45 protein-coding genes and 1 tRNA gene are annotated in these 57671 nt (G+C 59.6%); 18 read left to right on the top strand and 28 right to left on the bottom strand.

What is annotated here, in order from left to right:
• The first annotated feature begins 484 nt into the window (after window positions 1-484).
• Together H3T88_RS06895 and H3T88_RS06900 are read left to right on the top strand one after the other, a co-directional pair.
• Complete coding sequence (locus H3T88_RS06895) at window positions 485-1240, top strand: SIR2 family NAD-dependent protein deacylase (RefSeq protein WP_198204066.1); 756 nt, start codon at window positions 485-487, stop codon at window positions 1238-1240.
• Window positions 1241-2647: 1407 nt separating this feature from the next.
• Window positions 2648-3244: a recombinase family protein gene (locus tag H3T88_RS06900; RefSeq protein WP_015021179.1), complete on the top strand. Its 597-nt coding sequence runs from the start codon at window positions 2648-2650 to the stop codon at window positions 3242-3244.
• Between the two features lie 121 nt (window positions 3245-3365).
• Here H3T88_RS06900 and H3T88_RS06905 read toward each other — a convergent pair whose 3' ends face one another.
• The 4 genes from H3T88_RS06905 to H3T88_RS06920 all read right to left on the bottom strand — a co-directional run bounded on the left by H3T88_RS06905 (window position 3366) and on the right by H3T88_RS06920 (window position 7919).
• Window positions 3366-4292 carry an ABC transporter ATP-binding protein gene (locus H3T88_RS06905; RefSeq protein ID WP_082097671.1) on the bottom strand — a complete coding sequence of 309 codons (927 nt, stop codon included), beginning with the start codon at window positions 4290-4292 and terminating at the stop codon, window positions 3366-3368.
• A gap of 134 nt (window positions 4293-4426) precedes the next feature.
• Window positions 4427-5056, bottom strand: a complete 630-nt coding sequence (locus H3T88_RS06910) for an ABC transporter transmembrane domain-containing protein (protein ID WP_198204067.1) — start codon at window positions 5054-5056, stop codon at window positions 4427-4429.
• Window positions 5057-5100: 44 nt separating this feature from the next.
• Window positions 5101-7137 (bottom strand): ABC transporter permease, encoded by a 2037-nt coding sequence (locus H3T88_RS06915; RefSeq protein WP_198204068.1) that lies wholly within the window; start codon window positions 7135-7137, stop codon window positions 5101-5103.
• Window positions 7134-7919 (bottom strand): ABC transporter ATP-binding protein, encoded by a 786-nt coding sequence (locus H3T88_RS06920; RefSeq protein WP_232347241.1) that lies wholly within the window; start codon window positions 7917-7919, stop codon window positions 7134-7136. The genes H3T88_RS06915 and H3T88_RS06920 overlap by 4 nt, the downstream gene beginning before the upstream one ends.
• A 402-nt stretch (window positions 7920-8321) precedes the next feature.
• Between H3T88_RS06920 and H3T88_RS06925 the strand changes: the two genes are divergently transcribed.
• The 8 genes from H3T88_RS06925 to H3T88_RS06960 all read left to right on the top strand — a co-directional run bounded on the left by H3T88_RS06925 (window position 8322) and on the right by H3T88_RS06960 (window position 14879).
• Window positions 8322-8981: a hypothetical protein gene (locus H3T88_RS06925; protein ID WP_198204069.1), complete on the top strand. Its 660-nt coding sequence runs from the start codon at window positions 8322-8324 to the stop codon at window positions 8979-8981.
• Window positions 8975-9538 carry a recombinase family protein gene (locus tag H3T88_RS06930; RefSeq protein WP_198204070.1) on the top strand — a complete coding sequence of 188 codons (564 nt, stop codon included), beginning with the start codon at window positions 8975-8977 and terminating at the stop codon, window positions 9536-9538. Before H3T88_RS06925 ends, H3T88_RS06930 begins: the two co-directional genes overlap by 7 nt.
• Window positions 9539-9753: 215 nt before the next feature.
• The gene (locus tag H3T88_RS06935; protein WP_198204071.1) at window positions 9754-10158 is read left to right on the top strand and encodes a hypothetical protein; all 405 of its coding nucleotides are present in this window, start codon (window positions 9754-9756) and stop codon (window positions 10156-10158) included.
• Between the two features lie 659 nt (window positions 10159-10817).
• Window positions 10818-11156 (top strand): hypothetical protein, encoded by a 339-nt coding sequence (locus H3T88_RS06940; RefSeq protein ID WP_198204072.1) that lies wholly within the window; start codon window positions 10818-10820, stop codon window positions 11154-11156.
• Between the two features lie 9 nt (window positions 11157-11165).
• The gene (locus H3T88_RS06945) at window positions 11166-11318 is read left to right on the top strand and encodes a hypothetical protein (RefSeq protein ID WP_198204073.1); all 153 of its coding nucleotides are present in this window, start codon (window positions 11166-11168) and stop codon (window positions 11316-11318) included.
• A gap of 258 nt (window positions 11319-11576) precedes the next feature.
• Complete coding sequence (locus tag H3T88_RS06950) at window positions 11577-13769, top strand: bacteriocin-associated integral membrane family protein (protein WP_198204074.1); 2193 nt, start codon at window positions 11577-11579, stop codon at window positions 13767-13769.
• Between the two features lie 25 nt (window positions 13770-13794).
• Complete coding sequence (locus tag H3T88_RS06955; RefSeq protein ID WP_198204075.1) at window positions 13795-14466, top strand: ATP-binding cassette domain-containing protein; 672 nt, start codon at window positions 13795-13797, stop codon at window positions 14464-14466.
• Window positions 14467-14579: 113 nt separating this feature from the next.
• On the top strand, window positions 14580-14879 hold the full coding sequence (locus tag H3T88_RS06960; RefSeq protein ID WP_198204076.1) for a hypothetical protein: 300 nt from the start codon (window positions 14580-14582) through the stop codon (window positions 14877-14879).
• Between the two features lie 283 nt (window positions 14880-15162).
• On the opposite strand, the gene ilvA is transcribed toward H3T88_RS06960, so the two are convergent.
• The 6 genes from ilvA to H3T88_RS06990 all read right to left on the bottom strand — a co-directional run bounded on the left by ilvA (window position 15163) and on the right by H3T88_RS06990 (window position 24346).
• A complete protein-coding gene (gene ilvA, locus H3T88_RS06965) occupies window positions 15163-16428 on the bottom strand; it encodes a threonine ammonia-lyase (protein WP_198204077.1) in 1266 nt (421 codons plus the stop codon).
• Between the two features lie 235 nt (window positions 16429-16663).
• A complete protein-coding gene (locus H3T88_RS06970; protein ID WP_198204078.1) occupies window positions 16664-19129 on the bottom strand; it encodes a bifunctional alpha,alpha-trehalose-phosphate synthase (UDP-forming)/trehalose-phosphatase in 2466 nt (821 codons plus the stop codon).
• A gap of 161 nt (window positions 19130-19290) precedes the next feature.
• Window positions 19291-21201, bottom strand: coding sequence for a glycoside hydrolase family 13 protein (locus H3T88_RS06975; protein WP_198204079.1), 1911 nt, complete (start codon window positions 21199-21201; stop codon window positions 19291-19293).
• Window positions 21202-21289: 88 nt separating this feature from the next.
• Entirely contained in the window at window positions 21290-22189 is a 900-nt protein-coding gene (locus H3T88_RS06980; RefSeq protein WP_232347242.1) for a carbohydrate ABC transporter permease, read from the bottom strand.
• A 1-nt stretch (window position 22190) separates the two neighbouring features.
• Window positions 22191-23129, bottom strand: coding sequence for a carbohydrate ABC transporter permease (locus tag H3T88_RS06985; RefSeq protein ID WP_198204080.1), 939 nt, complete (start codon window positions 23127-23129; stop codon window positions 22191-22193).
• A gap of 20 nt (window positions 23130-23149) precedes the next feature.
• Window positions 23150-24346 carry an ABC transporter substrate-binding protein gene (locus H3T88_RS06990; protein ID WP_415873732.1) on the bottom strand — a complete coding sequence of 399 codons (1197 nt, stop codon included), beginning with the start codon at window positions 24344-24346 and terminating at the stop codon, window positions 23150-23152.
• Between the two features lie 291 nt (window positions 24347-24637).
• Between H3T88_RS06990 and H3T88_RS08855 the strand changes: the two genes are divergently transcribed.
• Entirely contained in the window at window positions 24638-25918 is a 1281-nt protein-coding gene (locus tag H3T88_RS08855; protein ID WP_198204082.1) for an ROK family transcriptional regulator, read from the top strand.
• Window positions 25919-25939: 21 nt separating this feature from the next.
• Here H3T88_RS08855 and H3T88_RS07000 read toward each other — a convergent pair whose 3' ends face one another.
• Window positions 25940-28192, bottom strand: coding sequence for an alpha-galactosidase (locus H3T88_RS07000; protein WP_415873572.1), 2253 nt, complete (start codon window positions 28190-28192; stop codon window positions 25940-25942).
• Window positions 28193-28341: 149 nt separating this feature from the next.
• Window positions 28342-29316 (bottom strand): ketopantoate reductase family protein, encoded by a 975-nt coding sequence (locus H3T88_RS07005; protein WP_198204083.1) that lies wholly within the window; start codon window positions 29314-29316, stop codon window positions 28342-28344.
• Window positions 29317-29552: 236 nt separating this feature from the next.
• Here H3T88_RS07005 and H3T88_RS07010 point away from each other — a divergent pair, with 236 nt between their 5' ends.
• Window positions 29553-30389 (top strand): sulfite exporter TauE/SafE family protein, encoded by an 837-nt coding sequence (locus H3T88_RS07010; RefSeq protein ID WP_258326545.1) that lies wholly within the window; start codon window positions 29553-29555, stop codon window positions 30387-30389.
• A gap of 10 nt (window positions 30390-30399) precedes the next feature.
• On the opposite strand, the gene H3T88_RS07015 is transcribed toward H3T88_RS07010, so the two are convergent.
• Together H3T88_RS07015 and H3T88_RS07020 are read right to left on the bottom strand one after the other, a co-directional pair.
• On the bottom strand, window positions 30400-30828 hold the full coding sequence (locus tag H3T88_RS07015; RefSeq protein ID WP_015021164.1) for a nucleoside deaminase: 429 nt from the start codon (window positions 30826-30828) through the stop codon (window positions 30400-30402).
• A gap of 59 nt (window positions 30829-30887) precedes the next feature.
• A complete protein-coding gene (locus H3T88_RS07020) occupies window positions 30888-33674 on the bottom strand; it encodes a cation-translocating P-type ATPase (RefSeq protein WP_232347243.1) in 2787 nt (928 codons plus the stop codon).
• Between the two features lie 522 nt (window positions 33675-34196).
• On the opposite strand from H3T88_RS07020, the gene H3T88_RS07025 reads away from it, so the two are divergent.
• Entirely contained in the window at window positions 34197-36425 is a 2229-nt protein-coding gene (locus H3T88_RS07025; protein ID WP_198204085.1) for a cation:proton antiporter domain-containing protein, read from the top strand.
• A 6-nt stretch (window positions 36426-36431) separates the two neighbouring features.
• Here the strand turns inward: H3T88_RS07025 and H3T88_RS07030 are convergent, their stop codons facing one another.
• The 3 genes from H3T88_RS07030 to H3T88_RS07040 all read right to left on the bottom strand — a co-directional run bounded on the left by H3T88_RS07030 (window position 36432) and on the right by H3T88_RS07040 (window position 38462).
• Window positions 36432-37187 (bottom strand): alpha/beta hydrolase, encoded by a 756-nt coding sequence (locus H3T88_RS07030; RefSeq protein WP_033511701.1) that lies wholly within the window; start codon window positions 37185-37187, stop codon window positions 36432-36434.
• 31 nt (window positions 37188-37218) lie between these two features.
• Window positions 37219-38028: a hypothetical protein gene (locus tag H3T88_RS07035; protein ID WP_015021160.1), complete on the bottom strand. Its 810-nt coding sequence runs from the start codon at window positions 38026-38028 to the stop codon at window positions 37219-37221.
• Window positions 38029-38228: 200 nt separating this feature from the next.
• Complete coding sequence (locus H3T88_RS07040) at window positions 38229-38462, bottom strand: DUF2188 domain-containing protein (RefSeq protein ID WP_015021159.1); 234 nt, start codon at window positions 38460-38462, stop codon at window positions 38229-38231.
• Between the two features lie 958 nt (window positions 38463-39420).
• On the opposite strand from H3T88_RS07040, the gene H3T88_RS07045 reads away from it, so the two are divergent.
• Window positions 39421-39684: a DUF308 domain-containing protein gene (locus H3T88_RS07045; RefSeq protein WP_198204086.1), complete on the top strand. Its 264-nt coding sequence runs from the start codon at window positions 39421-39423 to the stop codon at window positions 39682-39684.
• Window positions 39685-39913: 229 nt separating this feature from the next.
• Here the strand turns inward: H3T88_RS07045 and H3T88_RS07050 are convergent.
• A tRNA-Gly gene (locus H3T88_RS07050) sits at window positions 39914-39984 on the bottom strand.
• Window positions 39985-40107: 123 nt separating this feature from the next.
• Window positions 40108-41226 (bottom strand): ROK family protein, encoded by a 1119-nt coding sequence (locus H3T88_RS07055; RefSeq protein WP_198204087.1) that lies wholly within the window; start codon window positions 41224-41226, stop codon window positions 40108-40110.
• 297 nt (window positions 41227-41523) lie between these two features.
• Between H3T88_RS07055 and H3T88_RS07060 the strand changes: the two genes are divergently transcribed.
• From H3T88_RS07060 to nagA, 4 genes are read left to right on the top strand one after another with little or no spacing between them, the layout of a single operon-like run.
• A complete protein-coding gene (locus tag H3T88_RS07060) occupies window positions 41524-42828 on the top strand; it encodes an AGE family epimerase/isomerase (RefSeq protein ID WP_198204088.1) in 1305 nt (434 codons plus the stop codon).
• Between the two features lie 5 nt (window positions 42829-42833).
• A complete protein-coding gene (locus H3T88_RS07065) occupies window positions 42834-43940 on the top strand; it encodes an ROK family protein (protein ID WP_198204089.1) in 1107 nt (368 codons plus the stop codon).
• Window positions 43937-44725 carry a glucosamine-6-phosphate deaminase gene (nagB, locus tag H3T88_RS07070; RefSeq protein ID WP_198204090.1) on the top strand — a complete coding sequence of 263 codons (789 nt, stop codon included), beginning with the start codon at window positions 43937-43939 and terminating at the stop codon, window positions 44723-44725. The genes H3T88_RS07065 and nagB overlap by 4 nt, the downstream gene beginning before the upstream one ends.
• A gap of 14 nt (window positions 44726-44739) precedes the next feature.
• Complete coding sequence (gene nagA, locus H3T88_RS07075; RefSeq protein WP_198204091.1) at window positions 44740-46047, top strand: N-acetylglucosamine-6-phosphate deacetylase; 1308 nt, start codon at window positions 44740-44742, stop codon at window positions 46045-46047.
• A gap of 20 nt (window positions 46048-46067) precedes the next feature.
• On the opposite strand, the gene H3T88_RS07080 is transcribed toward nagA, so the two are convergent.
• The 9 genes from H3T88_RS07080 to H3T88_RS07120 form a co-directional block, all read right to left on the bottom strand.
• The gene (locus tag H3T88_RS07080; RefSeq protein ID WP_198204092.1) at window positions 46068-46910 is read right to left on the bottom strand and encodes an ABC transporter ATP-binding protein; all 843 of its coding nucleotides are present in this window, start codon (window positions 46908-46910) and stop codon (window positions 46068-46070) included.
• 132 nt (window positions 46911-47042) lie between these two features.
• Window positions 47043-48875 carry a hypothetical protein gene (locus H3T88_RS07085; protein WP_198204093.1) on the bottom strand — a complete coding sequence of 611 codons (1833 nt, stop codon included), beginning with the start codon at window positions 48873-48875 and terminating at the stop codon, window positions 47043-47045.
• 249 nt (window positions 48876-49124) lie between these two features.
• Complete coding sequence (locus H3T88_RS07090) at window positions 49125-50300, bottom strand: sensor histidine kinase (RefSeq protein ID WP_198204094.1); 1176 nt, start codon at window positions 50298-50300, stop codon at window positions 49125-49127.
• Complete coding sequence (locus tag H3T88_RS07095) at window positions 50297-50956, bottom strand: response regulator (protein ID WP_198204095.1); 660 nt, start codon at window positions 50954-50956, stop codon at window positions 50297-50299. The genes H3T88_RS07090 and H3T88_RS07095 overlap by 4 nt, the downstream gene beginning before the upstream one ends.
• A 47-nt stretch (window positions 50957-51003) precedes the next feature.
• Window positions 51004-51939 (bottom strand): zinc metalloprotease HtpX, encoded by a 936-nt coding sequence (gene htpX, locus H3T88_RS07100; protein WP_046322188.1) that lies wholly within the window; start codon window positions 51937-51939, stop codon window positions 51004-51006.
• Window positions 51940-52020: 81 nt separating this feature from the next.
• Window positions 52021-52614, bottom strand: a complete 594-nt coding sequence (locus H3T88_RS07105; RefSeq protein ID WP_198204096.1) for a DUF4411 family protein — start codon at window positions 52612-52614, stop codon at window positions 52021-52023.
• Window positions 52611-53792, bottom strand: a complete 1182-nt coding sequence (locus H3T88_RS07110) for an ImmA/IrrE family metallo-endopeptidase (RefSeq protein ID WP_198204097.1) — start codon at window positions 53790-53792, stop codon at window positions 52611-52613. Before H3T88_RS07110 ends, H3T88_RS07105 begins: the two co-directional genes overlap by 4 nt.
• Before the next feature lie 163 nt (window positions 53793-53955).
• Complete coding sequence (locus tag H3T88_RS07115) at window positions 53956-55422, bottom strand: FAD-dependent oxidoreductase (RefSeq protein WP_198204153.1); 1467 nt, start codon at window positions 55420-55422, stop codon at window positions 53956-53958.
• A 118-nt stretch (window positions 55423-55540) separates the two neighbouring features.
• A complete protein-coding gene (locus H3T88_RS07120; protein ID WP_198204098.1) occupies window positions 55541-57508 on the bottom strand; it encodes a heavy metal translocating P-type ATPase in 1968 nt (655 codons plus the stop codon).
• Window positions 57509-57671 lie beyond the last annotated feature (163 nt).

Genomic DNA, 57671 nt, shown 5'->3' on the forward strand with positions numbered 1-57671 from the left:
AAACACGCTCTTGAGTTCTCAAACCACCACCACACCAACAGCTCCAAGCCCTCCGAAGAGTTCTCATCACTGCCGGGCAGCAAGAAGTAAACTTACCACGAGCCGGGCAAAACGCAACCTGGCCCCTCCGAAAAGACCCTCAAAACAAGCTATAACAAGCCCTCAGACGGCGTGTCGTTGCATGTCCCTTTTTAACTTTAGACATCGCGAAGATGGGAACTCAGCGCACTGCCACGGCTTCATGCACACATTTTATTCACAAGGAGACGATCAGGCCCCAGCTCCATTGGCGTGTCGGCTTAGTCCCTTCATAGTCCTTTTGAACTCTGCTCATAGTCGGCTGTATCCAATGCGGAGTTCACCTTCCGTTCTCGACCGCCAGTCATCCACAGCCTACGAATATGAATGTTGATATAGATGTATGTTCGCGCACTATGTTGGTCTGCGAGTCATGGATTCTGTTGACGGATGGTAAGACGGGTGTATGAGCACAACAATTGCAGTACTGACCGGGGCGGGAATCTCGACTTCCGCCGGCATACCGGATTTTCGCGGGCCTGACGGGGTTTGGACCAAGCATCCCGATCAGATGAACGTTTATGACTTGGACCTGTTCATGAGTGACCGGAAGCAGCGGGAGTATTCATGGCGGTGGCAGAGGGAGTCACCAGTCTGGAAGGCCCAGCCCGGAGTAGCGCACAAGGCACTGGCCAGGCTGGAGCAGGCAGGCATGCTGAACCTGCTGGCTACGCAGAACTTCGATGCCCTTCACGAGAAAGCCGGCAACTCCGAGGATGTCATCGTCAACCTTCACGGGACCATCGGCAGTTCCCATTGCATGAAATGCGGTCAGGCATATCGGACGGCCGACATCATGGCCAAGCTCGATCAGGAACCCGATCCACACTGCCACAAGCCCATGCCCTACCAAGGCAACATGCCTTGCAATGGCATCATCAAGACTGATGTGGTCTATTTCGGTCAGGCCCTGCCCGAGGGAGCCATGGAAAAGAGCATGAGGCTAGCCAGCCAGGCTGATCAATTCTGGGTGATCGGCTCCACTTTGGAAGTGTATCCAGCAGCTTCGCTGGTGCCGGTGGCAGCCCAGGCGGGCGTGCCAATCACCATCATGAACATGGGCTCGACCCAATACGATTCCCTGGCAACCCGACTCATCCACGAACCTATCGAAGAGGCACTGCCCAAACTCGTCGACAAAACCATCGCCGGACAAGGATGATTCCCCAATCGCTCCGCGCAATTACTGGAACAGATCTGCGATCTGCAGGTTTCTGATGGGCCCTGCAAGAACCTGCAGGGCCCACTATGGCAATCCTTGAGCCGTCTTCCGTCTCACTACAGACAAACTCCACTTGTACCGGTCCCCTGTCAGCGTCGTTTTGGAACCCCGGCACCCCCTATCACGCGGATACTCTGCATCAGGAAGCGAACCTCTGCCCCAGAAGAAGGACAGCGAATCGATTCCGGAAGCCAAAGTCTTCCCGCCCGAGCAAAGTATGATGCCCTGGACATGCCCTAATCAGCACCGGCAGAGTCGATTCTTTGCTCCAAAACACCCATGGCCACGTCACAATGATCAGTGGGTACCCCGCTGGCTTCCAGCCATACATCCCAGCGGAGCCTTTTCATCCCCGATAGCATACTTTTAGTAGAGCCTAAGCCTGAAACGCCTTGTCCCAACAGAGCTCCGACGCTTCCAATATAGAATCTAAATCTCTGATAGTCACCAAGTAGATTAAACGTGTAATAGCCGAGCTCAAACTCGCCTGAAAGACATGATCACGAGTCCAAATTCATCGGGGAAAGCACCGGCGCCACTCGCCAGCGGAAAAACGACCGTTTTTGGAACAAATGGTGATTCCTGGAGAATTTGATTCTTTTTGTTGAATTGAGTGTTTCAAAACTCGTCTAAAAATCAATGTACAATTTGATGGACGGAAGGACGGGTTTTGAAACACTCATGGAGTCGCGATGCGCTTCGGCAATATGGTCTGAAAAAACTGGTACGCAAATGTGTACAGGTCTGGCTGTCTTTGTATATAGCGCTTGTAGCTGTGTCGATAGTGCCTGGTGTAGTCGGGGGAAAGATTCAGCCGCTGAATGGGATAGCGATGTGGCTGATGTTGGCCGGCTTGCTTGCCGTCCTTTGGATTCTTTTTTATCGACGACCTGAAGAAGATCCTTTAGGGAACAGTCGGGATGTGTTGATGGTTGTTTGTGGCGGACACCTGCTTTATCTGTCCGCGTTAATGGTTTTGATGACACGGGCGGTGGCGTTGTCGGCTGATGTGTCTTGGTTGATAATAGCTATGTCTCTGGTAGAAGATGTGGCTCTTGGATACTATTCCTGGGATTGGTGCAGGGGAGCCCTGAATCTCAGACGGTTCTTGCGAACATGGCCGTATATGCTCCTCGGGGGCATTATGGCATATTGGCTGTGGCGCAATGATTCGAGGATATCCGATTTCCCTCAGAGCAGGAATGTGTTGTGGTGGATCGTATGTGGCGTTTTCTCACTGGTTATTTTTACCTATGGCAAGCAGATATTTGACGAGCGTATCTGTCCCAGGGAGGGACCGTATACGGGTAAGGATTCGGCGTATCCATATGGGGGAGGGGCTTGCGCATGCTGATTGGGTATGCCAGGGTCAGCACCCTGGACCAGAACGAGGACCTGCAGGTCGATGCTTTGAAGGCTGACGGGTGTGATCGATGCTATGTTGATCACGCTTCAGGAGCCAAGGCCAGCCGTCCTGAACTCGACCGTATGTTTGATGTTTTGCGAGAGGGTGACGTGCTGGTGGTGTGGAAACTCGACCGACTGGGGCGCAGCGTCCAGAACCTGGTCGATATCATGAACCGTCTGCAGGATATGGGTGTTGGCTTCAAATCTCTGACCGAGCAGATGGACACAACCACTCCTGGTGGCGTCCTGGTGTTCAACGTGTTCGCCGCCATGGCCCAGTTTGAGCGTGACCTAATCCGTGAGCGAACCACCGCCGGTCTGAAGGCTGCCCGGTCACGGGGAAGGGTTGGTGGGCGGCGTCCCAAGCTGAGCAAGAGCGATAAGTCCATGGTTCGGCAGCTCTACGAGTCCAGGAGCGTTACAGTCCAGGAGATTGCGCAGCGCTTTAATGTCTCCCGAGGAACGATATACAAGACGATTAAATCTGATGGCACTGAACAACTTAACGGATATGATTCATTAAATGATAACGAGTGAAAAGAATATCATCTGTGAGAAGTGAAATATTTGGACGTTGGTGTGCTTCAGGGGGTAATTCTGGTCTATAGAACTGATAAAACCAATTGCAGCAGATGTGTTTAAGGCAGATTGAAACCTTTCACTTGGTGGTGTGCTGTTCCTGTGAAGCAATCAGTTGCTTGTAGTAGTCGCATCTACCCAGCAACTCTTCATGGTTGCCTTCATCCAGGACCCTACCGTTCTTGATAACGACAATCCAATCGGCTTCAAGAATAAGTGAGAGGCGATGGGCTGAATATAGAACTGTTGTGTTTCCGAATCTCTGTCGAATAAGTTTGGCAATAGTCTCCTCAGCCAGACCGTCTAAGTTGGATGTCGGCTCATCCATGAGTAAAAGCTTGGGCATTCTAATCAAGGCACGGGCCAGGGCAATTCTTTGCTTTTGACCGCCCGACAAGGCTAAACCAGACTGGCCCACTTCCCTATCCAGGAGCTGTGCATCTGATACGCCGTCGAGTTCGAGGCCGACACGTTTAAGCACCTGAGATATTTCATCATCTGTTGCCGTGTTGTTCCCAAGTAGTATGTTGTCTCTGATGGTTCCCGTCAGGATACAGGGGTCTTGTTCCACATACGCGATGTCTTTTCTCAACTTCTCCATGTGAAGGCCAGCGAGATCGGAACCATCGACGGTTACTTGCCCATTGGTGGGCTGGAAGAACCGTTCGACTAAGCTCAAGCATGTTGTTTTTCCGCCGCCTGATTCTCCAACCAGTGCCGTTATTTTCCCTGGAGGAGCGGTAAAACTAACATTGGTTAGCGAATTCTCTGTTTGGTCGATATACCTATGGTTGATTTCCTTGAAAGTCACTTTTGGAGCCTTTGTTAGGCTAAGCACCGTTCCTGCTGAATCGTCTTGCTGTTCTTTCACCGTAAAGAATTCATCCACTCGTTGGCTTCCGACTATGGCTTGTTGCATCTGCCCTATAGCAGACACTATTGAATTGATCGCTGTTGAGAAGTAGGAAAAGTACATCAAGAACATGACTAGCGATGTGAATTCCATCTGTCCACACGCAACTTGATATGCTCCGTATAGGATGGCGACTATGTTTCCCAGCTGTGACAAAATCTGGTTGACAGGCGCAAAACTGCTGTATAACCAAACAAGTTTCCTCCCGGAGGCAAAAGCCTGCCCTGTTATGGCATATATCTTGTTTTTTCCGGGTCGATAGAGTTATAGGCTTCAAGTGTTCTCATGGAAGCGGCGGCTTCCTGCACAGTCGAGGTCATGTCCATTGTTGCATTCTGCAGATTGTTCTGCAGTTTTTTTACCGGCTTAGTTGCAATAAGCATAAGTGATATTGAAAAACCTGCAGGAATGAGAACTATCACAAAGAAAATGGGGTCAAGCCACACAAGGCACACCCCTGAACCTACAATCAGGATTATTCCTTGCACCAGTGAGAGGAATTGCGATGGAACCGACTTTATCAAAGCGGCATCATTGGAAACTCTTTGCGAATACCAGGCCGGAGGTTTCTGTTCCCTATCAAGCAAACTCATCCGGAAAAACTTGTCGACCATGCTGTTGCGAATGGAATATAATGATTTCTCCCCTATTGTGCCTAGTATGGCTTGCTGGATTGCTGTCAATACAGCGCCAAGAATGAACAGTATTCCCAATTGCACCGCGATTAATACGGTTGCTTTGTGTTGTTGCACGCCGTCTATGAGGGCTCCGCTGAGCTGTGGTTGCAGCAGGACGACCGCTTGTGCGAGGATTCCCAGCAGAAGGCTTGCCGTGTATGCAAGAATGTGCCCCGGCATGTATTTCCTGACGACGTGGATAAAGTTCATGGTTGGCCTGGCCTCTAGTGTTTTGTGGGTTGGTTCTTGTGGGTGAGGCGTGTGCAGAGGATGGTGGTGGCTATGGCGACGGCCAGGAGCAGGAGGGACATGGGTAGGAAGATGTCTGCGATGATGGGTGTGTGTTGTATGCCGACCCCGTCCCGGACGAAGCTTATCGCCACGGATGCCTCGGTGATGGCCACGGCGACGAGGGAGAGGATGATGCCGGCGGTGACGTCGAGTGTGGTCTCGATGGCCGCTGACCAGGCGAGGGCGCCGCGGGTGACGCCCATCTGGTTGAGGCGCCGGTTCTGCATGCGTCGTTCGCTGATTCCTATGGCTATAGATTGGACGAGGAATATCAGGGCCAGGATGGTGCCGCCGGCTATCATGAGTGGTGTTCCCTGCTGCTCCTTGATGCTGGTCTTGATGTAGTCGTCGATGAAGTCCTGCCTGTTCAAGGCGGTGATCTTGTGGGTGGTGTCCCTTATCTGTTGGGCTATGTCGTCGGCCTGGGTGTGGTCGCGGGCGGTGATGAAGGCGTACAGTCGGCCGTTCTCGCCCTCCCTGGGCAGGCCATCCTCGGTCGTGAGCATGTCCATGTTCACGTGGGGGGTGGTCTTGGGCGGCTCGATGACGGCCACGACCTGGACCTGGTGTCTTTTGTCGTGGCGGTCGATGAGGGTGATCGTGTCGCCCGGCTTGCGCTGGTTGTCGTATGCTCTGCTTATGGCCACCTTGCCGGTGCCCAGGTCGGCCAGGCTGCCCTGGAGCACCTTGGGGGAGGTGTCCTTGTGGCTGGGGTCGGCCAGGTCACGGGCCTGGGCCCAGGTGACCTGGGGGAAGGTGTCCATCTGGATGTTTCCGTGCTTGTCGGTCAGGACCCATTGCTGGGTCTGGTAGATGTCGGCTGTGCCGACCTCCCGTCCGAGCCCCTGCAGCGTGCGCGAGATCCTGCCGGCCTGGGACAGGTCGTCCGAGGAGGCCACCACGTCGGCCTTCATGGGCTCGATGCTGAGCACCACCGAGCTCATGCGGCCCGCCTGCATGATGAGGATGAAGGAGACCAGAATGGTCAGCGCCATCATGGCCGGCAACGCTATGGCCGTGGCGCCTGCCCTGCCCCTGCGGACCCGTTGCCGGGCCAGCAGGCCCGGTCCGGCCGCGGTTTTTTCGGCCAGCAGGCCCAGCAGGGATGCTACCGGGGGGACCAGCAGGGGGGCGGCCACGTACACGGTGATTATCAGTAGGACGATCAAGCCCAGCAGCCGGTCGTAGAACTCCGAGCGGTCGACCGGCATGAAGGCGACCGTGATAGATGCTAGGAACAGGGCCAGGGAGCATACGATCCGCAACCGGCTGGCCTTTTTGTCCTTGACGGCCGGTTGTGTCATCAGCTTCAGGGGGGTCTCGGCCCCGAACCTGCGCGTGGCCAGCCACACGCCCAGCAGGCAGACCGCCATCATCAGGGCGAAGGCCACGGCCGCCACCCACAGGCGGGCCCTGGGGTGGAAGAGCAGGTCGATGTCCGTGGTGCCCATGGCCCTTATGAAGGCCATGCCCACAGGAACGGTCAGCAGGGATCCGGCCAGGCATCCCGCGGCGTCGGCCAGGGCCAGGGGCAGGGAGAACTCTCGCAGGGCCATGGCCACGACCTGTTTGCCCGAGGCGCCGTTGAGCCGCATCAGGCCGTATTCCCGGCGCCTTTCCTGGACCAGGAAGGACACCGATGACAGGACCAGGAACACCGTCACCAGCAGGCAGAACACCAGCGCGATCAGCGACACAGTGTTCAATGCCAGGTCGTAGTAGGCCTTGGTCAGAATGCGGTGGTAGGCGTTCAGGCCCTCCAGGCCGTGCAGGCCGTCGTAGGCCAGGCCCGCCTGACGTGCCTGCAGGGTCGCGCAGGACAGGGTCGTGGCGGCGAACACGGCCAGGCACATGATCCAGTAGGAGGAGCGGTGGGCCCTGACCAGGGAGAAGGACAGGCTGGCCCTTGTTGGCCGCTTGCGCCAGGGTCGGCTCGCCTGCTGGGCCGGGGAGGCCATGCCCGCGCTCACCGGTCGGCCCCGCTCAACGTGGTCTCGGCCAGGTGCATGGCCAGCTGCTCGGCCGTGCAGCCCGACCACACCGAGTGGATGCGGCCGTCGACCAGGAACACGGTGCTGCCAGCACGGGCCGCCACATCCGGGTCGTGGGTCACCATCAGCACCGTGGACCCCCGCGCCGCCACCTGGCCGAAGGCGTCCAGCACCAGCTGGGAGCCGGCGGTGTCCAGGGCGCCCGTCGGCTCGTCGGCAAAGACGACCGAGGGCCTCGAGGCCAAAGCCCTGGCCACCGCCACACGCTGCCGCTGCCCGCCCGACATGTCCGAGGGATAGACGTCGGCGAAACCATCCAGACCCACCGCCTGCAGGGCCCGCACGGCGTCGTCGACCTCGATGCGCGGCCCGCCGAAGAGGAAGGACAGCATCACGTTCTGCAGGCATGTGAACGCTTCGACGAGGTTGTAGTCCTGAAACACGAACCCGATCAGGTCACGCCTGACACGTGTCAGGTCGGCCTCTCCCATCCGGGCCAGGTCATGCTGCCCGATGTGCACCAAGCCCTGGTCGACCGGCAGCAGGCCCGAGGCGCAATTCAGCAGGGTCGACTTGCCCGCGCCCGAGGGCCCCATGATCGCCGTCCACGACCCAGGCGGGCATTGCAGGGACACGTCGGTGATGCCGGCCCCGCCCGAACCGTAATGATAGGAGACACCCTCAAGGGACAGAAACTCACCAGCCATACCCAACCCCAATCCACAGCCCGACGAAACCCCGAGAACCATACGAATCCACAACGCGAAAAGCTACAGCGAACTTTACACTGAGACGCAATACAAGTATTGCTTGCGTGACGGTTAAAAGTCTTCCATAAATTATTGACAAAAGATGCAATAAGTCAAAAGTTATTGTAAAGTACGATTCGTATGCGCTAAGGGCATACCTAATTTAGGGGAAGGAGGGGAACATGAACAACTCATTGCAAAATCTGCAGGAAGCAGAGACTCCGCACATGGAGACTTTCAGTAACTCACAGTTTAGTATTATTTGTGCGTGCCAAAACAGCAACTGGAGCATTATCTGCAGTTGATTGATGATGCAGGGCCTCCATACCATGGTGGGGCCTATAGGAACTAAACCCATTTCATAAGGGTCCATACCGTCTTACGTCGTTGTTGGCCGATGTCGGCCTTCTCTTTATGGCTTTGACTTTCCTCTCAACAATCAAACTTCTTTGGCAAGGATGCAAAGGAGGATTAGCCTTTGTTGCCGGATGGACTCCTGTTGTCTTTTCTTCCTTCGTTTTTTGTTTTGGTGCCTTAGTCATGTATGGAGCCGAATGGGATAAGAGTTATAGCACGGTAACGACGTGCTCCTATCTCCTGCATCTTTTGTATATCTATCTGATACTAAATATTTTTATAGATTATTCTGAGAAGCTGAAGTTGTCGGCGTCATATATATGTCTCGTGCTTCTCTTTCTAGTTGAGGCATTTGCGCTGTTCATTTATGCTTGCGATGTTATAAACAATCGGGAGGGTGATCCGTCCAGCAGGTGGTGGATTCGCACTACACCTTATGCCATCATCGGTGTAATCTTCGTGATTATCCTGTACCTGATGAAAATATGCAATATCGAAGAATCAGACTATTCGCTGATTCTCTCTGTGGCCGCTTCCGTTCTGGCCGTCAACTATCTGGTGCAGATCATCAATGAACGCATCGTTCCCAAGGATGGCCCATACGAGGCGAATCATGAGGCGGGCGCTAACAGACCGATCCCAAAGGTCCCAAGGAAGGTCCAAGTGCAGGAGCCCAATACATCGCCGTCGGCCGGCCGAGGGGAGGGTGCATGCTGATCGGCTATGCGAGGGTGAGCACGCTTGAGCAGAATGAGGATCTGCAGACCGACGCGCTGAGGAAGGCGGGTTGCGGGAGGATCTATGTCGATCATTCCTCCGGTGCCAAGGCCAGCCGTCCCCAGTTGGACCGGATGCTGGAGGCGTTGCGCGAGGGCGACACGGTGGTGGTGTGGAAGCTGGACAGGCTGGGGCGCAGCGTGCAGAACCTGGTTGATCTGATGGACCGGTTCCATAGGCAGGAGGTGGGGTTCCGCAGCCTGACCGAGAACATGGACACCAGCACGCCTGGAGGGGTGCTGGTCTTCAACATCTTCTCCGCTTTGGCGCAGTTCGAGCGGGATCTGATCCGGGAACGCACCATGGCCGGCCTGAAGGCGGCCAGGGCGCGCGGCAGGAAAGGCGGCCGCCCCTACAAGCTCTCCGACAAGGATGTCGCCATGGTGCGCCAGCTGTACGACTCCAGGACCGTGACCGTCAAGGAGATAGCCGCCAAGTTCAACGTCAGCCGAAGCACCATCTACAAGGCGATCGGACGGGCAGGGGAGAAGGAATAGCACCAGGCAAGCCTCTGAAAAACAGTCGCGCCGGTTTAAAGCGTCTGCCCGGCCTCGCTATCATCGGCCCGAGGCATCTCGGCGCCCTGCGCGAGGATTACATCGAGGTGTACGTGGCGCTGGAGCGAAACGGCGACTTCACCGTCTTCCACGCCCTCAGGCCACCCGGTGAGGGCGGAGAGGGACAGGCGTGCAGGAGGGGAAAGGAGCGCAAAATGGCCAAGCAAGTCACATCCGAGAACCAGGAGGACATCGATGCGATGATCCGCGCAGCCGACCGGGGGGAGCTGATCCACCACCCGGAGGCCGCCGTCCGGCGGGACCCCGGCGCCCCGCTGCTGACCGACGAGCAGGCCGCATCGCTCATGGCCCAGAGCCTGGCGAATCTGGAGAAGCTGGAGAAGCGGCGGGCCGAGGCAAGGACCGCTCGACGCACCTGGAAGGTCAGGGTGCCCGAGGACCTGGACGACAAGGCCAGCCGGCTGACCAAGAGGGGGGCATCCCCAAGTCGGCCATCATCCGCAAGGCCGTCGCTCGGGACGTCCAGGCCACAGACAAGCAGCCGACAACCGCCTGATGGCCACCGCACCAGGACGCAAGGGCGCCTTCGGAACCCATGAATCACGGGTCCAGGGGTGCCTTCGTTTATGCGGTCATGCGGTTGGCTGCGCGTAGGCGATCCCGCAAGGCATGTCCAGGACGGCCAGCCGATCCTGGGCCATCCTGGTGGACAGATTCTCCACCTCCATGCACGCAGTACAAGCCTACCGGAGCCGGCAGGAAAGAACAGATCCGGGCGTGCGCACCGGAAGAACCGCCGCAGTCCGAAACGAGCATTCCACCGTTATCCCAGAAAGGGTCCGAAACCAGCCCACCACATCCATAAACACCAACAATCACAGCCCACCAAACATAACCACCCAGCATCAGACCCACCAGCAATCACGAAACCACCATCAGCAACACACCCCAAGTGCACCAACCAGCGCAGACAGCAATCACGTCCAGACAAGCCACAATCAAACCAAATTCAAGAGATGAACCTTGAATGTAATTTGAGGGACTTTGAATGCAGCCAACCCTCTTAGCCCCACGCGCAGTGAAGCTAATGAGAGATCCCCTATATACCTATACTAGAAAACTTGAATTTTTGATTTTGATTTTGACGGTGGATGACTTCGCTTCGCGGTCATTGGGGAGACGCCCATCGAGAAGCTGCGCGAACAGATTAAGAGCGTGGCCGGAGAACTGCAATCGCTGCTGGACGAAACGAGGAGACATGGACAAGAACCCGAACCAGAGCAACGAGGAGGACCTGAGCGCGCAACTGCGCGAGACGAGGCATGTACTCGAGGAGCTCGGGAACTACCAGGGCGCGCAAATACATCTCGCTACTAGCAGCCAGGTGAACCGCAAGGAACAGTTGGAGGCGATAACCTCCACGACGGAACAGGCCAACCAGATGCTGTTGACCAGCTTGCAGCGATTAGAGGACTCAGGCGACAGGCAGAACGAAGCCTCAAGGAAGGTCATCCTCTCTGACTACAAGGCGTTCGAGGAGAGAGTGGAGCAAACGGCCAGCAGGAACGAAACACAGCTCAGGAAGATGTACGACTAGCAGCGGCACGTGAACGAGCAGCTCTTAAGCCTGCAGAGCAAGCAGAACAGCGGGCTCGACTCGCTCGCCCACGACGTCACACGACACCTCGACGAGGCCCTGGCCTCACTCGATAGACAGGCCAGCGAGCAGATCAGACGAATGGGCAACCGGCTCGACTGACATCAAATCCGCAACTGGCTGACCGCCACCATCCCCACCAGTGTCATCACCAGCGACATTCTCTACATGATTCCGCACTACATCCACTAAAACATCCCATGCTCATGGTTTGAGTGTAACCAAGCAAACTGGTCTTGTATGTGTTGTTCGAACTCCGGCAAGGGTATTGTTCCAGGAGTAGCCAGCGTCATCGTACCGGTTCGGATTCCACATCGGTATCAGTGGCATAAGAACGGTCTCTATATGTGAGAGGCCCGGATGAATCAGCTGTATTTATGGGGTAAAATAACCCGTGATGGAAGATTTTTCGCCATCATATTTGCCTTCAAAGGAGAAGACTATGAGGAAGTTTTGGTGAGGTATTTGCAAATTCACTGGATTGAACGGTTGACGATTTGGGCTTCCTTGATTCTCACCATGGTGGTGACATTCGAGATGCTTATCACTATCGACCAGGAACTTCCGGCAGGTACCGGTACCTCTTTCACCGTCGAGAGGGTTGATACCGCGACCAAGGCGGATGCTGTGCGTGCGATTGCCCAAGCTTCAAGAACTTTGGGGATCAATGTCTTCAAGATCCAACCTTCATTTCGTGACTCAATGAAGTCTCGTGTTCTCGTGGCCTTTGTGGGTGACCAAAAGTCTTTTCAACGAAATGGAGGGTACGATTATCCTTCCTTTTCAACACGTGACCAGTCAACGAAAGTAGTTTCTTTTGAGGAGATTACCACCCAGGACTTGCGCGGAAGCTATGCGACCAATGCGGATAGGTCGCATATGGAACAGCTCGCCAAGGCTTTGTCACGTTCCCGGATAGTGGTTGACGAATCACAAAGCCTCTGGTCACGAGGCTTCTGGATAGCTGCGATGATATACGCGTTAGGGAAGGGTGGCCTTTGGGCGGGAGTCGTTATCATCGCCATCACATTGGTGGTTTCCACCGCGTATTCCCTGTCCAGGAACAGGAAGATACATGCGATCAAGGCGATGCACGGTTATACCAGCGGAAGGATACTCGTCGGCGAGCTGGTGTCACTGCTGGCCACACTCGCCGTGGGATTGGTGACAATTACCTTAGTGGGATTACCTTTCCTCTGGTTTATCAATAACTTCCACCAGATTTGGCGGCTCCTTCGAGCGCTGTTTATCGCCGTGGCTGTATTGACGGCCTATCTTGTCTTCCTGGCGTTGGTTTTGGGTGGTGCCAGTGCATTCCGCGATCGAATACCCGCCGTTCTCAACGGAGAGGGCAACGAACTCCGTGATGGCATCATCGCGGGTTTTGCCCAGTTCATGGTGGTGGCTGTTCTCTTTGGCACCATCAGCGGTTCTCTGAATAGAATCAGCGCGGTACAGAGCACCAGCCGGTCCTTGGCACAGTGGTCTCGCATCTCGGATCAATATGTCCTGAGGTTTTCAACCAAAATCAACATCACACAGGAGGATATGCTCCGGGCAGCGCCTCCCCTGATGAAAGTGATCGAGGATCTTGACAGTAGAGGGAAGGCGATGTTGGTCGGGTATAACGGTGACTCTGTTCGTCCCGCTGAGGGGAACAATGATCCTTACGAACCGGACGGATCCGATTCGATGATAGTGAGCCCGAACTATCTTGACAAACAACCCATTGCCGGACTTGATGGGAAACCGGTTAGAGTGTCTGGAAGAGATATCGGGGCTTTCACACTCCTGGTGCCTTCATCATATAAAGGGGACCCCGGAGCCTTGTTGAAGAAATATGCCGAATATTTCAAGACACAGTGCCAACTGGGTGTTACCCGGAAACAGAAACCATATTCCTGCAACCCTCACGGCGTCCTGGTCCGCACACGTTCGGACCAAGATATATCCCTCTTCTCGGGAACGCAGTTCATGCCTGCGGAAGATCAGCAGAAGCTGTCTTTGAAAGATCCAGTGGTAGCCGTCACATCCCCATCGTCAGGGTTGATCAGCCCCATGGTATACCTGTCATACACATCAAGCGATAGTGTATTGTTCTCTGATCCGGAACTCCTGCAAAGCAAGCTGGACCATTATGGAATCTCCGGATACTTCCAGGGTATTGACAACGCCAAAGACTCGGTGGCGTATACGTTGTCATTATCCCGGAACGAGCAACGCGGGGACATCATAGCCATATCGTTCGGTCTGGCCGCTGCCATGATGGCCATCCTTGTGTGCTCGGCCGCGTATTGCGCAAGACGACGCAGGCTCTCCTTCGTCCAATTCATCCATGGATACGGGTTTTTCAGAAGACATGGAGGCTTCCTTATCATGCAGAACACCGGGGTGCTGCTGACCCTCATGGCAGTCGGCATGATCGGCTCGATGAACAAGGCTGCGGATCTGGTGGCTGGAACATTGCTCTTCGCCGGATCCAGCCTCATCATGGCCATTACCGTATCGGCATACGAATCAAGGTTCCGTGCCGACGACATCAAACGCCCGTGAATCCGCGGTGCGCAGGGAGATGCATATGACAAACGCAGGCATGCAGCCGACATTGAAAGTCGAAGGACTTACCAAGAGATTTGCGGAACACACCTTATGGTCGAGACTGTCCTTCGACGCTGGACCTGGTTCCATAATCGCAGTGAGCGGGCCGTCCGGTGCTGGCAAGACGACCCTGCTCAACTGCATCGGCTTGTTGGAGGACTTCGATGAAGGATCGGTCACTTACGACGAAGGGACATTCCGTTCCGGTTATTTGCATAAGAGCAGGAAGGGGCAGCGGGTGTGTCTTCGCGAAAACATAGGATTCCTATTCCAGAACTATGGTCTTGTCGAACAGTGGAACGTATCGCGTAACCTGCAGATCCCCCTCAAAATGAAGAAGCGCGAGCATCGCAAGGAGCGGGACGAACGAATCGACAGTGTACTTGACATCGTCGGAATGAATGGCTCGCAGAAGAAAAAGATTTACACCCTATCGGGCGGGGAACAACAAAGAATCGCCCTCGCAAGGCTCCTGCTCAAACAGCCGAGTGTCATTCTTGCAGACGAGCCGACCTCTGCGCTGGATCAGGACAACGCCGACATCGTCATACGTATACTGTGCGAACTTGCCCAACAAGGTGCCGCCGTCATCATCTCAACACACAATGAAGAAATAAAGCAAATCTGTTCGTCGATTATCGAAATAGGCTGATATACCTACGTCCTCCAACCGCAGACCGTGACGACCCTGGGGAAGGGCATCACCCACATTGGCCGTACGGGAAGAAGGCCAGGTTGCTCATGGTGTGGATAAGCACCCAAGTCGTGCGCCAGAAGAAGCACAACACCAGCCGCGTCATCATGCTTCCCTTCACGCTGCGGCAGCCGATGGAAGACCTGGGCATCCAACGCAAGCCCTGTAAAACCGATTACGAGAACTTCAAACGCCAGATCAGCACCCTGTCCTACTTCGACATCTACGCATGGCTGTCGCAGCGCATATACGCGCTCAACCATTCACACGCCCACCAGACCCGCTCATCGCCTGGAATTCGCTCCAGAACCAAATGGGCTCGAACTACGCCGACACACGAAACTTCGTCACCGGATTCAAACAGTCGCTGAAGCATGTAGACGCTCTCCGGAACGCGGCCCTGGCCGACGCCGGCGCAGAGGGAAGGCTCCACTACAGCATCGAGAAAGGGACTCCGCCTGTGATAAGACGCAAGGCAGCACAAGAATCGCCATAGATTGGCCCTTTAAGAACCAGCTAGTCCCATCAGCTAAGCCCAGCAAAGGTGTCGACCATTCTGACTGTTCTCTCGGCGATGATCATGGTCCATCATTGTCCCCGAACATCGGATGCCAGGCACAGACACCGGCACCGGATCCAATCGGGACCTAGTGCTCAGTAGTTCTGATGGACCTGGAAGCCTCGACTGCGCAAGGTGTCCAGAATCTGGGTGATGTGATCGGGGCCGTTGGTCTCCACAGTCACCTCCAAGAGCACGCCGTTGTCATAGTGGCCGGAGGATTTGAACTGATCGTGGTTGAGCTCGATTACATTGGCACGCAGATCGGCCAGGACCGTGGCCACCTTGACCAGCTGACCAGGAACGTCGGGCAGCTCCACACCGAACTGCATGATGCGTCCGCGGGAAATCATCCCCCGCTGGATGACTGCACCCATGGTGACCGTGTCGATGTTGCCGCCCGAGATGATGGGGACAATCACATGCGGCCCGGGAGCCGACCGGAAGACATCGGACTGCAGATCCAACTGGCCCAAGGCCGCAAGGGAGACGGCACCAGCTGCCTCGACCACCAGTTTGTGCTTCTCCAGCATGAATAGGATCATCTCTGAGATGTCGCTTTCGGTCACCTGGACCAGATCATCCATATAGCGGCTGAGCAGAGCATAGTTCAGATCGCCGGGACGCCTGACGGCAACACCCTCGGCAGCCGTACGCATCTGATCTGCTGCGACCACATGACCAGCTGTCAGAGATTCACGCCAAGCCGGAGATCCGACCGGGGTGGCTCCAATGACTCTGACTTCAGGCTTAAATGTCTTTACGGCGAGCGCCACACCAGCGCCCAGCCCGCCCCCACCCAGGGGAACCACGATGTCGGTGACATCGGGCACGTCCTGAAGAATCTCCATGGCGATGGTCCCCTGACCGCAGACGACCTCGTAGTCGTCAAAGGGCGGGACAAAGGTCATGCCGCGGTCACGTGCCAGCCCCAAGGCGTAATCAGAGCTTTCATCAAAGACCTCGCCCTGCAGGACAACCTCGGCACCATAGGCCCGAGTGGCATCGACCTTGAGCGGCGGCGTGATTCGGGGCATGACGATGATGGCCTTCGCGCCCCGGCTGCGTGCGGCAAAAGCCACCCCCTGGGCATGATTGCCAGCGGAGGCGGTGACGATGCCGCGGTCCAGCTCGTCCTGATTCAGCGAGGCCACCTTGTTGTAAGCTCCGCGAATCTTGAAGGATCCGGTCAACTGCAGATTCTCCGGTTTGAGCAGGACGCGATGGCCTATCCGAGCACCCAAGTCATCGGATTCCTCGATAAGGGTATGGCGGGCCACACCCTCCAGACGTTGGGAGGCTTTGCGCAAATCAGCGGCATGATCGGCCTCAAGACAGGCAGTGATTGTTGAAGTATCCATGCTCCAAGTATGGTCGGCCGGGCCCGACCAATAGGGTCAGCCGTCAACATGGTGGACACCCAAACATGCTGAAAACCAAAACATGTGGGCAATCAGACGTTTGGGCACCCGAAGACCGGACAGGTATGAGGACAGACCCGAGACAACCAGACCGATAGCCAGGCGAAGCTCTAGCCACCCATGAACCTGACGGACTTCACGAGTAGTCACCGGTAGTGGCTGGCAGTCGTCTGTCTTACTTGTCGTCTGTGAGCTGGGCGTGCGCCTCGTCGACCACGGTATGGTCGTCGCGGAAGTCGTGGGAGGCCACAGGCTCATTAGCGTCACGGGCCACACCGGCACCCAGGTCGGCCAGCAACAGAGTGACCGCAGTCGGATCGTTGACCCGCAGCCGGGCCTTGGTCTGGCCGGGCCCGACCTTGATGGTCCATCCCTTATCGGGCATGACGGCGAACATGGTCTCGTCCGTTTCATCGTCGCCCAGGGCCATCATGAAGTCGTAGTCACCGCTGTTGACGAAGGGCAGGATGGCCTGACCCTTGCTGGTGGCCACGGGGGTGACCTCGACGACCTTGGAGTTCTCCATGATCATCAGCCCCAGGCCGACGACCACGGCGCGCAAACGGCGGAGTAGATCCTGACGCTCCTGGTCGGCCACCTGGGCATCGCTCATCCTATAGTGCCAGGCCACCGCATCGGACTTGCTCTCTACGAAGGAGTGAGGGACTCTGGTGGCCGATTCATCCATGATGGGCCGAATCACCTTCTGCCAGGTATCGGAGTCAGGCAGACCCTTCGCCCGCTGCCACTCGTCTGAGCTGCTGCCAGGTAGGTTGCGGTTCCAGGCACCATGCTCGGCAATCAGCCCCACCGGCAGGTCGTCGAACCAATCCTGCATGATCTGGTGGCTCCTGCCCGAGACCAACAGAAAGTCCACATCGGGGTTGCTCCCCACCTGGGTCAGCAGGCGGCGAAGGGCTTGGGTGGGCTTGGCCCGCTCAGGTCGACGAACCAGCGGGGTCAGCGTCCCGTCATAGTCGCACAGGACCAGACGACGATGGGCGCCGTCCCACTGACGAACGATGGCATTGTGGTGATCCATACGCAGCCTCCTGTCTGTCATGCCCGGAGTGGACACCTGCCGCAGGGAGTCGAGGAACGAGGTGCACCAGTTGGCTGCAGTGCGCACCTTGAGTCGGGCCTGCATGCGGATGTTGCGCTGCCTGGACTCCTCGGGGGTGATTTCCAGGGCGTTGTGCAGGGCCTCGCAGACCATGTCGATATCGTAGGGATTGACGATGAAGGCATCGGTCAGCTCGTCGGCAGCCCCGCACATGTCCGACAGGACCAGGGTGCCGTCGCGTCCGTCATGGCAGGCCAGGTACTCCTTGGCCACGAGGTTCATCCCATCGCGCAGGGGGGTGACCAGGGCTACGTCGCCGGCCGTGTAGATGCCGCAGACAGGCTTGATGGACAGGGAGCGGGTGATGTAGTGGATGGGGGTCCAGGCCAGCAGGGAGTAGCGGCCGTTGATCTCCCCCACCAACTGGTCCACCTGGGCCTTGAGCCGCTGATAGGACTCGACGACCTCACGCGAGGGGGTAGCCAGCAGGTAGTAGGTGACATGGCCCACCCATTCAGGGTACTTGTCCAGCATGCGGCCGAAGGCCTGAAGCCGCTCGGGCAGACCCTTGGTGTAGTCCAGCCGGTCCACCGAAACGATGACCTTATTGGAGCGGCTGCCCACCGAGGAAGCCGCCTGCTTGGCCAGCGTGGACTCGGGGATGTCCTTCTCCATGTAGTGGCTCCACCAGTTGGCGTCCGATGTGGCGGCTTCGTTGGCCGCCACGCCCTCGGCAGTCACCGAGGTGCGGTAGCGATGACGGGGGGACTTGCCACAGGCCTCGTCGATTCCTCGACGCATGGCCCGGGCCAGGCCGGAGTGGGCGGTACGCCGGTAGAGGTTGTAGTCGATGCCGATGGGGAAGGCGTCGATGGCTGCTCGGTGGCCGTCAGGCATTTCGACCACGCCGTCCCGGTTGACCGGCAGTTCGGGCAACAGCCTGTGCAGCGAAGCCAGGAAGCTGGCGGAGAAGTCCACCGTATGGAAGCCGATCAGGTTGGCGCCCAGGACACCCTCCAGGATCTCGCGGCTCCATGGCAGGGAGCGGAAAATCTCGGCGCTGGGGAAGGGCACGTGCAGGAACCAGCCGATGGAGGCGTCAGGGTAACGTTCGCGCAACATCTTGGGCAGGAGCATCAGGTGGTAGTCCTGGACCCAGATGGTGTCGCCCTTGCGGATGAGCGGCTCGACCACCTGCGCGAAACGCATGTTGACCTTGCGGTACATCTCCCAGTCCTCCTGGCGGAAGACGGCCTCATGCGAGAAGTCATGAAAGAGCGGCCAGAGGGTGTTGTTGGAGAACCCGGCGTAGTATCCGTTCAGCTCCTCCTTGCTCAGGAATATAGGAATACACCGGCTCTCCCGGTAGGCCTGACGGATGCGGTCCAGCTCCTTTTCCGAGTACTTCTGAGGATCGATGCCGCTCCAGCCGATCCAGAGGCTGTCCTTATGGGAACGGTGGTAGGGGCCGATGGCTGTGGCCAGTCCGCCCACGTTCTGCCGCAAGGTGTAGGAGCCGTCATCCCGTGCCTGTAGTGACATGGGCAAACGGTTGGAGACAATGATCAGACGAGACATGCAACCCGCTTTCTTTTCCCGTCCACGCCGGAATCGTCGGGATTGACCACGGCGCGGACCCATAGCCCGGGACCCGGGGACCCAACCGGTCCGTACAGGCCCATCAGGGCATCGCTGACTTCCACTCTAGCCGGGAAAACGTGCCGACGGCGGGGTTTTCCTCAGAGTCGGTAGACGAAACCCTCCCAGGGGGACAGGCGGCCGGTCAGCAAGGAGCTGGCAGTCTGCTCGGGCCGGTAGGTGGATATGAGGATCCGGTCGGGGTCCACCGCTCCAAGGGCCATGGAGGTGAACCCGGTCTGGTCCAGGCCCAGAAGCGCTGCGGTTTCAGGCGGCAGTGAGGCCGGGCGGCTGCTCAGGTTGACCACAACCAGCAGGCGCTGGCAGGGCAGGGCGTCCAGAACGCTGTCAGCTTCGGGTCCCGACTTGGGTTCCGGTGCCTGGTCCAGGGAACGGGTGAATGAGTAGATCTGGTCCGCATCCGGATCCAGAAGGGTGAAGCCGCCGGCCGCCACGACCGGATTGGTGTGCCGCAGGCGGATCAGCTCCCGGTAGAAGGCCAGGACCGAATCCGGATCACGCTGCTCAGTCTTGGCATTGACCTTGTCCCTATTGGGGTTGACGGCCAGCCAGGGCTGCTTGGGGGCGTACGGAGCCGTGAAGCCGGCGAACTTGGTGGAGTCCCACTGCATGGGGGTGCGGGCGTTGTCGCGGCTCATATAGGCCAGGGCGGCCATCATGGACTCCGGATCCTGCTCGTGTGCCTGGTCGACCCGCTGATGGTAGAGGTTGATGGACTCCAGATCCTGGTACTGGTCGAGGCTGGTGAAGCCGGCATTGGTCATGCCCAGCTCCTCGCCCTGATAGATGTAGGGGGTCCCCCGGTGCATGTGCAGGAGGAGCCCTAGGGCCTTGGCCGAACGCGAGCGCAGCTCCTCACTGGAGGTGTCGCCCCAGCGGGAGACGATCCTGGGCTGGTCGTGGTTGTCGAAGTAGAGGCTGGCCCATCCGGCCTTGGCCACAGCCTGCTGCTGCTCGTCCATGGCAGCCTTGAGCCGGGGAACTCGGAAGGGACGGATGTCCCACTTGCTGTCCCCGGTGTCAACCTCGGTCTGGGTGAAGAGGAAGAGCATGTCCAGCTCGTGGTTGGCCGGGTCGGTGATCTGCCCGCTGCGGGCAGGCGCCAGACTGGGAGCCTCCCCCACGGTCAGGTAACCCTGCCGACCCTGGAAGACCTGGCTGCGCATCTCTTGGAGGAACTCATCCAGCCTGGGGCCGTCCACGCAGAAGGGCACCGAGGACGAGTACCCCTCAGGCCCCACGGGACCGTCAGTGATGGCCGATCCGTCCTCGCCGGGCAGGCGGCCCTCGGAGTCGACGGTCTTGGAGATCATGACGATCACATCCATGCGGAACCCGTCGATGCCCCGGTCCATCCACCAGTTCATCATGTCGAAGACGGCCTGCCGGACCTGGGGGTTCTCCCAGTTGAGGTCGGGCTGCTTCTTGGAAAACAGGTGCAGGTAGTATTCGCCGCGCTGCGGATCGTACTGCCAGGCGGAGCCTCCAAAGTAGGACCCCCATTTGTTGGGCTCTGCGCCAGGGGTGCCGGGTTCGTGGCCGGCCTTGGCGGGCCGCCACCAGTACCAGTCGGCGTGCGGGTCATCCTTGTTGCGGGAGGCCTGGAACCAGGCGTGCTCATCCGAGGTGTGATTGACCACCAGGTCCATGACCACCTTGATCCCACGCTTGTGGGCCTCGTCCAAAAGCTCGTCCATGTCGTCCATGGTGCCGAAGATGGGGTCGATGTCCTGGTAATCGGCGATGTCATAGCCGTTGTCGTCCTGGGGGGACTTGTAGACCGGGCTCAGCCAGATCACGTCCACGCCCAGGTCGGCCAGGTAGTCCAGCCGCTGTGTGATGCCCGGCAGGTCGCCATAGCCGTCGCCGTTGGTGTCCTGGAAGGACCGCGGATAAATTTGGTAGACCACAGCGTTGGCCCACCAGGGATTGGGGGTGGCTCCGTTGGTCCGTACCTGGTCGGGCAGCTGCATGCGTTCTTCCTGGGTCATGGTCCTCCTCACGAAGATTGGATTCCTGGGACTTCCTTGTTCTGTGACCTCTACTATAGGCTGACCAGAACTGCCTGTCCCGGCAGGGCTACTTGACAGCTCCTCTCATAACGCCGCTGATGACCCACTTCTGCGCGAACAGGTAGACGATCAGGATGGGCGCCAGGGCCATCAGGTAGCTGGAGAATGCCATCGGGTAGTTGGTGGCGAACTGGGAGCTGAAGACATACTGTGCCAGAGGGATGGTCTGGCTGGTCTGATCCGTCAAAACAATCAATGGCATGAGGAAATCGTTCCAGGCCCAAAGAGCCGTGGTGATGGCGATGGTCGCATTGATCGGCCCCATCAGCGGGAAGATGATGGTCCAGAATATCCTCCAGGTGCCTGCGCCATCCAGGCGGGCGGCCTCCTCAAGAGCTGTAGGGATGGATCGGATGAATCCCGTGGCAATGAAGAGGTTGGTACCCAGACCCAACACCACGTAGAGCAGGATCAGACCGGGCACGTTGTCCAAGTGCCAGCTGCCGAACTGCTTGGCGATGGGAAGCATGACGACGGGGAAGGGGACGAACATGGCTGCGATGAAGAAGTAGTAGAGGAAGCGGAAGAAGCGCTTGTCCATATTCCTGGCCACGGCGTAGGCCACGAAAGTGTTGGTCAGCAGGGTGAGTGCCACTGCGCAGACCGTGACGATGGCTGAATTCAGTGCAGCCTTGGGATAGTTGACCTTGTTCCAGGCATCGGCGAAATTGTGCCACTGCCAGGAAGAGGGCAGGCTGAAGGTTCCGGCCTCCGCAGGGGTCTTCAGAGCCGTGACCACGGTGAAGTAGAGCGGCACAAGAATCGTCAGGGAGAGCACAGCCACAGTGGCCGTCAGCCACCAGTTGACCCTCTTGAGGCGCGATCCCGGGAATCCCCCATGCCGCCTTCCACTTATTTCTGTTGATTGTTCAGATGTCCGCGGGTGCATAAGCGCTGTCTGTGCCATCTCAGATCTTCTCCCCTCTTCTGGAAATGCCCAGCTGGATGAACGCGATCACAGCCAGGACGATGAAGAACATGACCGCGTTGGCTGTCTGGTAGGCGTACTCGCCTCCGGTAAGGCCGCCCTTGTAGATGAGGTAGGTGACTGTTTCGGTCTTGGAATCGGGCCCTCCTGCGGTCAGGGCCACCACCTGATCGAAGGTGTTGAAGGCATTCTTCAGAGTCAGCACCAGGTTGATGGTGAAGAATGGGCCAATCAAGGGGAAGGTGATCCTCCAGAATTTCTGCCACTCGTTGGCGCCATCAATGGATGCGGCCTCATAGACCTCCGAGTCGATGGTCTGCAGACCCGCCAGATAGATCAGGGTTGAATAAGCCACCGCCTGCCAGACCGATAGGAAGACAATGGGAATCCATGCATAGTGCTCGCTGGTCAGCAGGGACTGGGAGAGCCAGCCGATGCCCAGGGCCTTGCCAAGAGCCGGCAGAGGCGTCATGAAGATGTATTTGAAGACATAGCCGATGACCAGAACCGAGAGCGTGTAGGGGATGAAATAGATGACCCGGAACCCGTTCTTGAAGGCGATCCTCCCATTCAGCGCCACCGAGATGAACAGGGCGATGAAGTTGACCAGCAGGGTGATCAGGATGGCGATCAGCAGAGTGAACAGATAAGCGTGGCCCACGCGGCCGTCACGGAAGAGGGCGCCGTAATTCCTGAAACCGATCCACGAATAGCGCCCGTATCCCTGCGAATTCGTGAAGGAGTAGGCCACACCCTGGAGGAAGGGCACATAGAGGAAGAGCGTGAAGATCAGTGCCGCAGGGACAGCCATCCAGTAGAAGGCGCGGTCCACTTTGCGATTGGAGAACTTTGAAGGCCGTTTTCCGGCCTTGGCTGTTGCGTCGGCTGTATGGATGCCGACGACCTTGGATTGTGCCATGTCTGAATCCTGACCTTTCATCATTGGAAGTTCCTTGCCTGCACCTTGTCCCATTCGTTCTGCATGGAACCGATGAAGCCATCCACATCCCCTTTGGTGACCATGGTCTGTAGGTAGCCGCCGATGTTGATGGAAGAGGGGATGTAATGGTCGCAGAAGTCAGCCAGGCGGTTCTGTTGGAAGAAGGGAAGAACCCCGTTCAGGGCCGGATCGCCTGCCTCCACCTTTCTGGTCGGCGTAAAGGCAGTCTGGGCCTTTGCATAGGTGCGCAGCTGTCGGGGCTGCATCAGGTAGCGGATTAGCCTCATGGCCTCCTTGGGGTGCCTGGTGGTGGCGCCCATGGTCAGCATGACATCGTCGCCAGCCGTCAGTATCTGCCGGGAGGGGGAATCATTGGCCGGCATCTGGGCGAATCCGAGGTCCACATCCGGATTGATCATCCTGATTTGCGGTATGGCGTATGTTCCCAGAGGAAGGATCGCCACCTTGCCCTTGGCCATGTTTTGGGTGCCCTGCTGGTAGGTGACGCCCATGTCGCCGGTGGAATGGCTGAAGAGCTCGACCTCACGCCGAGCCGGCTGTGTCCACAGGGTCTTGAAATCGGTTTTTCCAGCCAAAAGATCCCTGTACCTGCTCTCAGGGACCAGGGTCCCCGCCAGAGATGCCAAGGGAGCCTGGGCTGTCCAGGAATCGGAGAGGGTGCCCTGCACAGGTTCGATGCCCTGGTCCTTGAACCGATCCATGACTGCCGTGAACTCCGACCAGGTGCGGGGCGGATGGTCAGGGTCGACCCCCGCCTTTCGCCAAAGCGTCTTGTTGTATATGTACCCGCTGGCGTTGCCGGCAAAGGGCAGACCATACAGGCGCTTGGCCGAAGGATCCTTGGTCTGGACCAGGTTCCTGGCTATCGACACCATGCCCGGATTGAGCTCCTTGACCAGGGGATCGTCAGTGAAATCATGGAAGACCCCGGATGCCGCGAACATGCCGAAGCTGATATCGCCGTTGAAGGTGATGACATCGGGCACCCGGTTTTTGACCAGCCGAGTGCGCAAATCCGTCTGAGCGTCGGCCGAATTGTTGATATTCACCCTGATATCAGGATTCTCCTTCTCGAATTGTGCCACCATGGCCTTGAACTGGTCGGCGGCCTCGAATTTGAACTGGAAGAAGTCCAGAGTGACCAGGCCTGAATCTGCGGGACCGCAGCCAGCCATGGCCACGAGGGTCAACAGAGCCAGGAGTGAGGCGACTCCGTTGCGAACCCACGCCGATATTCGTCCAAGCCCGGATCCCTCCCTACTGCCGATATCCTTCATAGTTGGCTCCTTTACCATCCGTATGGGCAACAATGACCTAGATGATTCTGCGGATCAGCATAGGGGACCGGGATATTTCATTCCCAGCTCCGGCGAGTTCCTTTCGTTAAGAAAGTAATTAAGATAGGCTGTTCGGTATAAGAGGTTTGTCCGCGATCGGGTCGTACCAGTTTTCCGCAAGGAGGCACTGTGGCCGACAGAGAAAACAAGAGATCAAACCATCACGAGGATGCTGACTGCTCAGGGGAAGCACGGCCATTCCCAGCCTGGTTCACGGCCTCCAGGTACACCCACCGCATCGCCGTCGAGATCCTCCAGCACGGCCCGATCTCCAGAGTGGCTCTGGCGCGGCGGTTCAACCTGACCCAGGGCGCTGTATCACGTATCACCAACGATCTGACCCATCTCGGGGTCATCCGGGAAGCCGGCACTCTACCGCAGGCACACGAACCAGGAAGGCAGGATCGTCGCAAGCATAGCTCCAGCAGTGTAGGCAGACCGCAGCAGGCCCTGCTCATCCGCCGGGAAGCCAAGACCTTCATCGGCATCAATCTTCACGGTGGCACCGCGCTGGCCACGGCGACGGACCTGGCCTGCCGACCCGTCGGCCAGTCCCACAGTCATCACATTCGGCAACGAGACCCGGGCCAGGTCGTAAGGATGCTCTCAAACCTTACGCAAGATTGCATGCGCGAGATCAGCCAGGCCGGGCTGCCCAGCCCCTCCGGCCTGGCCATCTCCCTGGGCGGTCGGGCGGAGGGAGACAGGGTCGTCACCTACGCCCCCTTCCTGCATTGGAGCGAACCCGTTAATCTTGCCACCCAGATGGAGAACACATGTGATCTGCCTTGTCTGGTCTTCAATGATCTCGACGCCCTGGCCCTGTACGAAGGATGGTTTGGCGAGGGCATCGGGCTGGACCGGTTCGCTCTGATCACCATGGGATCCGGCATTGGCTATGCCTTGAGCGAGCACGGTATGCCTGTCTCCTCGCCGGATGAAGGGTTTGGGCTGATTGGCCATCAGCTGGTGGATCCGGATGGGCCGGTCTGCTATCTGGGCCATCGTGGCTGCGCCCAGTGCCTGACTACAGGTTCCCTGGCTGAGCAATACTCACATGCCATCGGGCAGGCTGCCAGCCTTGACAAGTTGGTCAAGGACCTGGAAGAGGACATGCCGCAGGCGGAGACCCTGCTCAATCTGACCGGTTATCGGCTAGGGGTCCTGATCGCCCTGGTGGCCAATGTAGCCCTGCCCGACAAGGTCCTGGTAGGCGGGGAGACCTCCTATCTGATGAAGAGGTGCATCGAATCCGTACGCAAGGGCACAGCATCATTCCGCCACAGCCAGATGGTCGAGGTCCCCGTGAAGATCATCGACGGCGACTGGCTCCGCTGGGCCCAAGCACCGGCGGCCAGAGCAATCGCCCGGTACCTGCAGGGTCCCGAAGAGGCCGATAAGCCCGAATGAACCGGGAACGACTGGACGGATTCAGATACGGCTCGCCTCAAAGATCACGGCCTCAGCGGGGTGAATGACCGGCGGCCGGATTCCCTGAGTGCCCAAGGCCGCACCCGGCAGGACCACGCCTTGGGGACGCCACCAGGCCAGAGGGCTTTGCCCGTTGCCGATCCGATCCAGATCACGGCAGACGTCCAAGGGTCTGATCCGGTAGTCGGCACTGGAATCCAAGCCGGGAAGCGCCAGGGGCTGCAGGGGGTAATTGACCGAAGAGGTCAACTGGGTGAAGCGGTAGAGCGCCTGCGAGCCGTCAGCTGAGACCACTCCATCCAGGCGGACTGCCGGGTCGGGCGCGTCGCCATGTACTACACGACCGGTGTGCAGTATATGCCGCCACTGCTTATACAGATCGATCCAGCGCCCCAGTTCATTCAGCTGAACCCGGGGCACGGCAAGCAGGTTCCATTCCACGCCCATGTGGCCGAAGAAAGCCATGGCCGCACGCAGACCGAGCGAGGTGGCGCGGCCGGTGGAATGGGCAGGGGAATCACCCACATGCTCACCCATCATCTCCGGCGGCACCAGCAGGGATGTGTACCGTTGGATGTCGGCCCGCTCGACCGGATCCACGCAGTCCGAGACCCAGACCCTGTCGGCATATTCCAATACGCCCAGATCGATGCGGGCGCCTCCGGAAGCGCAGGACTCGATCTCCAAACCGGGATGCCTGGTTTTCAGGTCGCGCATGATTCCATAGACCGCCTGGGTCTGCGCATGCACAGCAGGACGTCCCGACCGGGGAGAGCAGGCCTCGGTCACATAGCGATTGTGGTCCCATTTGATGTAGTCGATGCCCATAAGCGCAATGAGCGAGTCCATGGCCTCGAACACATGGGCATAGGCATCGGGATTGGTCAGATCCATGACCTGCTGGTTGCGGCCTATGACGGGCAACCGGGAAGGCCCCGGGGACAGGACCCAGTCAGGATGATCGCGGAAAACGCCTGAGTCCGGACTGATCATTTCGGGTTCGAACCAGAGACCGAATTCCATCCCCAGCTGATGTACCTTGGCAGCCAGGGCTTCCAGACTCTTAGGTCCTTCGGGCCATACCTGCCGATCTATGGACCAATCCCCCAGCCCGGACTCATCCGAACGCCTGCCCTGGAACCACCCGTCATCAACGACAAAGCGCTCCACACCTATACGGGCCGCCTGTTCGGCCAGGGCAGCCAGCTTGTCATAGGACTGATCGAAGTAGACCGCCTCCCAGGTGTTCAGCGTTACGGGCCTGGGACGTGATGCAAAACCAGGATGCAGGGACCGTAAGAAAGCGTGATACCTGTGGGCCACCTGGTCCAGACCTTTGCCCCGGGAACCATACAGCCAAGGCGTGGAATACGCCGGCTGGCCGGAATGACCGTAGGCAGGAGGAAGCGTGATCTCCCCTGCCATCAGAATCTCGCCGCCGCCCAGCAATGCGGGAGCCGAAGGAATCCGCTCGGCGCTGAGCAGACCATTGCCGCTCCAACCCAGGTGGATTGCGTATATCTCATCATGCTCGAATCCGAACCCGGGTCGGCCCGCGCACATGAGCAGGGAGGAGTCAAAATCCGGCCGGCCCACCAGGCTCGAACGCTCCAGACGGCCTACAGTCAAGGGCTGGCGTTGAGGACTGCGCTCGCGCAGGTGGTGACCGGTGGTGGTCAGAATCTCGGTTGCCTCAGCCGGCAAGGGAAAAGCCAGCTCCAAGCCGTTGACATCCAGATCTGCGACCATATCCAGGTTGAACAGGTCCGCACGCTGCCTGACGAGACCGGACGGGAGCATCTGGCAACGCCAGGTCAGTCCTACGCCCTGGTCCCGGTCGCAGGCCCGAACCTTCAGTGTCGGAACAGCGGAGCCGTCAGGCCGAATCGGTTCTGCACCCAGATCGACTGATTCCACCTGGAAGCAGCAAAAGACCTCAACACCACCCCGGCTGATGCACAGTCGGCGCTGTCCGGTCCAAGCCTCGGACTGGGTCGGAAGGATGCTGGGCCAGGCCGTCAGGTCCAGCCCTCCTGAGACCCGCTGCGGGACCAGGGCGTCGTAGGATCCCAGAAGGGCCTGCGGATCGGCCACTGGATCGCCCCAGTGAACTATTCGCGGCAGACCCTTCCCCGGAAAGAGGACAGCAAGGGACAACCCGGACTGCTCCATGTAAACCAACCTGAGGGAAACCCCCAGATTGGACTCGCTCTGATAAGACCCCATCCTTGGGCCGCCGCGATGATCCTCCATGACACCTCCGCCATAAGCCCGACGATGCCGTTTGTCGGCACTGAATAATCAGGCTCCATGCTAGGGACCCGTGGCTAACTTGTCTGGAAGGGCGTGTTTTTCTTACCTGGGAAAGTAATTCATGGAGATCCGCTCAGCGGCCGTTTGCATCACCCCTGGTCAGCCTGCTCTTCGTGGTGGACGCGGAAGGCCAGCTCAGCCAAGTGGACACCGTGGGTCAGGAACTCCTGGGTCCGGCAGACGTAGTCATGCTCGCGGCCCAGGCGCGCCAGGTAGCCGTTGATGTAGTCCACCTCGGTCGGACGGCCCTTGGACATGTCCTGGTACATGGAGGGGTAATGAAGCGGATTGCCTATGCGGCTGACGTAGTCCACCTCGTCCAGGGTCTCCTGGCGGGTCTGAATCAACTGCTTGCCGGCCCGCTCGCAGGCATCATAGGCCTCGTCGATCAGCTGGCGGGACATGTCCTTGGCCCCCGGGTAGGAGATGAACTGGCCCATGGTGATCTGGTACATGGTGCAGATGGTGTTGACCACCGAGTTGAAGATTATCTTGGCCAGGCAGGTGCCCTCGAAGTTCTCGGTCAGGATGGGGTTGAGGTTGGCGGCCTTGAAGTCCTCGGCCATCCGGCGCTCCAGGTCGGTGGTCTGCTCGGTCATGGCACACAGGTGCATGGAACCTGCCCCGGACTTGCCGATGAAGTCCACGTCGCCCGGCCCATTGAGGACCGTGCCGATCATGGCCGTGCCGCCGTAGATGCGCTCCTTGGGGAAGTACTTGAGCAGCGTGTCGAAGTGACCCCAGCCGTTCATGGCCGAGAAGACCACCTGATGGTCGCGGAAGAGCGGTGCGCAACGCTCCAGGACCCCCTCCAGCTGCATTTGCTTGAGCATGACGATCCAGACGTCGGGGTCGCCCTTGTAGTCCTCGGGGGTGTAAATGTTGACGGGCACCAAATGCCGATTCTCATGATCGCGGGAAACATAGACGCCTCCCTGGTCATGAACCTTGTCAATATTGGGCATCCAGGTATCCACGAAATCCACCTGCAGGCCGGCCTGCTCCTGCAGCAGCACGCCCAGCCGATAGCCCATGGCTCCGGCACCGATGACCGTATATCGCATCGAAACACACCCTCTTAATTCTCTTGAATAGACAACACACCTCCGGGGACCGGCCCGGGGGATACCAAGCAGTATGCCGAGACGGCAGAGGGGAACCAGGGCAAAGGTCGCATGGTGGACATAAGGACCGAAATATGCGTGGATTCCTGCACCTTAAAAGATCCCGCCACGTCTGATCGGGGCCCATCGGCACGTACGCGGACATCCTGCCTTCCCGACGAAAACGTCGACCTAGGCTGGAACCCATGCAGAAAGAGCAGAGAGGAGCCGGAAGAATGAACCGGCGGACCCTGGCCATCCTGGTCCTGGTAGGTGTGATCAGCGGATTCCTGTCGGGAATGTTCGGCATCGGCGGCGGATCGATCATCGTGCCAGCACTGGTATGGACCGGACTGCAGCAACGGCAGGCCTCAGCCACCTCGCTGGCATCCATGATTCCTATGTCGCTGGCCGGAGTGGCCTCCTACGCCCTGGGCGGGCATGTGGACTGGCTGGCGGCCTTGCTGCTGGCCGTGGGCACGGTCATTGGAGCGCAGATTGGCACCTGGCTGCTGGACCGGCTTCCTGAGGTGATACTCAGGTGGCTCTACGTGGGCTTTCTGATGGCAGTCATTGCCCAACAGCTGCTGTCCACGCCTTCCCGGGAGAGCAGCATCCAGCTGAGCCCGGCGGTGGCCTTGATCATTCTGCTGGTCGGCGTCCTGATTGGAACCCTGTCAGGGTTGCTGGGCGTAGGCGGCGGAGCCATCGCGGTCCCGGCCCTGGCCCTGCTGGGCGCCAGCGACCTGATCGCCAGGGGGACCTCCCTGCTGGCCATCCTGCCCAGTTCCTTGTCAGGAACATTCACCAACCTGCGGCACCACCTGGTCCATGCAGGTCAAGGGCTGCTTCTGGGAATTGTGGCTGCTCTGACCACGCCGGTGGGCACCTGGGCGGCCTCGGGGGTCAGCGCGCGAATGGGTGCCAATCTATTCGCCGCCTACCTCTGCCTGATTGTTTTGCGCTGCATCTGGGCGGCCCTCCAGGTCACCCCGGCCTTCCAGCGGTACAGAGCCAATCACAACCACCGCTGAAAACAGGGACTCAGTCCTGGCGGTGTTGGGCGAAGAAGTCGGCAAGAATACCGGCACACGCCTGTTCACACACACCGCCCAGCACCTCGACCTTCGTTCCGGTGTGCGGATCACGAGGGAGATCCCAGACCGATCCGCAGGCACCCATCTTGGGATCCCAGGCACCGAAGACCACCCTGCTGAAATGGCAGGCCATCAGGGCTCCAGCACACATAGGGCAGGGCTCCAGGGTGACGACCATGGTGCATCCTGCCAGATCCCAGCCCGCGTCGGATTTCCCGATGGCCTCCATCTCGGCGTGGGCCAGGGGGCGGCCCAGGGCCTGCCGCTGATTGAAGCCCCGGCCGATGACCCGGTCCGAGGCATCCAAGACCAGGGCACCCACGGGCACATCCCCCCGGTCTCCGGCTATGCCGGCCAGCCGCAGGGCCTCCCCCATGGGCGCCTTCCACCGTTCTCGCACGGATTCAGTCTGACAGTCCAGCCAGACAGGTCGATTCAGTTGATCATGCCTGCGATGCGGCGGCGCACGTGGTGCAGATGGCCCTTGGTCCGCCCCGACGTGTCGATGCCACGCTTGGCCAGGAAGGCACGGACCATCTTGTCGCCTTCGCTGAAGATCAGAACCGTCAGTCCAATCCCCAGGCAGATGAGCCACTGGCTTGCGCTCAAGGGGGCCATGCCCAGTACACCTGCAACCGGAGCCAGATACATGGCCCCCGCATGGATGCCCAGGGCCACGAACGAGGCCACCAGAAGGAAGATGTTGTCCAAGGGGTTGAGTTGGAAGATCAGCCTGTTCTCGGACCTGGCCGACATGGCGACGAAGAAGTTGAAGAGGACCAGCAGGGTCAGGGCGATGGTCCGGGCGTGGGCCAGATCCATTCCCGCGTGGATGTTCAAGCGGAAGAGGACCAGGATGCAGGTGGCCATCCAGAGCCCGCAGACGGCAAGTCGCGCCCAGAGCACCCGCGAGAGCAGACCCTCTCCAGACGAACGCGGGGGCGACTCCAGCTCATCCCCATTGCCAGGCTCGAATCCCAGGGCGATGTCCTGGACACCGTTGGTCACGAAGTTGATCCAGAGCATCTGCAGGGGCAGGAAGAGCAGGGGCTCCTCGGAGATTACATTGACCCCCACGGCGATCATGGCGGCTGCAGCCGTGGACAGGAGGAAGTAGGCGGACCCGCGGATGGCCTTGAAGATGACCCTCCCCTGGCGCACGGCCTGGGTGATGGTGACGAAGTTGTCGTCGGTCAGAACCACGTCGCTGGCCTCCCGGGCCACGTCGGTGCCGGAACGGCCCATGGCGATGCCTACCGAAGCAGCCTTCAGCGCCGGGGCATCATTGACGCCGTCGCCGGTCACGGCCACCACATGGCCCTCATCCTGCAGGGCCTCCACAATGCGCAGCTTGTCCTGGGGGGAGACACGGGCGGCGATGGAGGTCTCACGCAGACGGGCCCGAAGGACCTCGTCGCTCATCTCCAGCATCTCGCTGCCGGTCAGTGCCTGATCGGTGTGATCGAGACCAAGACGGCGGCCTATGGCGGCTGCGGTCACCGGGTGGTCGCCGGTGATCATGACCACACGGATGCCGGCCCCGGCGCAGTCGGCGATGGCCTCGCGCACGCCGGGACGAGGCGGGTCGAGCATGCCCTCAAGTCCCAGGAAGGTCAGGTCGTCGGGCCGACGGCGGGAGGCGGGATCCTGGTCGGAGGAAAGGACCCTGCTGGCCACGCCTATGACACGTAGCCCCTGGGAACCCATGGCCTCGTAGGACTTGTGGACGGCCTGGGTGTCCAGGGGGACGACTTGGCCATCCGGGTCCAGCATGGTTCGGCTCATGGCCATGACCGCGTCCGGGGCACCCTTGACGTATTGGGTCAGGGTGCCGTCCGGGCTGCGGCGGATGGTCATGGAGTGGAGCAGCTCCGGCTCATAGGGGGTCTCCATGACGATGGGAGCATCCAGGTCTTCAGTAGTCACGGCCCCGGTCTGGTCGGCCAGGCGGGCCATGGCCATATCGACCGCGTCGCCGCTGTATTCGATGCCGCCTTGTTCATTCGGCTGCCGGTGGGCCTCATTAGTCAGAGCCCCGGCCCGGGCAAGGGCGGCCAGACCGCGCATACGGTCGTCGTCGGACACGGTCGCTGCGCCCAGGTCCAGACCCTCAACTGGGACCGGCTGGCCGCCACCCAGGGTGAACTGTTCCACGGTCATGCGGTTCTGGGTCAGCGTGCCGGTCTTGTCCGAGCCGATGACGGTGATGGAACCCAGGGTTTCAACGGCCGGCAGAGAGCGGACGATGGCATGGTATTCGGCCATCCTTGAGACTCCCAAGGCCATGGCCACGGTCAGCACGATGGGCAGGGCCTCTGGCATGGAGGCCACCACCAGGGAGACTGCGGACAGGAAGGCCCCAGTAGCGTCGCCATTGAGGATGGCTCCGCCGATGAAGACGAAGATGGCCACAAGGATGACGGCAACGGCAATGCCCACCTCGGTGCGGTGGATTATCCGCTGCAGGGGTGTGCGACCCTTGGCCACATGGACCAGATCGTTGATTTCGCCCAGCTCGGTGTCGGAACCGGTGGCCACCACCAGACCTCGGCCACGGCCACTGGTGACCATGGTGCCTGAGAAGGCCATGCAGTGCCTGTCGCCCAGGGCTGCATCGCGGTCCACGGGGTCCGTATTCTTCTTGGCATCCTCGCTCTCGCCCGTCAGCATGGCCTCGTCGATGCGCAGGTGGAGGGCCTCGATCAGCCTCAGGTCGGCGGGGATGCGATCACCGCTCTCCAGGAGGACCAGGTCGCCGGGCACCAGCTGGTCGGCGTCAATCTGCTCCATCCGGCCCTGACGCACCACCCGTGTGGTGGGGGTGGACAGGGTGGTCAGGGCCTCCACGGCCTTGTCGGCCTTGGACTCCTGAACATAGCCGATGATGGCGTTGAGAAAAAGGACCAGGAAAATGGCCGCAGCATCCACATAGTGCTGCAGAAAAATGGTGATGATGCCGCAGAGCATCAGGACGGCGATCAGGGGGCCGGCGAATTGCTCCAGGAAGAGCTTCCAACGGGGTTTGGCCTCGGCCTCGGCCAGGCTGTTGGGCCCGAAGAGCTCCAGTCGGCGTGCGCTCTCCTGCGTATCCAAACCCTGGTCCCCGGTGTGCAGGGTCTCCAGTACAGCCGAGGTCTCCAGGCTATGCCAGTCGGTGTCGTCGAAGCGCATGTCGGTCCCTGCTGCCGCTGCGTTCTGATTCTTAATGTCTGTAGATGTCATGGATGATGTCATCGGTCAACCTGGCCTTTCCAAACCGGATCGGTCATTTGTCCCCGCATGCGACCCTCTGCAGTCTTTCTTGCAATCTTCCTTTTGGACCGGGGTATGTCCAAAAGCATCGGGGAAACAATAGCGTGTACGCAAGTCCCCGGGGTCAAGAGATGGGGCTCCATGGTCATCCGCCGCAAGCGGTGAACCTCTGGGAGGTTCGGAGCCTTCCCGGTCTTCATGAGTATACCGATTGAGCCGGTCTTTCATGCGATTACGAGGGGTCCCCGGGCCGGATTTTCACAAATGTTCGCCTATCGCGAGCACAGTCTGTCCACCATTTTGGCTTGAGGTGTCAACTTGGCGCACATTGTCCATTGATGCTGTTCCTGGATACCGTGATTCCGTATAATGGACTGTGCGACGTCGATCCTCATGCGACCCTGCACTCGGAGATTCCTTCATTGGTCGAACGAACCCTGCTAGTCGGGCCTGCGGCAGCCCGCCCGGGATTGCGTGGCGGAAAGGAAGCCCGTGGAAACATTCATCCTCATTCTGTGCATACTTGCTGCCGTCCTCGTCTCTTCCTTCATCTCCAGGTTCGTTCCCCGGATTTCCACCCCCCTGGTCCAGATCGTTCTGGGCGCAGTCATGGCCCTGCTGCCCATTTTCCCGCGGATGCGGCTGGATCCCCAGCTGTTCATGGTCCTTTTCATCGCGCCGCTGCTCTACTACGAGGCCCATACCATCAACAAGGTGGAGTTGCTCAAGGGGCTGCGATCATCCCTTTCCCTGGCCATTGGCTTGGCTGCTCTGACCATGCTCATGGTGGGCGTCATCCTGCATGCTGCCTGGCCCATGTTTCCCCTGGCTGCAGCCATGGCCCTGGGCGCCGCCCTGGGACCCACCGATGCCGTGGCCGTTTCGTCCCTGGGCGAGAGCGCCGACCTGACACCGGACGAACATTCAATCCTTGCCGGTGAATCGCTCTTCAACGACGCCACCGGCGTCATCGGCTTCCAGTTTGCCATCCTGGCAACCGTGACCGGCTCCTTCTCCCTGCCCCAGGCCCTGGGCGAGTTCTTCGTTGAGTTCGTGGGCGGCATCGGCTTCGGACTGATCATGGGCTTTGTGATCAACTGGCTCTTTGAGTCGGCCCGTCGCCTGGGCTGGGAAACAACCACTACCAGGATCCTGCTGGAGCTCTTCCTTCCCTTCCTGATATACATGGTCGGGCAGAACATCCTGCATGTGTCCGGAATCCTGGCCGTGGTCTCCACCGGACTGCTGATTCGCTTCGACCACACCGGAGTGGGACCCAATACCTCCAAGGCCAACATCGTCTCGTCCAGCGTCTGGAAGGTGCTCTCCTTCAGCCTCAACGGTGCGGTCTTCGTCCTTCTGGGCATGTTGCTGCCGGCAGCCATGGGCACCAGCTGGCGAGACCGGCGGGTCAGCAACTGGATGTTGGTGGCTACCATCACTGTGGTCTGCTTGACCGTGATCGTGTTGCGCTTTCTCTGGACGGCCAGCGTCCTGATCTTCACCAAGGACCATGAAACCGGCAGCGGGCCACGGATCACATCCAAGCTCCTGAGGTCGGCAGCCGTCATGACTTTCGGTGGCCCCAAGGGAACCATCACCCTCTCCCTGGCTCTGACCATCCCCTATATGACCGACGACGGGTCAGCCTTCCCCATGCGCAGCGAGCTGATCTTCGTGGCCGCCGGGGTCATCATCGTCACCCTGGTGCTGGCCAACTTCGCCCTGCCGCTGCTGGCCCCCTCACAGAGCAGCGAGGTGCCGGCCCAACAGGTCGAAAAATCAATCAAGGTGCTCAGGGGCACGGTCCGGGAACTCTCCAGCAGGATCACCGACGAGAACCGGCTGGCCATCCAGCAGGTGATCAAGCAGTACAACCACCGCATCGCCAAACTCAAGTCACAGATCGGACAGTATTCGCCCAAGGATTTCCAGGACCTGCAGGTACAGACCATGGAGTGGGAGCAGGACTACATGGAGGAGCGGCTGAGCCGGATCGAAGAGGCCCAGGATCAGCTGGAAGAGCAGCTCAGAAGCGAAGATGACGTAGAACAGGCACCTGCATCAAGGCAGTCTGCCGCCGGGACCGAAACCGGGATCGAACCCAGTACTGAGGCCGAGACCGTAGCCGACAGGGATGCTGACGCCCAGCTGATCGACAGGCGCAGCGAGCGCGGAGACGACCAGGAGGAACTGCTGAATCTGCGCAGCCAGGAACAGGCAGCACGCAGAATCCTGTCCACCATATCCGGATCCCTCTTCCACCTGGACAGGGGCGGGGAACTTCGCTGGAGGGCCTATACTGCTCGCAGGCGCATCAAGGGCCTCTTGCACAGCCAGTTCCACCGCCTAAAGCACCTGACCCAGCCGATTGACAAGGACCAGGTCTTCATCGCCGGGCGCCACCTGCAGGCGGAGATGAACCACTTCCTGATCGAGAAGCTCTACTCCGAACTGGGCAAGGGACGTTTCAAGACCGAGGACCTGCTGACCACCATCATCAACCACCAGATGATTGAATCCTCGGCGGAAGGAAAGACCGAATACGCGGGCATGCCTGCCATCAGGGATCAGTTGGAGGAGGCCAAGCGCGAGGGGTATGCCATCGAGCTGAGCCAGATTCAGGACATGGTCGAATCCGGGGAAATCTCACGCACGACAGCCAGGAAGATGCGCCGCAACGTCTACGTCATGCAGGTCGACGCAGATTCGGCCCTGTGACCCGGTCTACATAAGACCCGAGGTCACATCAATCTCGCCCAACCACTGGCGAAGGTCGTTCATCTCGCGCATGTCGACGGCATGTTCCATATGGTCGTACTCGGTGGTGTGCAGCCATACATGCTCGTCCAGCCAGGCGGCCAGGGCCCGGAATTCGTACTTGGGTACTGTGGTGTCATCCGAACCGAAGCCCAGGAAGACCGGCTTATTCAAACCAGCCAGACGCTCATCCGCCGGAGCGGTTCCCGGTACCAGGCCTGGGGCCAGGAATCCGGACAGACATATGGAGGCCCGATAGCGCTCAGGGTTGACCCGAAGCAGGTGAACAGCCAGCATGGCTCCTTGGGAGAAGCCCATGGCCACCACAGGTCGATCCTCGGGGATGTTGGCTGACACCCAGGCGTCCACAGCCCGAGCCGCTGCGTAGCCATCCCGGTCCAGATCCTCCTGCTCAGGGCGCATGTCGTGAAACCAGGTGTAGCCCGGGCCGAACATGCCGCGCTCGCTGCCTGGCACCACCATGGGCGCCCGCAGGGATGCGTAGTCGTTGTAGGGGGCCGCATAACGCATCAAGTCGGCCATGTCCTCCTCGTTGGAGCCCCATCCGTGCATGAGTACAAAAATGGGCCGAGAAGGGTTGGCTGTGCCCTGCTTGCGGGACCAACGGACCTGCTCGACCTTGAGCTCCTGCCCAAAGCGCCCGGGCACTACCGTGGAGGGCCGACCCACTAATCCACTGTCATCCTTTTGTGCTTGATCCATATCTGCCACGATAGTCGACCGGTCCGGTCATTCAATCCCGGCCCATGAACGGCTCGACCTGGCCACCCCACTGGCCCTGCACTTCCGTCACCTGGGTCCTGCTGCCCACCACCATCCAGCGCTTGCCGGTCAGCACCCATAGATCCTGGGGCTGCAACCCACCTCCGTAGCGGGAGAGCAGGTCAGGCACGCGGGCGCGGATAGGCCCCTTGGCCAGGGTTGCCGCTGAATCGTTGTCGAAGACCACGTAGGCCATGGTCGTATCCGTGCAATACTGGGCTTGGGAGATGCCCACATACCCGCCCAGGCTGACATCATGCCAGCCGGAGGCACACTGGCCAACAGCCTTGTCGATACCATCGGTCATGGCCTGGGGCGAGCCGATGGGCGCGTCGTCACGCGCAGGGGCCTTGATGATGCCCTTGGGGGAGGAGCTGGCAATAAGCAAGCCTGCCAAGGTCAAGAGCATTCCGCATATCAGAAGAATAATGCCCGCCGAACCTACCGATGGCCGGTTCGGGACTGGTCCGGAGTGACGGGCTATGACGACCAGAATCAAGGTCAAAAGGGCAAAGGCGACGGAGACACCCACCCAAGCCGAGATGCCCACCTGACCTATGACCCCCAGCCTGGAGGGTGCTATGGCGTGGGCCAGCAAGGCCGCGCCCGCCAGGGCCGAGACCAGCCCCGTAACTGCCGCAAACCGACTCCAAATGTTGGCATGGGCTATCTGAATGGGACGCTCATCAATATCCGGGCGAGGAGGGTAGGAGGCTGGCAGACCCTCGTCATACCCGCTGTCCGCCAGCCGCTGATCCAGCTGGTTGAATCCATCGGCCATCGACCTCGCCACCTTTCACGGTTGGTTTCAGTCTATGGGGGCGGACACATACAGACCAGCGACGGCGGCCAATGCTTCACCATCCCAACATCCTGCCGCGCTAATGGAAGGGCATAATTAGGCATAGTCGCTCATCGCCACGACCCACGGCCCCCGCACAAATCCGATGGCGGCGAAAGATCCCAAATTTCAGTTGGACTTCAGCCCTTGATGTCTCGGGGATCCTTCTTGCCTATGGTGCGCTTGTCGCGTATTTTGTTGCCACCCTTGTTATGGATGTTGACTTCACCGCCGCCGGACCGGTCTGCAAAGACCTTGGCCTGCTTGGTGGCCTCCGCCTTGGTTGCGAAGGTGCGGGAGGCGCGTGAGGCTCCGGCCCGCTTGACTGTCCAGAGATCGCGATCCCCGTCGTATTGCACGTGATAATCAGCCATGATGGCCGTCCTTTCCATACTTCCCTGTACCCCCTCATCTTCCACTGCCTGACCTGGGGCACCGTGCTTCGACACTCCAGAATTTCCTGGAATATTGTTCACCGAAGATGAAGCCGGAAAGGACTTTTCGCCGCCGTTGCCAGCCTTGCAACTTTTAGTCCAGATGCAGAAGCATCAATTACGGACAAAAACAAGAAAATAAAAATGACCAGAGCAATTCCCATGAGGTAATTCAAGTGGGGCGAAACTATGGATGTGCTGTAACCCATTTGGATGCATGGCCTGGGATGGATCCATCTGCCTTAACTTTGAGATTCCGCGGATTTGAGCATGTTACTGTTCGAAATCGAAGACATGATTGCTCCGCCGGTGCGAAAGCCGGTATGCCCAGGAATCGTTAATGGTGCCCGGCTCTCGCCGGTGCGAATGTCTGGAGCAAAGCGGTGTCAGCCCGTCAGAATAGTCGCGACTAGAGTTGGCATGCGCCACGTCATGGATTTCCTACCTACAAATCAAACTCCTATATAGCTTCCTCACATTGGATGCAACGTGCAAAAATCTGCACACACGCCTTAATCAGATGCGAGGACACAAATGAGACCCCGTGACGGTTCGTACCGTCTTTGGCCGTAGTCGTCTCCTCGAGGATTACACAGTCAGATCTTTCACAGATGAGAAACTCTTCAGTGAAAGCTGGCGGTCAAGTGGAACAAGATTGACGGGGAATGTAAGGAAGCGTCTGCATGTGGCTCTTCATACCTACAGATGCTGTAGCCTTACGGCTATGGCATGCAGGGGACGGAAATCGGATAAAACAGGCGAGGATACGGAGAAGACCGACCTTCGCCGCATGATCCATGTACCCGCTCATGCCGACCTTGTCCTATGGCTTCTAGGCCTGGTTCTGTTACTGCCAATTAGCTGGGGCTGGTATAGCAGAACTCCCATTGAGTTCTTTATGGCATTCCCGTATGCCGTTGATTTTGCCTCGGACACTTGGGTGAACAGGATAATTGCGACCACTATTGTGGGGCTTGCCTGCTGGCTGATAAGCGGCATTGTCCATATAGTTGCCTTGTATAAACGGAAGTCGCGCAAAGCCCGGAAATGGTGGAACGTCGTCACAAAAATCCTGCTTGTTTTAGTGACGTTGATCGTCTTGCTGCATAGTCTGGCTGGGGTACTGTTCCTCTCGATAGACGTCAGCGATATTCCCCTGTGAGTAAACGCTGATACTGACGCTCGCTCACCGCCTATAAATCAATCAGCTTCATCAAATGTCTAACAATCTGGATTCGGAAGGAACGCAGCATACGCTCGAGCAAGGGTTTCGGCTCCATCCTTGGCATGAGGCCGGTCAGCTCCAGATGCGCTCAAGAACTTATCTTTGCCAAAGTTGAAAACTTCCCAAAGCCACATGTCAATGCTGATGGCGATTTTCTATAAAAGAGAGCGGGCGACGGGAATCGGACCCGCCTCTGAAGCTTGGGAAGCTTCCATTCTACCAATGAACTACGCCCGCAAATCCGGCTACCGGGGTCAGGCCTCGGCCAACCGCATGTGAGTCACCATAATAGCAGGTCTCGGCGATGTGCGCGAATCACCAATTCCAGTCGCAGTTGCGTGACAGGCCTTCAATCCACTTTCAGATAGTGCCATCAGGCTCGATCAGGTCGGCCACCACTGTGGAGCAGGCCCCGAGCAAGGCGGCATCCTCGCCCAAGGCCGAGCGGTCAACCACCAGGGGGCGTCGGAAATCAGCAGCCAGAGCTTCGTTCATGGTCTTCTCCATGGCGCTCAGGAAGATGCGGTTGACCACTCTGGAGTCGCCTAGGACAGCTACTCGAGGGATGTCCATAAGGCCTGCGGGAATAGTCAGAACGCGGCCCAGCAGTTCACCAGCTCGGCGCAAAATGCTGGCCAGATTGTCAGGGTCCCGATCTATTGCAGCAGTCAGCTTGGGAACGGTAATCAGCGATTCCAGGCAGCCGCGTTTGCCGCAGCGGCACTGAGGACCGGTGGGGTCCACCACCACATGGCCGATCTCGCCGGCCGCGCGATTGCAACCGGTCACCAGCTCGCCGGAAACCAGCAACCCTGCCCCAACCCCGTCGCCCAGATGGACCAGAAGCAGGTCGGACTGGCCCGAGCCAAACTGCTGCTCAGCCAGGACCTCATTGTTGGCATCGTTGTTGACAGTCACCTCCAGGCCTGTCTTCTCATGCAGATAGCCACGCAGGTCGGTCTGAACCCAGCCCAGGTTGGTGGCATCATCCACCACACCTTCAGCGCTGACAATGCCGGGACTGGATACGCCGATACCCATGATGGGGTGGGCTGCACGCTGCATCAAAGAATCGGCCAGCTCCCCCACCAAATCCAGGGGGACCTTGCCGTCAGCGGTCAGCGGGATCTCCTCACGCGCCGCCACCTGCCCGGTCAGGTTGAGCACCGCCCCCCTGAAGACGTAGGGCGTGGAAAGGTCCAGAGCCAGGATGCTGCGCCCATCGGGATTGATGCGCAGCAGCCGTCCCCGCTTGCCCGGCCCAGTGGATTTGCTATAACCCACTTCCATGAGCAGATGCTCGCCCAGCAGCTCGGCCACGATGTCTGATATGGCGACCCTGGTCAGCCCTGATGCGCGGGCCAGATCAGCCCTGGTCATACTGACATCGGGGTAGAGCAGCCTGAGCAGAATGGCTCGGTTGTGGTGCCGCACCGACTTGGGCAGCGCCTTGGACAGGTTACCGGTATTGCTGGTCATGATTCGCCTGACGATAGATAATGCGGGAACGGGGACCCGCCATGGGGATTGGGCCTTGAACCCCGTGATCATGCCCATCCATGCTTGCTACTTATATTGTAAACTTCCTTGCTCGGGCAGGTCCATACCTCGTCATTGCGGCACCAAAGCGGTTCGTTTTCAGGACTGCCCACTAGCATCGTGAGCAAGAAAACGGGTACAGCCAGTAAAAAGTTCAGTTTCCTAACAATTACGTGTTAGGCTGTAAACAGATACCAGAAACAGCTGCATCCCCCGCTGAGCAAAGGAGCGATCGCCATGACCACGACACCGAACCATTCGGGAGTCTCACCGTCCGCCATAAATCCCCGATACCTGCTGGGCAACGAGGCCAACCGCATCTTCATGGCCTCGCAGACCTATGGCTTCCTGGACTTCGGACGAGGGTTCCCTACCGAGCAGGGCGGTGCCGGCTGGCTCAATGATGACGGCAGCATCGACCCGGACCAGGGAATCCAGACCTGGATCACCTGCAGGATGACCCACGTCTACGCCATCGGCAGCCTCCTGGGCTACCCGGGGGCATCAGAGCTGGTTCATCGTGGCGTCCAGGCCCTTCAAGGCAACCTGCACGACGACGAACATGGCGGCTGGTATCCCTCGGTCTCCTGGCAGGGCCAGCCCGAGAGCGGCAAGTCCTGCTACACCCACGCCTTCGTAGTCCTAGCCGCTTCCTCGTCCATGCTGGCGGGCGACCCCGATGGGCAGGACCTGCTGGACCAGGCACTGGAGATCTTCAACCGCTACTTCTGGGATGACGAGAAGGGCATGGCCGTCGATACCTGGGACAGCGGCTTCACGCAGCTGGACCCCTACCGGGGGCTCAACGCCAACATGCACAGCACCGAGGCCTTCCTGGCCGTGGCCGATGCCACCGGCAAGGAAGACTACCGCGAGCGCGCCGGCCGCATCATCGACCAGGTCATCAGGTGGGCCGAGAACAACCAGTGGCGCATCCCCGAGCATTTCAACAGCGACTGGCAGGCCGACCTGAACTACAACCAGGACAACAAGGCAGACCAGTTCAAACCCTATGGAGCTACGCCGGGCCACGGAATCGAATGGGCCAGGCTGATCACCCAGTACGCCCTGGGCAGGTTCGATCAGGAGGCCGACCGTCGCCGCTATATCGAGGCAGCCGAGCACCTGTTCGCCAGGGCAGTGGAGGATGGCTGGGCCGTCGACGGGGCCGAGGGCCTGGTCTACACCACGGACTGGCAGGGCCGCCCGGTGGTCCACGACCGCATGCACTGGACCCTGGCCGAAGCCCTGAACACTTCGTCCACCCTCTACGCAGCCACCGGCAAGACTACCTACGCTGACTGGTACGCCACCTTCTGCAGCTACGTAGACCACTACCTAATTGACCACCAGGGCGGGTCCTGGTGGCATCAGCTGGATGCCGACAACCACGTGATCGGCACGGTCTGGCCCGGCAAGTCCGACCTCTACCATGCCTTCCAGTCCACCCTGATCCCCTACAACGACCCGGCGGTCTCCGTCGCCACGGCCGTCAAGAAGGCCTGTGGACAGGGACGGACGGACCAGGATCAGGCCCACTGAAATCCATGGCAGCATCGACCCCGCATCCCGAGGCGGATACAGATAGCGTCCAGGCTGGCCCGATCAGCCTAGGAATCGACATTGGCGGTACCAAGATCGAAGGCGTGGCCATGGATGGCGACAAGCACCTACTGGCCAGCTTTCGAAACCCCACGCGCAAGGGAAACCAAGCGGTTTATGACGACACGGTGACGCTTATCCGCCACCTGCTGGATCAGTTGGGCCCGAACCAGGGTACGGCCACCGTGGGCCTAGGCATCCCGGGACGTGTGGATGCCAACCGGGGAATAGTGGATGACGCGGTCAACCTGGGCATCCGTCACATGGCTCTGGGCCCTGCCGTCGCCAGGGCGACCGGCCTACCTGTCCGCGTCGAGAACGATGTCAACATCGCTGCACTGGGAGCCGCATCGCAGGCCGATGACACACTGGTGGCCCCTGGAACCACACCCCACTCCGAGGCTGCCCGGGACCAGTCCCGAAGCCCCGCATCAGAGCCTGGACGTGATGGGCCCAGGGCCCTTCCCGACCAAGACGACCACGTAGTGGCCTTCATCAACCTAGGCACCGGTCTGGCAGCGGGCATCATTCGAGAGGGTCGGATCGAACACGGAGCCAGCGGGGCAATCGGCGAAATTGGCCACATCTCAGTGGATGACCATCGGTTTCCCTGCAAGTGCGGCCAGTGTGGCTGCCTGGAGACCGTGGCCTCAGGTTCGGCAGCGGAAGCCCTTTGGCCGGGAATCGCCCACCCCATGCCTGACCTGATTGCCCAGGCAAGCCAAGGGAACCAGCACGCCCAGGAAGTCCAGGACATCATCGGCCATGGCATTGCCCTGGCCGTACAGATTGTGGCCCTGACCCTCGATCCCGCAGTCATCATCCTGGGCGGCGGCATGAGCAAAATCGGCCAGCCGCTGCTGGATCTGGTCACCGAACATCTGAATAGAAGTGCAGCCTGCAGCCACTTCATCGCCTCGCTGAGTCTGCCAGACCGGCTGCGTCTGGCCCCAGCAGACCTGCCCATCGCAGCCATCGGCGCAGCCTTGGCAGGACGCATGGCCGCCGACAGTCGCCCATCTGACTTTATTGGAAAGGAAATCGCATCATGACCGAAATCATCATCGTCAAGTCCCAGGAGGAAGCCGGCAAAATCTATGCCCGCTACACAGCCGACCTGATCCGGCGCAAGCCTGACTGCGTGCTGGGTCTGGCCACGGGGTCCAGTCCCCTGGCGGCATACCAAGCGCTTGCCGATCTGGTCCGCAAGGAGAAGATCGACGTCTCCCAGGTGCGCGGCTTCGCCTTGGACGAGTACGCGGGGCTGGATCCTGCCCACCCCCAGTCCTACCGTTCCACCATCGACCGAACCGTTGTCAAGCCTCTGGGCCTGGATCCTGCCAAGGTGAGGGTGCCCAATGGAAACCTGGACACCATCAAGGACGCTGGCCGCGTGTACGACCAGGCAATCGAGGATGCCGGCGGCGTCGACCTGCAGATCCTAGGCATCGGCACCGACGGACACATCGGCTTCAACGAGCCCGGATCCTCCCTGGCCTCGGGCACCCGCATCAAGACCCTTACCGAACAGACCCGCATCGACAACGCACGCTTCTTCGACAATGACATGGACCAGGTACCCACCCACTGCATCACCCAGGGAATCGGAACCATCCTCAAGGCACGCCAGCTGGTCCTCCTGGCCTTCGGTGCCGGGAAGGCAGAAGCCGTGGCCGAGAGCGTAGAGGGCGGCATATCATCCTTCTGCCCGGCCTCCGCCCTCCAGATGCATCCCCACGCCACCGTAATCGTGGACGAGGCCGCCGCATCCCGCCTGCGCAACCGCGACTACTACAAGTGGGCATATACCAACAAGCCTGACTGGCAGTCCATCTAGAAGGCAAACCAAACATGTCCAAGGAAGCATACGAGTCGGCGGGGCTCGCGGTCGAGTCAGCCCTCCACGGACCGGCCCATCCCCTTGTCCTGACCGGCGCAAGACTGATAGATGCCCGAGGCATCAGGGAAAACAGCTGGATTTTGGCCCTGGACGGCAGGATTGAGCAGGTCGGGCAAGGTAGAGAGAGCCTGGAATCCGCCCTGAGGGCCGCCGGCCTACCCAGCCTGCCACCCTCCTCCCAGTCTGGACCTGATACCCAGGACGTGAATGCGGACGGTGTGGAGTTCATCGACGCAGCCGGCTTCATCCTCACCCCCGGGTTCATCGACATCCACTCCCACGGCGGCTGGGTTCACTCCTTCGATGACGGGGACGAGGCCATTCGCACAGCCAGGGCCTGCCATATGGTCCATGGAACCACCAGACAGGTGCTCAGCCTGATCACCAATCCGGTCGACACGATGTGCACCAACCTGCGCTCGGTCAGGCGGGTCATGGACTCCAGACCCGACGTGCTGGGCGCCCACTTGGAAGGGCCCTTCATCGCACTCTCCCGTAAGGGCGCGCACGATCCCAAGTGCCTGCGCGATCCTGAGCCAGCGGTTCTCGACAGTCTCCTGGAGGCTGCCGACGGTTGCATACGCCAGGTGACCCTGGCCCCCGAGCGCGACCATGGCTACGAGGCCATATCCCGCCTGGCCGAGTCCGGTGTGGTGCCTGCGGTTGGCCATTGCGATGCCGACTATGACCAGACCCGCCGCGCATTCGATGCCGGCGCCCGTATACTCACTCATGTTTTCAACGCCATGAACGGCATCCACCACCGTCAGCCGGGCCCCATTCCAGCCGCCGTGGAGGACCGCCGGGTTACGGCCGAGCTGATCAACGACGGTTTCCATGTGCAGGACCCCTGCGTCGACCTGGCCTTCAGGCTCTTCCCCCATCGGATAGCCCTGGTCACCGACGCCATGGAGGCCACCGGCTGCGAGGACGGCGCCTACAAGCTGGGTTCCCTGGATGTAACAGTGAAGGGCGGCCACGCCCGTCTGACCTCCAACGGGGCCATCGCCGGCTCAACCCTGACCCTGGATGTGGCAGTCGGCAGAGCTATCCAGGCCATCGGCCTGCCAGCCCCCCAGGCCGTGGAAGCCGCCACGCTGACACCTGCCCGGGCCCTGGGACTGGACCGCTCCAACCCGATCACCGGTGCTCCGCTGGGTCTGCTGGCACCCGGCTATGCGGCCGACCTCCTCCTCCTGAACCCGGCTGACTGGTCCATCAAAACCGTGGTCTGTAACGGGCACAGGATTCAGCTTTGAATCGACCTCAGCGGCTCCTCCTACTCCGACCCGGACAGAAGGAGCCGCTCTATATCCTCTGGATCCATATGGGGATAGGAACCGCAAATCCTCCCATCCTGCATATACAGAATTCTGTCGGCCCTGGAAGCCACCCTGGCATCATGAGTAACCAGAAGGCTGGCCTTGAGTCCCGCACTCATGGCTGCTTGGATGGCATCAAGGGTGTCCTCACGGGCTCTGGGATCCAGATTGCCGGTGGGCTCATCCGCGAAGAGAACCTGCGCATCCATGATCATGGCCCGAGCGATGGCCACCCGCTGCTGTTGACCTCCTGACAGCTCACCCACCTTTCGCCTCATTACACCGGTCGGCAGGTCCACACAGGCCAGAGCCCGACGTACAGCACCATCATCGGTGGCTGAACCATTCAAGGACCGCGGCAGGATGATATTCTCGGCGACCGTCAAAGAATCGACCAGCATGTAATCCTGAAAAATGAAGGCGAATTCGGTCCTGCGAAGCCTTGCCCGGCGAAAATCCGGCTGCCGAGCAATATCCCGATGCTCATACCAGATCTGACCTCGCAAGGGGGTCAGGATGCCGGCAAGCAGCTTGAGCACAGTGGACTTCCCGCATCCCGAGGGTCCAATCAGGGCCGTAATACAGCCATCTTGCAGTTCTATATTGACTGGCCCGATTTGAGGTGCCGGCCCATTCCTGTCATACGACTTTCCCAGCAGACGATGCCTGCGTCGTCCATTTTCCGAGTAGTCGTAGCAAACGGACCTGGCCCGCAAGACCGTACCGCCACCATCCGGGCCCACACCCTGGGCAGTTACCTGAGATTTTCTTGCATCCCATCCATCATGTCCTGTTTCCATACATCCCTCCTTCTCACGCCCAGCCTTCTTACACGCAATTTTCAAAACATCCGCTCACAACCGCCGAATGTAAGACTCCGTCTCATTTCATGGCGCTCTCACTTATTTCCAGTCCGCCACAGGCTGCTTTGCTCATCCCTGACAGACCAGACGAACATAGGAAATCATGTGGGCGACCAGGGCCACCAGCCCCATCGCCAGGACCACCGCCAGAAGCAGACCCAGCTGCCCAGCGGGACAGTAAAAGGAGATACCTCCATAGAGTTCGACTGACTGCGGGTGAGAGCAGAGGTTGACAGCCAGGAGCGAACCGGCGCAGGCCAGCAGGAAGGCCGGCAAGACTTCGCTCAGGTACCTTAACGTCCCACTGCATCCGTACCGCCAGACTCCCAAATCAAGAAGGACGGCCACGGCCCTGGTCCTACGCCTCTCCTCAACCATGGTGAAGATCAGCGACAGGACGCCCACGGCACATATGACCAAGACCGGGTAGACGATGACGGCCATTTCCTTCATCCCCTCCCCTCCGGTCTGTGCATAGATCTTGCCAGTCGGCAGATTCGCCACCCATGCTTCAGCCGTCTGGTCAACAACCCCTGTCGGCACCTCCCGGCCACCCACCTGTGACGAAACCAGAGCCAGGGGAGTGCGCCCGCCCCAACGTTCATATCCGGTCTTCCATGCATTTCGGGAGGTAGAAGTAGATAGATGCGAGGGGATGAAGTACTGACCCATTCCACCCGGCAGGTCAGCTATAGCCGCAATCCGACTCCGTCGAGCTGGTCCGTTCCCATCATCAATACAGACCGGCGCGCCGAGGGACAGACCCGCACCCACCTCCGGACTGGAAGCCACCACCCCATCGAGCCCGTCCAATCCTGTACTATCCCGCGCAGGATGCAGGGCTGCCGACGGAAAAATCCGACTCAGATCGCCATCTATTTGAAGGCGTGAGGCACCACGATAGCAGGAGGCGGCCCGGCGTATTTGCCGGTCGCATCCCGCACCGTCCTTTGCCATAGGCACTACGGTGGCAGGAGCCAGAATAAGAGGATCGGTATCGCGCGACCGAACATAGGCAGCCCAATGATCCAGGGCCCCTCGGTCACTGCCGACCGGGCTGATCACAGACCCTCCTGCCAGAGCCGTGGTCAGAGAGGCGCGCGCATTGGCATCGCTGTATCCCAAGAAGCCGAAAAGTCCGCAGGCAACTGCAGTGGCGACGACCACCATCGTGAAGAGCGAGGCCGCCCTAGTGGTCTCCTGATTGCGCAAAGCCAAGGTGACCACAGGACCTTTTGGGTAACCCGCCATGATGACCCCCGCTGCTCGGTTCAATAGGGGTCTGCCCACTCTTATCAAGGCCCATGCCAAGAGAGGAATCAAAAAGATGCCCATACCGCCGGCGGCCGCTCCAGTCCCCTTTAGGTAGATCATCATGCAAGTCGCAAGGACCACCAGGAGCATGGCAGCAGTAGACAGGGCGCGGTGCCGTCTCCCGGAAGAGCGGGGCATGGACTGCAAATCGGGCCGAGCTCGGATGACCCTCACTGCAGCCAATATGGCGCCCAGACATTGGCACAAAACGGAAAGCAGGACCGTCATAAGAATGGAGGAGAGGTTTGGCAGGATGCCATGCTCCGGCAAAAGCATGTCCAGCCGTGCCATGGCAGGCCTTGCCAGAGGCTTCATCAGCTCGCCCAGAGCCACGCCAATGAGGCCTGAGAAGGCAGCCATGAGACCTTGGACGGCCAGTATCGAGCCCAGGAGCCGACAGGGGGAGGCGCCCAGCAGACGGATGCGCATGAGCCTGTCCCATTGAGCAGTGAAGGCATGGTCGCTGATGGTCTTGGAAACGGAAGCTGAAGACGTCAGAAAGATGGCTACCATGACTACCGGAGTGGTCGAATCGGCACCCTCTCCTCCCCGGACCATAGCCTCAAGAACCAGGAGAATCAAGGCCATGGGACAGGCTCCAGCCAGGATGTTCAGGATTTGCAGGCCGCGGTTTCCCCTCCACAAGGAATTCACCAGGCGGATGTACCCGATCCTAATACTCCGCCCCTCAGCCCCTTCCGTTCCGGGTCCTTTCCTTTCACCGCCTATTGCTGCCCATTGCATAGGGCCAAGCTATATCGACGGATAGTGGAGATGCTACCGACAGATGTCACCATCAGGAGGACAAATGTCACTGCGTCCGCTGCACCGCAGAAGTTACCTGCAAGAATCCGCGGTCAATGGAAGGGAGAGTATTACCCGGGTACCTCGGGAAGACTCCGCTGTCTCTGCCGGTCCTACCTGCAAGAAGCCGCCCAAGTCCTTTACCCTCTGCTCAAGGGAGGACAGGCCGAAGCCCGGCACAAACCGACCAGACCCTTTGCTAGGACCCACCCCGTCGTCCGTCACACACAGGCGAAGGGTTCTCGGTGCCAGATCAATAACAATCGAGGCGGAGGAGGCATGGGCGTGACGGACCACGTTGGTCAAAGTCTCCTGCAAGGCCCGGTAGATAAGGACCTTATTCTGCGATGACAGGCCCTCCAGGCTCCCATTCACCGTAGCGGTCACATGCAGACCTGTGGATTCAAAAGAGTCTGCCAGACCGACAATCGACTCCTTGGTCAGCTCCCCGCCAAAGGCAGCCGGGTTCAAAGCCCTGGCCTGCTGACGTACCTGAGCCAGTGCCTTCTTATCGATGTCTTCGGCCTTGATCACATGGGTGAGGGCCCGGTCGATGGATGAACCCTTGTGCAGGGTCCTTTGCGCCGCCTCAAGCTCCATGTGCATGGCCGATAGGTACTGACCAATCGAATCATGCATCTGCGAGGCCATCTCTGCCCGCTCCTTAGCTAGGGCCAGGCTCTCTATTGTGAGCGACTGCCTGGCGAGCTGCCGGTTCTTTTCAATGAGCAGACGGCTGGCCCGTGCGTAAAAGAGGAAAGCCACCGCGAAGAAGACGATCAGAGCCAGGTTCAGGACCGTATCGCCCCAGGAGTCCCGTCGCCATTCTCCCCTCCATGCCATATGCAGAATGTAGACCCCTATTTCCCCTCCTACTGCGACCCAGGTCCAGATCTCCGGAAAAGCGAAGAGAACATCCACGGTCACGATGGTGGTGAGAAACATCTGCGGCGGATTGTCGAAGAGAGTGGCTGCCAGACAAACCGCGATGAGAAGGCCCCCACAAATGAGGGCAGGAATACGTCGCCGAATCAGCCTATAACCCAGCCAGGCCGACACCATGACCGTCTGGAAGAGGAAGAAGTTGAGAGGATTGCCATATTTTGACCACAGGAAGGAGCAGCAGAACGAAGCGACCTCCACCAGGCCCACGTATGGGAGGGACCCTGGTTTCCGCTCCTGAGACGACTCAGTTTCTGACGGGCTCATGACCGCCTTGAGGTCATGGCCAACTCGGTGCGATTGCGCACGCCGGTTTTGTCGAAAATGCTACTGACGCGGTTTCTGACCGTGCCCAGGGATAGGCAGAGATGATCGGCAATCTCCCTGTTGGTTAAACCAGCCACAATCATGTCGATGATCTGACGGTCAGTCCGATCGAAGTCGTCGGCTACGTCGACTCCTCCCGCTGCTTTGACAGGCTGCGACGGTTCGCCTTCCCTGCGGATGAGGTCCATCAGCCTACCCGACTCTGCAGTCCCGAGGACGCGTTCACCCCTATAGACCCTATGCACGGTGCCGATAATCTCCTCTGCATCGGCGTCTTTGAGCAGGTGCCCATATGCTCCAGCCTTGATGCTTCCCACAAGGTTCTCATCCTCGTCGAATGCCGTCAGTGCGATGCATCGGGCTTTCAGTCCTCTCTTACGCAAGATGTCGATGAGGCGAATCCCGTCAATGTCAGGCATACGGCAGTCAACCAGGGCCACATCGACATCTCTCAGGCGAGGGTGCTCCAGAAGCTCCCGGGCACTGGCTGCATCCGCGACAATGTTGATATCGTCCTCATCAGCCAGTATCGAGACCAGTCCTGCTCTGACCAGCTCCTGATCGTCGACGATGGCCAGATTGATGGTCTCCGTCATCCCAGGCATCATCTCCTATCGACAGGGACGCAAAACTGCTCGACCTCTCAGTACCCCACCTGGGCTCCATGCCCGGAATTCACCTGGGTCTGCCCCATCTCCTGACTCATCTGCATCAGGCGGGCGATGCGCTCATCGGTGGGCGGATGAGTGGAGAAGAGCCTGCTGAATCCTTTGACCGAGAAGGGGTTCTCGATCATCATGGCGGCGGCGCTCTGGGTGCCGGCGGTCTGCGGCATAGGCGCAGCCTGAGACCCATAGGATATTTTGTTCAGCGCCGACGCCAGAGCCGCCGGATCCCCAGTCAGCCGGCTGCCGTCCTCGTCGGCGTCATACTCACGGGTGCGCGAAATGGCCATCTGGATCAGGGAAGCACCCAGAGGGGCCAGAATCGAGCTGATCAGCACGCCCAGGAGGCCGAAGACGCCGGAATCACTATCCCTGTCCCGGCTGTCACCGCCGAAATACATGAGGGAGTAACCCAGGTAGGTGATGACCGTGGCCATGGCCGAAGCCACGGCAGAGGTCAGGATGTCATGGTTGTAGACATGCATAAGCTCGTGGCCCAGCACCCCGCGAATCTCACGCTCGTTGAGGATGCGCAGGATCCCCTGGGTGCAGCAGACGGCGGCATGGCGCTCGTTGCGGCCTGTAGCGAAAGCGTTGGGCGAGTCAGTGGGGGCAATGTAGATGCGGGGCATGGGCTTGCCGGCTCTCCCCGACAGTTCTCGGACGATCCGGTAGAGGTCGGGGGCCTCCTGCTCGCTGACCGGCCGGGCATGCATGGAGGCAATCGCCACCTTGTCGGAGAACCAGTAGGACCCGAAAGTGGTGGCCAGGCCTATAAGGATATAGATGCCCAGCGTCCCCTGGCGACCGCCGGTCAGCCACCAGATGAGCATGATAACGGCCCACATGAGGGCGAACAAAAGCGTCGTTTTCAGGCCGTTGAAATGTCCGTGAACCTTCAGCTTGCCATTCATGGATTCCATGGTAGGCAGTGCCGCTGAATTTTTGCTGAACGACCGCTGAAAAGATGAGGCTGGCGATGTCCCCGCTCCATTTCAGAACAATACGATTGGATCTCCGCTCTTCTTGTCACGAGGCTTGGGAACATATTGGGCCTTCTTCAACCTCCCGTTGGCATCGAAGAATCGCCGAAGATTCATGGTCTTCACCCCAAACTGGTCTGCGATGTTGGGAATCTTGGGCTCTTTCTTCATGTGCTGCCCCTGTTGCAGCGGAACTCGGGCCTCATCCGTCACAATGACCGCCCCTTCGACCTTGGCCACGGCAATCAGCCAGGGATCCGCCTTGCCCTCTGACTCCCAGTATTGGCGCGAGCCTTCCGTATACTGCCCGCAGGTGACCAGATAATCCTGGATTTTCGCATATACCTGCGCATACCTGTCGTCCTTGTGGCTTATTTGGCGGCCTTTGAACACTGCACGCACCCAAAGATCCAACATATCGGGATCGGCAGCCTGCTCGTTGACCAGCTCGTCGTAGACGACATCCACCATGGCAATCACCCTGTCCTCAGTCAGCTTTTCCATCCATCGCCAGAAGGGGTGGAACTCCTTGTAGTCGAAAGGATGGTTGAGCCGGTAGGAGGCGATGAAGACGTTGGAATCGGGCAGGTAGAGAGTAGGGGTCATATCAGCTTCTTTTCACGAATCAAACCCTGATAAGACTGCGGAGAACGCACCCCCACCAGGTCGAAGCCCTCGGTCGGGGCCAATCTGCCCCCGTCCATGGCGGCATTGACCAGGCGGACGAAACCGGTGTCGACCCTGGATGCGTTGGTCCTGTTGCCATTGCCATGGGGTTCCCGATCCTGATGGCGAGTTGCCTTGTCCTGAAGATGCCGATTCATTCGTGCCTGCAGTTCCTCAAGCGTATCCTCGCCAGTCAAGCCGAACTGATGGGCTTGTATGCCCATAGCCAAGGCACTCAGGTGGAAGTCATCAGCTATGGACTCGGCGGCATCGGCAGGCTTTTGTCCCTCTTCCAACTGCTCTCGCCACACCTGCCGGAAGCGCTCATCGTCGATCACGGCCTTTACCACTGCCCGGTTTATAGCGCGCTCCATGACCTTGCGATCCCCTTGGCCGCCAATGCCGTCGAAGAGCTCCTGAGTGCCCAGCAATACGTGCCCCACCTCGTGAATCAAGGTGAAAATCATGCCGTCAAAGGAATCGTTTCTGTTGATGAACACCAGCGGAGCCATATCGTCGATCAGCACGAACCCGCGGAATTCCTGAAGATCCAGCTTTCGAGAACTCATGGAGCCCACCTGGGAGTTGAGCATGATCATAATGCCCGCATTAGAGGCCCGTTCCTTGATCTGACGGAAGCGGTCGCTGGAATTGCCGCCCTCCCAGGCAGAGCGCCCATCCAGTCCAAGGGTGGAGCGAAGCGCATCAGCCAGGGCGTCGTCCTGCTCTGCATCCCCTACCGACCCGACCAGCGGGTTGGCGTCCAAACCGGATTCCAGCAATTCATCCCTGGCCCATTCCTGTCTGAATCGCATCTGGTCGATAGTGTCCTGCAGATTTTTGCTGGGCTGCACAGACGTATTGCCTACGGTACGGTACCGGACCAGGGGCTCAAGGCGGTGCCGGGGCACGACCGACCTGACCAAGGCGCCGAAAGGCACATGCAGGGCCCTGCTGAGCTGCTCAACCTTGTTGAAGGATACGGACACGGGTTCCTTGGATTCCAGCCAATCCGGCAACTGGCCAAGCCCCCTGCGCCGGGACAGGGCCACTGGATCGGCATCGCTCTCCTCGACGGCCCACTGGAGGGTGGCCGGGTAGAGAGTCAGGTTAGCCATGTCACGCTCCTTCGATTCCGTGAGGGCTCCTAGTAACAATGATACTTGCGCCAGGCCTATCCGTCCGCTGCGAGCGCCCAGTAGTCCAGATTAAAAACAGGGCCTGGGTGAGGATTCATGAACCTCATCCAGGCTCTGCAACTGCCGACCTAAGAGCAATCGCCTACTCGCCGTGGGCCAACTGGCGGAGCTGGTCGGGGTCGATGACCTTGATGTGCTCACGGCCGACCTTGGCGCCCTCGGCACGCTCATAGGCATCCACCCGCTTCCAGCCGGCGAAGTCGATGGGCTGGATGCCCTTCTCCGCCAGGAAGCGGTCAATCGAATCGTCGTCACGGTCCCTGGCGAAGCGGCCATGGTCCGGGCTGGCGGCCAGGTCATCCAACATGTTGCCGATGGTCTCCAGGGCATCGGACTTGGTGGACCCGATCAGGCCCACGGGTCCCCGCTTGGCCCAGCCCGTGGCGTAGAGCCGGTCGATAGGTCGACCATCCTGCCCTTCGGGAGCAGTAGTCACGCGACCGTGGACGTTGGAAAGAGTGTAGCCGGAGAAGTCGTAAGGAATGCCGGGAACCTCGGCAGGCTTGTAGCCGATGGCATGGTAGACAGCCTGTACCGGATACTCCTCGTACTGGCTGGTCTCCTCCATGGTGCCCTCGGGCGTGACCTTGGTCTTCTCCACGCGAATGCCGGTGACCTTACCATCCTGGCCGATGATTGCGGCAGGCATCCGGTAGAAGTGCATATAGAAACGGCGGTCGGCGGGATTGCCTTCGAAGTCGACGCCACCGTCTTCAGCCATGTCCTCGGCCATCTCCCTGATGGTGAAGAGCTCCTCCAGCATCTGCCGGGTCAGCTTGTCGGCGCCGGCCCGATCGATGGTCTCCTGATCCAGATCGAAGTCCTCCTCGTCGATGACGATTTGCACCCCGGGCAGCTTCTCCAGCTCACGCAGCTCCTGGACCGAGAACTTGGCCTGGGCCGGCCCGCGACGGATGAACATGTGCAGTTCGCGGGCCTGGTTGCCTTGAATCCCCTTGTAGACATTGTCGGGGATGTCCGTGCCCAGCAGGTCGTCGGCCCTGCGCATCAGGATTCTGGAGACATCCATGGCCACGTTCCCGCCTCCGATGACTGCCACCTGCTTGGCATCCAGAGGCCAGTCCTGGTCAGCGTCGGGATAGCCGTCATACCATTCAACGAAGTGGGCGGCTCCATGAACACCATCAAGTTCGTGCCCGGCGATCTCCAGAGGGCGGTCGTCCACGGCGCCGGTGGCGAAGAGCACCACATCGTAACGTTGAAGCAGGTCACCCAGGTTGATGTCCCTGCCGAACTCCACATCCGCATAGAGATGGATCTCTGGGTTGTCCAGGGTCTTCTCCAAGGCACCAGCTATGTATTTGATGCTGGGATGGTCCGGGGCCACGCCGTAACGGACCAGGCCGAAAGGAACAGGCAGCTTCTCGAATAGATCGATTCGGGCCCTGTCGCCCAGACCCAGGTCTGCGCCCTTCTCCCGAAGTTGCCGCAGCAGGATGTCAGAGGCGTAGACCCCTGCAGGCCCCGCGCCTATGACGGCCACGCGCAGGGGGGAGTCGGCTTCCTCGCCGCGGGCCGGTGCGGGCATGGTGGAATCGTTGACATTATTATCGCTCATGCTTGTCAGCCTAACGCAAAGCGACTGCCGGGAACAGAGCAAATTGGGCTCCATCCCCGGGACTTTCACCAAGCGTCGCGAAAAGGCCTCAGTCCCGGTCTATCAGCGCAGTCAGGGCCCAGAGGATTGAAACCACGTCGATGGCCTCTTGCGTAAAGGCGCCGACAACCACCGGAATCAGATCGAAGGCGGCACAGAGCATGCCCACCGTGGCCAGGGTCAGCCCCAGCATGACCGCCTGGAGCATGACCCGCTTGGTCCTGCGTGCAATGGTGATTGACCTGGGCAGGCAGGCGATGTCGTCATTCATGATCACGGCCTGGGCGGACTCGGAGGCGGCCGTGGTGGTTCCGTCGGTGATGGCCATGCCCACGTCGGCCGCGGCCAGGACCGGGGCATCGTTGACCCCGTCCCCCACCATCAGGGTGATGGATTTGGTTACTGACTCACCAAGGAATTTGGACAGCCAGATGTCCCAGATGGGCTGCCGGTTGGGCTCCTCCTTGGAGGCCTTGGCAATCAGATCGGCCTTGTCCTCCGGGAAAAGACCGGCATGCACGTCGGTGATGCCCACCTGGTCGGCGATGATCCGGGCCGAGGCCTCCTTGTCACCGGTGACCATGGAGAGACGGGTGATGCCCAACTCCCGCAGCTGGGTAATGGTCCGGGCGGCATCCGACCTGGGCACGTCCTTCATGACTACCCTGGCGGCCAAGACCCCGTCAATGGAGACGTAGGAGGCCATCTCGTCAGGCGCCAGGGGGCCGAAGAAATCACTTGAATGCCCGTCTGCCACGAACTGGGCCCTGCCCACCTTGACCTGGTGGCCGTCGACCTGGCCCTGTACCCCGTTGCCGGAGTCCTCCTGAACCTCCCGCGCATGCAGATGGGCCTCTCCCTTGCCCTGTGCCCGCAGTCGCTCCTGTGCGGCGGCCCCGGCCTCGGCTATTCCATTGGCCAGGATGTGGACCGAGTAGGACTCCACAGCACCCGCCATGGCCAGAATCCGGTCCGTATCCACCTTCTGCTTCCCGCCGTCTGGCAGGTCAATCTTGGACACCTGGGGACGTTTTACGGTCAACGTGCCGGTTTTGTCGAAAAAGATGTGCGAGACCCGGCCCAGATTCTCGATCACATCCTGGGTCTTGATCAGCAGCCCCGCCTTGGCCAGCCTTCCCGTCCCGGCCATGTAGGCCACAGGGGCGGCAATCAGCAGAGGGCAGGGGGTTGCCAGGACCAAAACCTGGGCGAACCGGGTCGGCACGCCGGAGATGATCCAGGCCACGCAGGCGATGATGAAGGCCACCACGGTGAAGGGAACCGCCATCAGGTCGGCTGTTCTGACGACTGCAGCCCGGGAGTTCTGGGCGGAGCGCACCAGGCTGAGGATTCGCTGGTACTGGGAGTCCCGCGCCAGCTGCCGGGCCCGCATCAGGAAGGTGCCCGAACCGTTGACCGCTCCGGACATGACCTGGGCGTCCTGGTAGAGTCTGCGGGGCATGGGCTCGCCGTTGATGGTGGACATGTCCAGGGTGGCGGTCGGGCTGATCAGCTCACCATCAACGGGCACGGTCTCGCCGGGCTTGACCACCAGGAGGTCGTTCAGACGGACCTTATCGACATCCACCGTGCTCCAGTCGCTCTCCTTGGGAAGGGCATGCTCCCCCTCTGGCAACTCTGCCTGGACCACATGGGCCACCTGGGGTGCAGCCTGGACCAGCACGGTCAGGTTGTTCTGCGCCTTGTTCCCTGCGTACTGCTCGATGGCGTCGCCTGAGTAAAGCATGAGGACCACGGCCCAACTGGCCCAGTACTGCTGCACAGCGAGGGTGGAGAGGATGGCGACCACGGCCAGGATGTCCACGCCCACGTGGCCCTGGCGCACGTCATCGATCATCCCCTTGAGGGTATCCACCAACGAGACGGCCACCAGGACGGCGACCAGCCATTGGGCAGCCTGGCGATAGGGGTGCCAGAGCAGGCCCATGACCAGCCCGCAGACCAGCACCACCCAAAGCATGGGGACCTTCTTGGCGAAACCCAGGATTCTTGACATGACCACTTCCCCGCTCCGGACTTGTCGACCTGACAGCCGTAGCCGGATCACGGCTCTCTTCTGCTCTTGACATTTCAAGCCTATACCGCGCAGGGGTCAGCGATGGACGGCGGTATGACAAGGGGCCGCACCTGTCATCTGACGGATGCGGCCCCTGGGTTCA

This window comes from Bifidobacterium sp. W8110 (assembly GCF_016101375.1).
Taxonomy (GTDB): domain Bacteria; phylum Actinomycetota; class Actinomycetes; order Actinomycetales; family Bifidobacteriaceae; genus Bombiscardovia; species Bombiscardovia asteroides.

Bases quoted from the DNA above. Each gene is read 5' to 3' on its own strand.
- nagA (WP_198204091.1), top strand. From the start codon at position 44,740: ATGTCCAAGGAAGCATACGAGTCGGCGGGGCTCGCGGTCGAGTCAGCC.
- H3T88_RS07105 (WP_198204096.1), bottom strand. From the start codon at position 52,614: ATGACCCCTACTCTCTACCTGCCCGATTCCAACGTCTTCATCGCCTCC.
- H3T88_RS07080 (WP_198204092.1), bottom strand. From the start codon at position 46,910: ATGGAAACAGGACATGATGGATGGGATGCAAGAAAATCTCAGGTAACT.
- H3T88_RS06985 (WP_198204080.1), bottom strand. From the start codon at position 23,129: ATGGCACAATCCAAGGTCGTCGGCATCCATACAGCCGACGCAACAGCC.
- H3T88_RS07120 (WP_198204098.1), bottom strand. From the start codon at position 57,508: ATGTCAAGAATCCTGGGTTTCGCCAAGAAGGTCCCCATGCTTTGGGTG.
- H3T88_RS07005 (WP_198204083.1), bottom strand. From the start codon at position 29,316: ATGCGATATACGGTCATCGGTGCCGGAGCCATGGGCTATCGGCTGGGC.
- H3T88_RS07035 (WP_015021160.1), bottom strand. From the start codon at position 38,028: ATGGCCGATGGATTCAACCAGCTGGATCAGCGGCTGGCGGACAGCGGG.
- H3T88_RS06955 (WP_198204075.1), top strand. From the start codon at position 13,795: ATGACAAACGCAGGCATGCAGCCGACATTGAAAGTCGAAGGACTTACC.
- H3T88_RS06925 (WP_198204069.1), top strand. From the start codon at position 8,322: ATGGCTTTGACTTTCCTCTCAACAATCAAACTTCTTTGGCAAGGATGC.
- H3T88_RS07115 (WP_198204153.1), bottom strand. From the start codon at position 55,422: ATGCCCGCACCGGCCCGCGGCGAGGAAGCCGACTCCCCCCTGCGCGTG.
- H3T88_RS07110 (WP_198204097.1), bottom strand. From the start codon at position 53,792: ATGGCTAACCTGACTCTCTACCCGGCCACCCTCCAGTGGGCCGTCGAG.
- H3T88_RS06935 (WP_198204071.1), top strand. From the start codon at position 9,754: ATGGCCAAGCAAGTCACATCCGAGAACCAGGAGGACATCGATGCGATG.
- H3T88_RS06900 (WP_015021179.1), top strand. From the start codon at position 2,648: ATGCTGATTGGGTATGCCAGGGTCAGCACCCTGGACCAGAACGAGGAC.
- H3T88_RS07000 (WP_415873572.1), bottom strand. From the start codon at position 28,192: ATGGAGGATCATCGCGGCGGCCCAAGGATGGGGTCTTATCAGAGCGAG.
- nagB (WP_198204090.1), top strand. From the start codon at position 43,937: ATGACCGAAATCATCATCGTCAAGTCCCAGGAGGAAGCCGGCAAAATC.
- H3T88_RS06970 (WP_198204078.1), bottom strand. From the start codon at position 19,129: ATGTCTCGTCTGATCATTGTCTCCAACCGTTTGCCCATGTCACTACAG.
- H3T88_RS07040 (WP_015021159.1), bottom strand. From the start codon at position 38,462: ATGGCTGATTATCACGTGCAATACGACGGGGATCGCGATCTCTGGACA.
- H3T88_RS07045 (WP_198204086.1), top strand. From the start codon at position 39,421: ATGGCATTCCCGTATGCCGTTGATTTTGCCTCGGACACTTGGGTGAAC.
- H3T88_RS07060 (WP_198204088.1), top strand. From the start codon at position 41,524: ATGACCACGACACCGAACCATTCGGGAGTCTCACCGTCCGCCATAAAT.
- H3T88_RS07085 (WP_198204093.1), bottom strand. From the start codon at position 48,875: ATGGCCTTGATTCTCCTGGTTCTTGAGGCTATGGTCCGGGGAGGAGAG.
- H3T88_RS06980 (WP_232347242.1), bottom strand. From the start codon at position 22,189: ATGGCACAGACAGCGCTTATGCACCCGCGGACATCTGAACAATCAACA.
- H3T88_RS07055 (WP_198204087.1), bottom strand. From the start codon at position 41,226: ATGACCAGCAATACCGGTAACCTGTCCAAGGCGCTGCCCAAGTCGGTG.
- H3T88_RS06930 (WP_198204070.1), top strand. From the start codon at position 8,975: ATGCTGATCGGCTATGCGAGGGTGAGCACGCTTGAGCAGAATGAGGAT.
- H3T88_RS07015 (WP_015021164.1), bottom strand. From the start codon at position 30,828: ATGGGGGAGGCCCTGCGGCTGGCCGGCATAGCCGGAGACCGGGGGGAT.
- htpX (WP_046322188.1), bottom strand. From the start codon at position 51,939: ATGAATGGCAAGCTGAAGGTTCACGGACATTTCAACGGCCTGAAAACG.
- H3T88_RS06990 (WP_415873732.1), bottom strand. From the start codon at position 24,346: ATGGCTGGCTGCGGTCCCGCAGATTCAGGCCTGGTCACTCTGGACTTC.
- H3T88_RS07030 (WP_033511701.1), bottom strand. From the start codon at position 37,187: ATGGATCAAGCACAAAAGGATGACAGTGGATTAGTGGGTCGGCCCTCC.
- H3T88_RS06910 (WP_198204067.1), bottom strand. From the start codon at position 5,056: ATGCCGGGGCACATTCTTGCATACACGGCAAGCCTTCTGCTGGGAATC.
- H3T88_RS06905 (WP_082097671.1), bottom strand. From the start codon at position 4,292: ATGGAATTCACATCGCTAGTCATGTTCTTGATGTACTTTTCCTACTTC.
- H3T88_RS06950 (WP_198204074.1), top strand. From the start codon at position 11,577: ATGAATCAGCTGTATTTATGGGGTAAAATAACCCGTGATGGAAGATTT.
- H3T88_RS06975 (WP_198204079.1), bottom strand. From the start codon at position 21,201: ATGACCCAGGAAGAACGCATGCAGCTGCCCGACCAGGTACGGACCAAC.
- H3T88_RS06895 (WP_198204066.1), top strand. From the start codon at position 485: ATGAGCACAACAATTGCAGTACTGACCGGGGCGGGAATCTCGACTTCC.
- H3T88_RS07095 (WP_198204095.1), bottom strand. From the start codon at position 50,956: ATGACGGAGACCATCAATCTGGCCATCGTCGACGATCAGGAGCTGGTC.
- H3T88_RS07090 (WP_198204094.1), bottom strand. From the start codon at position 50,300: ATGAGCCCGTCAGAAACTGAGTCGTCTCAGGAGCGGAAACCAGGGTCC.
- H3T88_RS06940 (WP_198204072.1), top strand. From the start codon at position 10,818: ATGGACAAGAACCCGAACCAGAGCAACGAGGAGGACCTGAGCGCGCAA.
- ilvA (WP_198204077.1), bottom strand. From the start codon at position 16,428: ATGGATACTTCAACAATCACTGCCTGTCTTGAGGCCGATCATGCCGCT.
- H3T88_RS07020 (WP_232347243.1), bottom strand. From the start codon at position 33,674: ATGACATCTACAGACATTAAGAATCAGAACGCAGCGGCAGCAGGGACC.
- H3T88_RS07065 (WP_198204089.1), top strand. From the start codon at position 42,834: ATGGCAGCATCGACCCCGCATCCCGAGGCGGATACAGATAGCGTCCAG.